44 protein-coding genes (1 of these 44 running past the window's edge) are annotated in these 57,671 nt (G+C 55.4%); 11 read left to right on the top strand and 33 right to left on the bottom strand.

Annotated features, from left to right (window positions below; all coding sequences use genetic code 11):
- The 9 genes from TH25_RS17630 to TH25_RS17585 all read right to left on the bottom strand — a co-directional run.
- Positions 1-4,410, bottom strand: partial view of a non-ribosomal peptide synthetase gene (locus tag TH25_RS17630; protein ID WP_114089624.1) — the beginning only. The gene continues 11,145 nt to the left of window position 1, outside the view; only the first 4,410 of its 15,555 coding nucleotides appear in the window; the start codon lies at positions 4,408-4,410; its stop codon lies beyond the left edge, outside the window.
- A complete protein-coding gene (locus tag TH25_RS17625; RefSeq protein WP_147253041.1) occupies positions 4,410-10,799 on the bottom strand; it encodes a hybrid non-ribosomal peptide synthetase/type I polyketide synthase in 6,390 nt (2,129 codons plus the stop codon). The genes TH25_RS17630 and TH25_RS17625 overlap by 1 nt, the downstream gene beginning before the upstream one ends.
- 544 nt (positions 10,800-11,343) lie before the next feature.
- Positions 11,344-11,922: a UbiX family flavin prenyltransferase gene (locus tag TH25_RS17615; protein WP_114089621.1), complete on the bottom strand. Its 579-nt coding sequence runs from the start codon at positions 11,920-11,922 to the stop codon at positions 11,344-11,346.
- Between the two features lie 113 nt (positions 11,923-12,035).
- On the bottom strand, positions 12,036-13,211 hold the full coding sequence (gene solA, locus TH25_RS17610; RefSeq protein ID WP_114089620.1) for an N-methyl-L-tryptophan oxidase: 1,176 nt from the start codon (positions 13,209-13,211) through the stop codon (positions 12,036-12,038).
- Between the two features lie 30 nt (positions 13,212-13,241).
- Positions 13,242-14,759 (bottom strand): HAL/PAL/TAL family ammonia-lyase, encoded by a 1,518-nt coding sequence (locus TH25_RS17605; RefSeq protein WP_114089619.1) that lies wholly within the window; start codon positions 14,757-14,759, stop codon positions 13,242-13,244.
- A complete protein-coding gene (locus TH25_RS17600) occupies positions 14,746-15,531 on the bottom strand; it encodes an ABC transporter ATP-binding protein (protein WP_114089618.1) in 786 nt (261 codons plus the stop codon). The genes TH25_RS17605 and TH25_RS17600 overlap by 14 nt, the downstream gene beginning before the upstream one ends.
- Before the next feature lie 39 nt (positions 15,532-15,570).
- Positions 15,571-16,305 (bottom strand): ABC transporter permease, encoded by a 735-nt coding sequence (locus TH25_RS17595; RefSeq protein ID WP_114089617.1) that lies wholly within the window; start codon positions 16,303-16,305, stop codon positions 15,571-15,573.
- 10 nt (positions 16,306-16,315) lie between these two features.
- The gene (locus tag TH25_RS17590; RefSeq protein WP_114089616.1) at positions 16,316-17,038 is read right to left on the bottom strand and encodes an ABC transporter permease; all 723 of its coding nucleotides are present in this window, start codon (positions 17,036-17,038) and stop codon (positions 16,316-16,318) included.
- A gap of 158 nt (positions 17,039-17,196) precedes the next feature.
- On the bottom strand, positions 17,197-18,042 hold the full coding sequence (locus TH25_RS17585; protein WP_114089615.1) for a transporter substrate-binding domain-containing protein: 846 nt from the start codon (positions 18,040-18,042) through the stop codon (positions 17,197-17,199).
- Between the two features lie 210 nt (positions 18,043-18,252).
- On the opposite strand from TH25_RS17585, the gene hutC (TH25_RS17580) reads away from it, so the two are divergent.
- Positions 18,253-19,047: a histidine utilization repressor gene (gene hutC, locus TH25_RS17580; protein ID WP_114089614.1), complete on the top strand. Its 795-nt coding sequence runs from the start codon at positions 18,253-18,255 to the stop codon at positions 19,045-19,047.
- A gap of 41 nt (positions 19,048-19,088) precedes the next feature.
- Here hutC (TH25_RS17580) and hutC (TH25_RS17575) read toward each other — a convergent pair whose 3' ends face one another.
- Positions 19,089-19,832 carry a histidine utilization repressor gene (gene hutC, locus TH25_RS17575; protein WP_114089613.1) on the bottom strand — a complete coding sequence of 248 codons (744 nt, stop codon included), beginning with the start codon at positions 19,830-19,832 and terminating at the stop codon, positions 19,089-19,091.
- Between the two features lie 87 nt (positions 19,833-19,919).
- Positions 19,920-21,266 (bottom strand): formimidoylglutamate deiminase, encoded by a 1,347-nt coding sequence (locus TH25_RS17570; RefSeq protein ID WP_114089612.1) that lies wholly within the window; start codon positions 21,264-21,266, stop codon positions 19,920-19,922.
- A gap of 210 nt (positions 21,267-21,476) precedes the next feature.
- Between TH25_RS17570 and hutG the strand changes: the two genes are divergently transcribed.
- The 4 genes from hutG to TH25_RS17550 all read left to right on the top strand — a co-directional run bounded on the left by hutG (position 21,477) and on the right by TH25_RS17550 (position 25,698).
- A complete protein-coding gene (hutG, locus tag TH25_RS17565; protein WP_114089611.1) occupies positions 21,477-22,283 on the top strand; it encodes an N-formylglutamate deformylase in 807 nt (268 codons plus the stop codon).
- 3 nt (positions 22,284-22,286) lie between these two features.
- Positions 22,287-23,960, top strand: coding sequence for a urocanate hydratase (gene hutU / locus TH25_RS17560; protein ID WP_114089610.1), 1,674 nt, complete (start codon positions 22,287-22,289; stop codon positions 23,958-23,960).
- Between the two features lie 2 nt (positions 23,961-23,962).
- Positions 23,963-24,559 carry a HutD/Ves family protein gene (locus TH25_RS17555; protein WP_114089609.1) on the top strand — a complete coding sequence of 199 codons (597 nt, stop codon included), beginning with the start codon at positions 23,963-23,965 and terminating at the stop codon, positions 24,557-24,559.
- A 176-nt stretch (positions 24,560-24,735) separates the two neighbouring features.
- Positions 24,736-25,698, top strand: a complete 963-nt coding sequence (locus TH25_RS17550; protein WP_258549206.1) for a nucleotidyltransferase family protein — start codon at positions 24,736-24,738, stop codon at positions 25,696-25,698.
- A 28-nt stretch (positions 25,699-25,726) separates the two neighbouring features.
- Here the strand turns inward: TH25_RS17550 and TH25_RS17545 are convergent, their stop codons facing one another.
- The 18 genes from TH25_RS17545 to glpD form a co-directional block, all read right to left on the bottom strand.
- A complete protein-coding gene (locus tag TH25_RS17545) occupies positions 25,727-27,733 on the bottom strand; it encodes a sigma-54-dependent Fis family transcriptional regulator (protein ID WP_114089607.1) in 2,007 nt (668 codons plus the stop codon).
- A 98-nt stretch (positions 27,734-27,831) separates the two neighbouring features.
- Positions 27,832-28,905 (bottom strand): 2,3-butanediol dehydrogenase, encoded by a 1,074-nt coding sequence (locus TH25_RS17540; RefSeq protein ID WP_114089606.1) that lies wholly within the window; start codon positions 28,903-28,905, stop codon positions 27,832-27,834.
- Positions 28,902-29,270, bottom strand: coding sequence for a carboxymuconolactone decarboxylase family protein (locus tag TH25_RS17535; protein ID WP_220151449.1), 369 nt, complete (start codon positions 29,268-29,270; stop codon positions 28,902-28,904). Before TH25_RS17535 ends, TH25_RS17540 begins: the two co-directional genes overlap by 4 nt.
- Positions 29,270-30,058 (bottom strand): SDR family NAD(P)-dependent oxidoreductase, encoded by a 789-nt coding sequence (locus TH25_RS17530; RefSeq protein ID WP_114089605.1) that lies wholly within the window; start codon positions 30,056-30,058, stop codon positions 29,270-29,272. Before TH25_RS17530 ends, TH25_RS17535 begins: the two co-directional genes overlap by 1 nt.
- A 92-nt stretch (positions 30,059-30,150) precedes the next feature.
- Positions 30,151-31,263, bottom strand: coding sequence for an acetoin dehydrogenase dihydrolipoyllysine-residue acetyltransferase subunit (locus tag TH25_RS17525; protein ID WP_114089604.1), 1,113 nt, complete (start codon positions 31,261-31,263; stop codon positions 30,151-30,153).
- Positions 31,264-31,265: 2 nt separating this feature from the next.
- Positions 31,266-32,273: an alpha-ketoacid dehydrogenase subunit beta gene (locus TH25_RS17520; protein WP_114089603.1), complete on the bottom strand. Its 1,008-nt coding sequence runs from the start codon at positions 32,271-32,273 to the stop codon at positions 31,266-31,268.
- A gap of 71 nt (positions 32,274-32,344) precedes the next feature.
- Positions 32,345-32,689 (bottom strand): thiamine pyrophosphate-dependent enzyme, encoded by a 345-nt coding sequence (locus TH25_RS25780; protein WP_473243030.1) that lies wholly within the window; start codon positions 32,687-32,689, stop codon positions 32,345-32,347.
- Entirely contained in the window at positions 32,667-33,323 is a 657-nt protein-coding gene (locus TH25_RS17515; protein ID WP_473243029.1) for a thiamine pyrophosphate-dependent dehydrogenase E1 component subunit alpha, read from the bottom strand. Before TH25_RS17515 ends, TH25_RS25780 begins: the two co-directional genes overlap by 23 nt.
- Positions 33,324-33,348: 25 nt before the next feature.
- On the bottom strand, positions 33,349-34,362 hold the full coding sequence (locus TH25_RS17510) for an ATP-NAD kinase family protein (protein WP_114089643.1): 1,014 nt from the start codon (positions 34,360-34,362) through the stop codon (positions 33,349-33,351).
- 300 nt (positions 34,363-34,662) lie between these two features.
- The gene (locus TH25_RS17505) at positions 34,663-35,514 is read right to left on the bottom strand and encodes a tetratricopeptide repeat protein (protein ID WP_258549205.1); all 852 of its coding nucleotides are present in this window, start codon (positions 35,512-35,514) and stop codon (positions 34,663-34,665) included.
- 58 nt (positions 35,515-35,572) lie between these two features.
- Positions 35,573-37,819 (bottom strand): methyl-accepting chemotaxis protein, encoded by a 2,247-nt coding sequence (locus tag TH25_RS17500; RefSeq protein ID WP_114089602.1) that lies wholly within the window; start codon positions 37,817-37,819, stop codon positions 35,573-35,575.
- A 236-nt stretch (positions 37,820-38,055) separates the two neighbouring features.
- Complete coding sequence (locus tag TH25_RS17490) at positions 38,056-39,810, bottom strand: ABC transporter substrate-binding protein (protein ID WP_114089600.1); 1,755 nt, start codon at positions 39,808-39,810, stop codon at positions 38,056-38,058.
- Between the two features lie 141 nt (positions 39,811-39,951).
- Entirely contained in the window at positions 39,952-40,224 is a 273-nt protein-coding gene (locus tag TH25_RS17485; protein ID WP_114089599.1) for a DUF2160 domain-containing protein, read from the bottom strand.
- A gap of 24 nt (positions 40,225-40,248) precedes the next feature.
- Complete coding sequence (locus tag TH25_RS17480) at positions 40,249-41,052, bottom strand: carbohydrate ABC transporter permease (protein WP_073956907.1); 804 nt, start codon at positions 41,050-41,052, stop codon at positions 40,249-40,251.
- 1 nt (position 41,053) lies between these two features.
- Positions 41,054-41,926 carry a carbohydrate ABC transporter permease gene (locus TH25_RS17475; protein ID WP_114089598.1) on the bottom strand — a complete coding sequence of 291 codons (873 nt, stop codon included), beginning with the start codon at positions 41,924-41,926 and terminating at the stop codon, positions 41,054-41,056.
- Positions 41,927-41,940: 14 nt separating this feature from the next.
- The gene (locus TH25_RS17470) at positions 41,941-43,032 is read right to left on the bottom strand and encodes an ABC transporter ATP-binding protein (RefSeq protein ID WP_114089597.1); all 1,092 of its coding nucleotides are present in this window, start codon (positions 43,030-43,032) and stop codon (positions 41,941-41,943) included.
- Positions 43,033-43,047: 15 nt separating this feature from the next.
- Positions 43,048-44,148, bottom strand: a complete 1,101-nt coding sequence (locus TH25_RS17465) for an ABC transporter ATP-binding protein (protein ID WP_114089596.1) — start codon at positions 44,146-44,148, stop codon at positions 43,048-43,050.
- Positions 44,145-45,686, bottom strand: a complete 1,542-nt coding sequence (gene glpD, locus TH25_RS17460) for a glycerol-3-phosphate dehydrogenase (protein WP_114089595.1) — start codon at positions 45,684-45,686, stop codon at positions 44,145-44,147. The genes TH25_RS17465 and glpD overlap by 4 nt, the downstream gene beginning before the upstream one ends.
- 965 nt (positions 45,687-46,651) lie before the next feature.
- Here glpD and TH25_RS17450 point away from each other — a divergent pair.
- Positions 46,652-48,037 (top strand): TPM domain-containing protein, encoded by a 1,386-nt coding sequence (locus TH25_RS17450; RefSeq protein WP_114089593.1) that lies wholly within the window; start codon positions 46,652-46,654, stop codon positions 48,035-48,037.
- Here the strand turns inward: TH25_RS17450 and TH25_RS17445 are convergent.
- From TH25_RS17445 to TH25_RS17430, 4 genes are read right to left on the bottom strand one after another with little or no spacing between them, the layout of a single operon-like run.
- The gene (locus tag TH25_RS17445) at positions 48,034-48,342 is read right to left on the bottom strand and encodes an AtuA-related protein (RefSeq protein ID WP_114089592.1); all 309 of its coding nucleotides are present in this window, start codon (positions 48,340-48,342) and stop codon (positions 48,034-48,036) included. The genes TH25_RS17450 and TH25_RS17445 overlap by 4 nt on opposite strands.
- A 2-nt stretch (positions 48,343-48,344) precedes the next feature.
- The gene (locus TH25_RS17440) at positions 48,345-49,682 is read right to left on the bottom strand and encodes an acyclic terpene utilization AtuA family protein (RefSeq protein ID WP_114089591.1); all 1,338 of its coding nucleotides are present in this window, start codon (positions 49,680-49,682) and stop codon (positions 48,345-48,347) included.
- Positions 49,683-49,685: 3 nt separating this feature from the next.
- The gene (locus TH25_RS17435; protein ID WP_114089590.1) at positions 49,686-51,545 is read right to left on the bottom strand and encodes a TRAP transporter permease; all 1,860 of its coding nucleotides are present in this window, start codon (positions 51,543-51,545) and stop codon (positions 49,686-49,688) included.
- A 58-nt stretch (positions 51,546-51,603) separates the two neighbouring features.
- Positions 51,604-52,572 carry a TAXI family TRAP transporter solute-binding subunit gene (locus TH25_RS17430; protein ID WP_114089589.1) on the bottom strand — a complete coding sequence of 323 codons (969 nt, stop codon included), beginning with the start codon at positions 52,570-52,572 and terminating at the stop codon, positions 51,604-51,606.
- Positions 52,573-52,709: 137 nt separating this feature from the next.
- Here TH25_RS17430 and TH25_RS17425 point away from each other — a divergent pair, with 137 nt between their 5' ends.
- The 5 genes from TH25_RS17425 to TH25_RS17405 form a co-directional block, all read left to right on the top strand.
- Positions 52,710-53,639, top strand: a complete 930-nt coding sequence (locus tag TH25_RS17425) for a LysR family transcriptional regulator (RefSeq protein ID WP_114089588.1) — start codon at positions 52,710-52,712, stop codon at positions 53,637-53,639.
- A gap of 269 nt (positions 53,640-53,908) precedes the next feature.
- Positions 53,909-54,898, top strand: a complete 990-nt coding sequence (locus tag TH25_RS17420; protein WP_114089587.1) for a TRAP transporter substrate-binding protein — start codon at positions 53,909-53,911, stop codon at positions 54,896-54,898.
- A gap of 147 nt (positions 54,899-55,045) precedes the next feature.
- On the top strand, positions 55,046-55,534 hold the full coding sequence (locus TH25_RS17415; RefSeq protein ID WP_114089586.1) for a TRAP transporter small permease: 489 nt from the start codon (positions 55,046-55,048) through the stop codon (positions 55,532-55,534).
- On the top strand, positions 55,531-56,961 hold the full coding sequence (locus tag TH25_RS17410) for a TRAP transporter large permease (RefSeq protein WP_114089585.1): 1,431 nt from the start codon (positions 55,531-55,533) through the stop codon (positions 56,959-56,961). Before TH25_RS17415 ends, TH25_RS17410 begins: the two co-directional genes overlap by 4 nt.
- Positions 56,962-56,966: 5 nt before the next feature.
- On the top strand, positions 56,967-57,671 hold a 705-nt coding region (locus TH25_RS17405), incomplete at its 3' end, for an isocitrate lyase/PEP mutase family protein (protein WP_181847684.1).

Below are 57,671 nucleotides of genomic sequence, written 5' to 3'. Positions count from 1 at the left end.
CGCACCGCCGAGCGTGCCAAGGTCCGGGATGCTGTCCTGCCAGGCGACCAGCACATCAAATAGCGGATTACGTGCCGGGTCACGCGGGGCATTGACGGCGGCAACCACATCCTCGAACGGGGCGGCCTGGTCAGCAAGGGCATCAATGACGGTTTTGGTGGTTTGTGCCAGATGATCGTCAAACCCGGCATCCGGGTCGATAGCCTGACGCAGCACAACGGTATTGACGAAAAACCCGACAACGTCATCAAGGGCCGTCTGTTCGCGCCCCGCCACGAGCATGCCAAGCGGAATATCGGTCTGCCCGCAGTGCCGATACATCAAAACCTGTACCAGTGCGCTCAGAACGGAAAAGGCCGTTGTGCCGTGACGGTTTGCCGCGTCATGGATCCGCCAGGCCGTATCGTTGTCAAAGACCGTTTCGTAAAAATCACCGGCAAACCGGCGGATTTTCGGGCGGCGGCGATCGGTTGGCAGGTTAAGTGGTTCTGGTAGGGGATAGAGCCGGTTTTTCCAGCGATCCAGCAAATTCCGGCCTTCAGCCGAGTTCAAATATCCCCGTTGCCAGTTGGCAAAATCCTCGTAATGCCGGTTCAGGACCGGCAGGGATGGAGGGGCTGCCGCGCCTGTTTGCGCGGCATAGAGTGCCGCAAGGTCACGTAGCAATATCGGCATTGACCACCCATCACAAATCGCATGATGCAGGGAAACCAGCATCCAGTGACGGTTCGGGCCCAGTGTGATCAGATCGGCCCGGGCCAGGGGTTTGTCGTCAAGGTCGAATGGACGCACGGTTTCGCGGGCGATGAAAAGGCGTGCGCGGCCTTCGTCCATTTCGTGGCGGCCCAGCACCCATGACCCGGCCGGTACCAGATACTGGCTGACGCCATCGGGGTGATGGGGATCGAATTTGAACCGCAGGCGCAGCGCATGTTGGCGTTCTTCAAGCTGATGCAAAGCTGCCTGAAGGGCATTGGCGTCAATCGGTCCGGTGATTTCAAACGCGGCAGGGACGGAATAAACCGCCATGTCCGGCTGCATGCGCTGCAAAACCCAAAGACGGGCCTGCCCGCTGGAAAGGGCGAATTTCGGGCCGTTTGCTTTGGGGATCAGGAATTGTGCGCCCTCCTGTCGAGCATTGCCAAGCAGGGCGGCGATTTTGCCAACCGTGCTGGCGATAAAAATATCCTGAAGTTTCGGGCGAATGCCGGTGGATTTTTCCAGCAATCCGGCCAAACGCATGGCAACAAGGCTATGCCCGCCCAGCACAAAGAAATCCGAGGAGGTGGTGATGTCCTTTTTGCCAAACAGGGCCCTGAAATGTCCGGCAACGACCTGTTCCAGATCGCTGCTGATGGTGTTACTGGTTGGGGCATAGGGGTGTGCGCGCTGTACGCTATGTGTCAGCGCGGCAATAAGCTGCTTGCGATCAATCTTGCCATTGACGTTGACGGGCAAGTGATCAAGCACCACAAACCGTTCAGGGATCATATAATCGGGCAGCTTGTCGCCAAGCGCCTGCATCCAGGCAATGCTGTTATCCCGGTCAGACGCAATGGCCGCGCCAAGAAACGCATCCGCGCCGCTGCCAACCGCCATCACATAGGCATTGCGGATGCCTTCAATCTCGCCAAGTTGTTTTTCAATGGCAGAAGTTTCGATCCGGTGTCCGCGAATTTTAACCTGTCCATCGCCGCGTCCGCCAAATTCGATAACGCCATCTGCCCGCCAGCGTGCCCGGTCGCCCGTTTTATAAAGGCGTGTCTCTGGCAGATGATCAAACGTGACAAATGCGCGGGCCGTGCGTTCCGGCGCACCGGAATATCCCAGGGCCAAGCCATCGCCCGCGGCATACAATTCCCCCCACACCCCGGTCGGGACCGGTTGCCCGCGTTCATCAAGAATATAAATGCGTGTATTGCCAACCGGTTTGCCAATCGGGATGCTGGCGGCGCGTGCATCGTCGGGCGTGATTGGATGGGTGCAGGTAAAGGTGGTGTTTTCCGTCGGGCCATAACCATTGATCAGGGCAAGATCCGGGCAGGCCTTCATGACTTTTTGCAGGTGCGTCGGGCTGAGTGCCTCGCCACCACTTAACAGTGTTTTGAGCGACGCAAAGCAATGCGGGGCATCATCGGCAATGCGGTTAAACAGGCTGGCTGTCAGCCACATTGTGGTGACGCCGCCATTTTTCAGGGCCGTGTGCAGGGCGGACGGATCAAACAGGGTTTCGTCATCGATCAGAACCAGCCTGCCACCATTCAAAAGCGGCGCCCAGATTTCAAGCGTCGCCGCATCAAAACCAAGTGACGCGGCCTGTGCCATGACAAGGCTGTTATCAAATGCAAGCGAACGATTGTTCATAACCAGCCGTGCAACCGCCCGATTGGGGATCAGAACACCTTTGGGCGCCCCGGTCGAGCCGGATGTAAACATGACATAGGCCAGATCGTCGCCCGCACGTTTGGTAAATGGCGCGTCTGACGGTGCGGTCATGTCGGGCAGCCCTGCAACATGAACGCGATCGGAAAGATCCGCCAGACGGTCAAACTGTTTCGTGTCACACAGCAAAATACCGGCACCGCATTCCTGCATAAGGGCAGCAACGGCATCGCCGGGCAGCGATTTGTCAATCGGCAGATAGGCCGCGCCATGCCACGCAATTCCAAGGATGGTGATAATTGCATCAAGCGAACGATCTGCCGCCAGTGCGACAATTGACCCCGCAGTGACACCAAGAGCCTCCAGCTGCGCTGAAATCGCGGCAACCTGTTGCCCCAACATCGGATAGGTGATTTTTCGGTTGTGATCCTCCAGGGCAATTTTATCCGTGTTGGACGGGTCTGCGATCTGTCGCGAAAGCAGTTCGCCAACTCCGCAGTCGCGCGGGTAATCCGACGCGGTATCGTTCAGCCCAACGGTCAGGTGATTGCGTTCGTCTTCGGGCACAAGATCAACAAGGCCAAGCGGCATTTCGGGGTTGTCGGCAAGGGCTTTGGCAAAGGTCAGAAAACGCTGTGCGCAACGTTCGATCCACGCATCGCTATAGATGTGGCTTTGATATTCGACCGCCAAAAAGGTCTTCGGGCCGTTTTGCATCATGCCAATCATCAGGGGGAATTTGCCGGCGCCAAAGTCGATATCTTCGAGTTCAAAGGTGCTGCCGCTGATTTCCATCACATTGACGGCATCAAACGGCTGACCGGTCGGCCCCTGTGTAATTTGCATCAGGTCATGTGTGAGGCGCGAAAGCGGATAATCCTGCACATCCAGTATTGAAAGAACCTCGCGGGCCACCTGGTGGGTCAGGGTTTCCAGACTGGCGGTCATATCGGGTTTGATTGCAACCGGCAGGACATTTACAAAACAGCCCATCGCCTGCATCGTTTCCCGGTCCCTGCGCCCGGCAAAGGGCAGCCCGATCACGGCAGTCGCATTTTCCTTATGGCGCGCAATGACCGCGATTGTCAGCGCCATCCAAAGGGCGGTCTGGGTGGTTTTTCGGGTATATTGCGCAAGTTTCGAGAACGCATCTGCGTTTTTTCCCGTCAATTCGATCAAAAGGCGCTTGCCCGCCCCCTTGCGATCTGCATCCGGGTCGTCAGGCAGCCCGACGGACAACAGTTTATCGGTTCGCGCAGACCAGAAACGTCGCGCAACGTCGCCCCGTTCGTGATCCAGCTCGTAATGGGCATTGCGAATAATAGTCCCGGTATCAGGGACATTTCCGGGCTTTTGTCCGGCAAGAACGGCAAGAAGCTCTTTTTTCAATAACATGATCGACTGGCCGTCAAAGCACAGATGATCAATGGCTATTGCCAGTTGTGGTGCCTGGCCGTCCTTGTGGTCGATATAGCCAAACCGCGCCAATGGACCGGTTGCAAGATCAAAAAGCGCGCAGCGTATGTCATGGGGGGTGTCGATTTTGCGCACTTGCACCGGCATGGTGGCGTGAATGCGCTGGATCAGTTGACCGTCATGTTCGACAAAGGTGGATCGCAGGGCATCATGACGTTTGACAATGCCCGCGATTGCGCTCTGAACGGCTTGAAAATCCGTACCTTCGGGCAGCATAAACCCTGTGATGATGTGATAATTCGCATTTGGTTCCTGGTCGCGTCGGGCAATCCATTGCCCTTCTATGGCAGGATGGGCCGGGAAGGACGAAAGGATTGGACCGGCTGTGTCGTTATTTTCGGGCTCAACAGCCGGTGGGCGCAGCAAACCGATAATTTCGGTTTTCAGTTCGCGCGTTCGGCGTTTCAGCGCGTCGTCAAAAGTACCGGCCGGAGCATCAAAACAAAGGTCATTGCCATTGGCGTGGAGGCTTAACACAATGTCGCGCTGACGGAGCTGGTCCAGCAGATTTTGGGCCGCCCAGGTGCGATGAAACAGTTGATCCGTCGTCATTATAGCATTCCTGTTTCGCGTGACGGTTGCGGTTCGGCGGCATTGGGTGTGATGTCGTCTTTCCGGGCGGGTGGGGCATTGACCGTTGTGGTATCCGTTTCAAATGCGGCAAGCAGATCAACAACGCCCCGAACCGTGCGACCTTCAAACATAACGGCGGCGGGAATTTCAGCGTTCAGAACGTCGGCAAGCCGTGTTGCGATCCGAACTGCCAAAAGGGAATCCCCGCCAAGTTCAAAGAAATCGTCGTCGGCCCCAATGGCCGGGTCGCCAAACATATTGCGCCAAACGGCAAGAATGTCGGCTTGCAGGTGTGGTTCGGTTTTGGCGTTTTTAACATCCCGTTCTGTTGGCGAGGTGCCTTTTGGTTCGGCAGACGGGGCGGCAAACGGCGTTATGCCAGATGTCGGGACTGTGTTTTTTTCCGGCCAGAACCGGCGCCGGTCAAACGCATATGTTGGCAATGGAATGCGCCGGGCATCCGTGGTCCGGTTTACCCGGTTCCAATCCGGTGTTGGGCCCCTGATCCAAAGCATGGCAATTGCATTGATCAGCGGATCCGGGGTGTTATTGACCTCAAAGGTATTTTGCGCATCCTTCGCATCGGCGGCTGGCTGTAGGGAAATACAGTTGGCCGCTTGGGTGCCGTTGACCATGGCAAGGCGGCTTGCCGTGTTGCCAAAACCGCATTCGACCATGACCGTGTCGGGCATTTCCGCGAGAATGCCCTTGATATTATCGGCAAAACGCACGGCATTGCGCAGATGTTGAACCCAGTAATCGGGGTTTGTGGCATCTTCTGCCGACAGCCATTTTCCGGTCAGATTGGACTGGATCGGAAGGGTCGGGGCATTGAGCCGGGTTTGGGCAACGATGTTGCGGAAGGCCTTTAGAACCGGTTCCATCATGCGGGAATGAAAGGCGTGCGAGACAACAAGGCGACGCCCGGCATTGCCCTGGGTTTTAATATGGTCTTCAAGCGCCTCGATACATTCGGTGCTGCCCGCCACCACACATTGGCGCGGCCCGTTGATTGCCGCCATCGACAGATCGGGACCAAAAGCCGACAACAGGTCGCCCACCGCAGTTTCGGTCATGGAAAGCGCAAACATTGCCCCTGGTTCGGTCTGGCCCATAAGGCGGCCGCGCATCACCACCAGACGCAGCGCATCATCAAATGACATCACCCCGCCAAGGCAGGCCGCGACATATTCGCCAATGCTGTGACCAACCAGTGCCGCAGGCGAAATACCATTGTCGATCAGCCAGTTTGCCAGTGCAAATTCATAAATAAACAAAGCTGGCTGGGCGATTTCGGTATGCGCCATACGGGCTGATGTTGCCGGGCTTGTATCTGACATGGTCAGCAAATCCAGCAGATCATCCGGTCCGCCGATCCGTGCGACCTGTTGGCACGCCTGCCTGATCCGGTCTGCTGATACGGGGTCGCTGGCATAAAGCCTGGCGGCCATGCCCGGTCGCTGGGATCCCTGCCCGGGGAACAGGAATGTCACGGATGGCGCATTGCGTTTTACCACACCCTGATGATGTGTGGGCAATTTCGGGTTGGACAGGGCGGCACGGGCCGTTTCGATGTCGGTGGCAACAATCGTGGCCCTGCACCGATGGGCGTGGCGTCGCGACAGGCTGTTTGCAACATCGGATATCGCGATTTCGGATCCGTGCCGGTCAAGCCAGGTTGCCGTTGTTTCCAGCAATTTGTGCAGGGCGGCCTCATTTGCTGCTGAAAATGGAAGGATCACGGGACTATCGTTTGGTGTATGTGCCACGGGTGATGTATCGGGGCGGGGCGCTTCTTCGATGATCACATGCACATTGGTGCCGCCTACGCCAAAGCTGCTGATACCTGCACGCAACGGTTCATCGCCGTCATTCGCCAGGGGTTGAACAGTGTTGTTAATCTGAAATGGTCCGTGCTCCAGACCAAGTTTTGCGTTGGGCTCGCTGAAATGACAGGTCGGCGGAAAGGCCCGATGGCGCAGGGCCAATATCGCCTTGATCAAGCCGACAACACCGGCGGCACTGTCAAGATGGCCAAGGTTCCCCTTCACCGAACCAAGCCAGACCGGGCGTGACGATGTTGACCGTGATCGCGCATAGGCCCTGTTGAGTGCGGCGACTTCTATCGGGTCGCCAAGGGCGGTTGCGGTGCCATGTCCCTCGACAAAGCGAATGGTGGCGGGATCGATTTGTGCATCGGCCAGGGCCGCGTGAATGGCCGTCGCCTGGCCATCGATGCTGGGCGCGGTGAAAGCTGCCTTTGCCGCGCCATCATTGCTAAGGCCGATGCCCTTAATGACCGCATGGATGGTGTCCTTGTCGGCAATGGCATCTTCAAGGCGTTTCAAAAGGATAATCGCCGCACCACTGCCCCCGACAACGCCGTCGGCCTTGCTGTCAAACGGGCGACAAACGCCGCTGCGCGATCCGATGCTGCCCTGGGTAAAATAATATCCGCCAGCCGGGCTCATCCCCAGCGCGGCCCCCCCCGCAAGCGCAACACGGCATTGCCCGGACCGCAATGCCTGAACAGCCTGTGCAACATTGAGCAACCCGGTTGAACATGCACTTGCAGAGGCGATGGCAGGCCCGGTCAGGTTGAGTTTATAGGCAAGCCGCGTGGCGGCAAAATCCTTGTCATTGCCAATCGAAATGCCATACCGGATGGCATCGGGCCGCGCATCCAGGCGATCTGCCAGTGCGTCGATCAGATAGGTCGGAAATCCCACCCCGACAAAGGCACCAACCGGTCCATCACGTGCCGGATCGCAGGACCCGTCTTCCAGTGCACCAAGGGCTACTTCAAGCAACAGGCGATGTTGGGGATCGGTTTCAAGGGTCTCGCCCGCCGTCATGGAAAACGGGGCGGGGTCGAACATGTCAATATCATCCAGAATCCCGTGGCGGGGGACAAAGGCCGCATCTTCCAGTATCGAGGGATCAACCCCCATTGCGCGTAGCCGGGAAAGGTCAATATCCCGTATCTGGTCAATACCGTTTTCCAGCAGCGACCAGAATGCCGCGCGGTCATCCGCACCGGGCAGGCGCATTGCCATGCCGATCACCGCGATGTCATTATTGCCCGCCTTATTCTGACGGGACTGTTCGGGTTCCGGATTTGTGGCGTCGACGTCTGCTTGCGCGCCGTTGCAAAGATGACGGGCAAAGGAATTGATGGTCGGATGCTCGAATATTTCGACCGATGCAATGTTCCGTCCGGCAAGTTTTGACAGCGCAAACTGGGCACGTGGCACCAGTAGCGAATGGGCACCGGCGTCAAACAGATTGATGTCAAAATCAATTTCGTCCGTTTCAATCAGATTCTGCCAGATCCTGGCGATTTGTCCGGCAATCTGATGAAACCGCATCTGATCGGGTTTGGTGGGTGCCGGTTGCCGTTCTGCCGGGGGAACAGAGGATTTTTCCCGCGAAAGCGTGGCAAATTCGACAAGCGCCTTGCGGTCGATCTTGCCTGACGGCAGCATTGGCAGCGTGTCCACCCATTCCAGCCGTACAGGCAGGGCTGCATCGGACAGATGTCGTGCCAGTTCGCCGCGTACAGCGCCAACATCCGGGCGCGCGGATGCGGAGCCGTCTGGCAACAGATAACCGATCAGTTCACCGCCATGACCGGTTTTGACATACAATACCGCTGCCTGCGCGACACCGGATACACGCGAAAGATGATATTCAACTTCACCGATCTCGATCCGTTGCCCGCGGATCTTGACTTGCTCATCCATGCGCCCGTGATAATAAAGCATCCCGTCTTCACCCCAGGACACCAGATCGCCCGTGCGATAAAAGATTTCGCCGCTCTCACCGGTCGGGTCTGCGATAAATTTCTCGGCGGTTACTTTGGGCATGTTGATATAACCGCGATTAAGTCCTATGCCACCGATATAAAGCTCTCCGGGGACGCCAAGTGGCATCCGTTTTCCGTCTTCATCAAGGATCCGAACAACCGCACCTTTGTTGATCGGGCCAAGCGGGATGCTTTTGGACTTAATATCTCTGGGAACTGGATACATCGCGACATGGATGGTCGTCTCGGTCGGGCCATAGCAGTTCCAGATATCGCCCCTGTCCATAACGGCATAAAGCCGCTGGACAAAGGTTGGCTGCGCGACTTCACCGCCGGCAATCATCCGGCGCAGGCGGAAATTGCCGTCGGCCGGAATGGCATCGAGCACGCTTTCGTAAAATGACGGCACCGACATCAGATGGGTGACATGATGGCGTGCCACACCGCCCCAGAATTCACGACCGTCACTCAGGATCGCATGTGTCATCAGCCACATGCGATGCCCGCGCGTCAGCCCGACACAGAATTGCAGCATCCACGGATCAAATCCCGGTGACGGGAATAGCCCCACGCTTTCCGGATCGCCATTTTCAAAAGAGCCGATACCGAATTGTTCAATGGCGACGTCGATCTTGTCGGCAAGGGATTGATGATGAACCGGGACCGGTTTTGGCTGCCCGGTTGACCCCGACGTATGGAAGACAAAGGCAATATCGTCACCACAAATGTCGGCGCGGATATTTTCAAATGCGATGGTGCCGTCAATGCCGGAAACGGAATTAATATCGTTTATCGCAAAAGTGCGATCATCGGTCTCGTGCCATTTCCCGGTGCAATTGCTTAGAACCTGACGGCATTTCAGGTGTTTCATCATCGACGCATTGCGTGCCACCGGGTGCAACGGATCCAGTTGTACACAGGCGGCGCCGCATTTCAGGATGCCGATGACGGCGGCAATTTGTTGCGGGCAGGGGGAAATATTCATGCCGACAAAATCGCCCGGCGCAATCCCGCTGTGCTGTAAATGGCGGGCAACGGCGTTTGCCATATTCCCCAGGGTTGCGAATGTTACTTCCCGCCCCTCTGCCGTGATCAGGGCAATGTCTTCCGGGTGCGATGCAATTGCTTGATCAATACGCTGGGGGATCAGGTGTTCCGGAACCGGTCGGATAAAGCGCGGGCCGCTTTCAAATTCCCGGATCGCCGCAAGCTCGTGTTCGGGCGGTGCCGCAATGTCGGCAATATCCTGATCCGGGTTATCTAGTGCACGTAACAGAAAACACCGGAAACGTTCGGCGATGCGGGTGGCGGATTTTACATCGTGGCAACTGGTATCATATTGCCAGATGATTTCGGCCTCGTGCCTGTCCGGGGTTATGGCCTGCTTCATATAGACCAGTCCCAGGTCGCTGATGGGGCCGTTATAAACATTGATCCGGCGTGCCGGCAGCCCGGCAAAGGACAGGGGGTCATCCGCGTCCAGACCGATAAAAAAGGCACCGCCCCCCGACAGGCTTTTCGCACCCAGCCGTGCGGCCCGCATGCGCGGCGCCCCAAGACGCATATGACGAATATCGCGCCGTGTCCGGGCAAAGATATCGCGGGCCAGCCCGGAAAATTGCCTGTGATTATCCAAATCGGTATCGAAGGGGATGGTATAGGAAAAGTTTCCCGGCATATTGCGTTCAGCCCGCCCCATCCGGTTCAGAAGCGGCATGGTGAAAGTCGGGTGCCTGGTGTCGCCAATTTGTCCTAGCACGATGCAATATGTTGCCATCACAATGGCGGTTGGCGATGTGCCACAGGACTTGGCCGTTTGCAGCAGTTTGGCGATTTCCGCGTGATCAAGCGTTTGTTCCAGCCGGGCCTGAACCAGTTTTCCCAATGGTTTGTCGGATGAAAACCGGGTGACGGGATGGTCGTCTTTCAGGCGGTCCTGCCAATAGGCAAGGTCGCGCTGGAAGGCCGGTGTTTCGGGGTAGGTCGCATTGGTTTTGATAAAATCGGCATATGAGCTGAAGAGACTTGCGGGCGGGGTGGTGTTGGCTTTAAGGGCGGTATAAATTTCCGCGGCGCGATGCGCCATCAAATGGCCGGCATATCCGTCACAAACCAGATGATGATATACCCGAACCCACCAGACCCGCCCGTTGCCCAATATCAGCAGGCGGTGGCGACAATGATACCCGTTGTTCGTATCAAGCGGGCGTTGGCGAATTTCCTCCACCTCCTGATTGGCAATCAGAACCGGATCGTCCGAAAAACGCAGATCAATGACGCTGAAATCGGTTTCGCGGCAGGCATCGGCAAAAGTCTGGAAAGGATCGCCGTTTTGCGATCCGAAACGCAAACGAAGCGCGTCATTTTCCCGGTCTGTACGAACAATCGCCTGATGCAGGACAGCAATATCAAGATCACCCTCCAACTGGATGATGTTGCAAATATTGTAATTTGCCCAATCATGACCCTCGGCCCAGTCAAGCCAGATGCTTGATTGTGGCGGTGTGAGTGCTTCTACCTGCCGTTTAGTCCCCGAAGCAAACATGTTTGCTTGTGTATGCAACGTCTGACCTCCCAAACGTTGTTAACGCCAGTTTGCGATCTGGCCGTGTGTTCCGCCCGCAGGCGCGTCACTCGACCGCATCACAACTTGCGTTTCCCCCTGACATATATGAAAGAATATGGCAGGGATCGACTTCCGTTGGCAAGGTGCTGTCTCATAAAACGATTATTAAATCGACAAAAATACAGCTATGGGTTGGTTTTATGGCGTGTTTCAAATGGCAGATGTTTTGACGAAAACGGCTCTGTCCCTTATGTAGCGCAGCCAAACGTATAATATATCTATGGTTGCATCATTGAACGGGGAAAATCGGAAAAATCGCGCAAGGATTGCCGCATCGGCAAATTTTTGCAAAAGACTGAGCAACCGCATCATAAATACGAATCGCAAAACAGGCTTTTGGGCGAAACTGGGCCTGATTTTGCAAAGGGGGCAAGCTGATGAAAGAATTTATGGGAGGGGCATTAATGTCATAATGGCGATGGGCGTTGCCAATTGACGAAAGGTTGCGTTATGGCGCAGCAGACCTGTTGAGCTTATCAGGTCAGGACGTGCTGGTATCGTCTTCCGTCCAGCGTTTGACGACAGGTAAGTGGATACCCAGCAGGTCCAGCGCCCGGCCGGTGGTTTGTGTCACCATTTCGTCAATGCTTTGCGGGCGGCTGTAAAAGGCCGGGACGGGCGGCATGATGATGGCCCCGTTTTGGGTTGCCTGGGCCATCAGGTTGATATGCCCGGCGTGATAGGGCGTTTCGCGCAATAACAGCACCACCCGGCGACGTTCCTTCAGGCAGACATCGGCGGCCCGTACAATCAGCTCGTCATTATAACAATTGGCAATCCCGCTAAGCGTTTTGATCGAACAGGGGGCAACCAGCATGCCTTCGGTTTGAAAAGACCCCGATGAAATCGCCGCGCCAATATCGCGGTAATTATAGACGACATTGGCATAAGACCGGATTTCGTCGGCATCAATATCCAGTTCCGCCTTGGCGGTGCGCAGGGCGGAGGGCGAAATAACAGCATGTGTTTCAATATCGGGCATGTCGCGCAGCAATTGCAGGGCGCGGACACCATAAATCACGCCTGATGCCCCGGTAATGGCGATAATAACCCGTTTCATATGCTGCTCTTTTCACTCGTGCCGGAATTTTGGCCCACAACAGGCAAGCCATCTTTTTACGCATGCAGTTTTGGCATGGATTATGACGGTTTCAACCGTTTTCTCATATTTTATCAAACCGGGTTGGTCATGCCGGGTTTTTCGGCTTTTGCTGCTTTCATCAGGCGGTCAAATGTAAAGGCCTCTATTGGTAGATCGGTTCCGCCCTGTGTTGCCAGGTCAGCAAGAATTTCGCCAATCACACTGGTGAATTTAAACCCGTGTCCCGAACAGGGCGAGGCCACAATCACCCGGTTTTCACCCGGTAAATGGTCGAGCAGGAAATCTTCGCCCGGCAGCATGGTGTAGCGACAGGTCACGGCATTAACCCGCCTGCCCTTCATGCCCGGCAGGTGACGGGCGGCAAAGTCGTCCAGCAAGGCCAAATCGCGGTCATTGACGGGCGGGTTGGGGTGGTCAGGGTCGATATTTTCCATGAAATGGGCGTGGCGGCCGATTTTGACGCCATCCGGGCCAATTTCGGGAAAGCCGAAAAAGGTGCCATTCTTTGTGTCATCGCGCAAAAAGGATGGCATGCGGATCGGATCGGTGACAAAGCCGTTTTCCGGACGATACCACGCCACCACCTGGCGGATCGGGTTTGCCAGCCTGGCAAGGTGCGGAACAAGCTGTGAAATCCAGGAACCGGTGGCAACGATGACCCGGGCCGCGCGGTATTTTTGTCCGCCTGCAGTAATGTTAACGCCATTATCATCGGGGTTGATGGCCTCAACCTTGTCACCGATATGCAGTTTTGCACCGCTGGCGGCTGCCAGGCGCAAATATCCCCAAATCGCGGCTTCGGGTTTTAACCAGCCGCCATTCGGATCTAACACAGCAATTTCATCATCTTGTAGTCCAAAAACCGGAAATCGTTTGCGCGTTTCGGCAGCATTAAATGTTTGATGAGGCAGATTGTGTAATTCACACGATGCCAGGGTGCCGGTGACAATGTCGCTCTCAGGGCGGCCAATTTGCAAAACGCCGGTGATGTTCAGGATTGTTTCGCGCAACTGGTTTTCCAGCGTGCGCCAGTTGTCATAGGCGCGATGTAACAACGGCACATAGCTTGGGTCTTCAAAATATCCCAGCCGGATCAAACGGCTGTCCCCGTGCGAAGAGCCCAGCCCATGCGCCGGGCTTGCGGCTTCAAAACCGATCACCCGGACCCCGCGTGCCGCCAAAAATGAGATGGCGGCACTGCCCATTGCGCCCAGACCGATGACAGCAACATCATAATGGTTTGACATGGGAAAATCCTTTTGGCGGGTGAAAGACAATTACGGGATCGGTGCCGGTTCCGCGCTGGCGATCAGGTTACGCAAGGCCTCCAGATCGCTGGCAAGGGCATGGTCATCCCCATAAGCAGGCAGCAGATGACGGACCTGTTGATAAAGGGCATTGGTGCCCGATGCACGCATTTTTATGCCGTTATCCGGGTTAATCGCAATCAGATCAGCGGCCTGGACTGCGGCCAGAAGCTCGATCGCCAAGACCTGTTCGGTATTGTCAAGCACCTGCAAAAGCTTGTTGGCCGCAGCCGTGGGGTGGGCCAGATAATCCTCCTGCAAGGCGGATGTAATACCGCCATCCAGGCTGGCCGGGGCACCCAGGCGGCGGTTTTCGGCGGCCAGGGCCGCAGCGGTATATTGTGCGATCATCAGGCCGGAACCCACACCGGGGTCATTGGTTAAAAAGGGCGGCAGGCCACTAACCAGTGGGTTGACCAGCCGATCCAGCCGCCGTTCGGACAGCATCGAAAGCTGCGAAATGGCAATCGCCAGCCCATCGAGCGCCAGGGCCAGCGCCGGGGCAACGGCATGGGCCTCGGAGGCGACTTTGGGGTCTTCGGGGGACCCATGCACAATGGGATTATCGGTGACAGATGCGAGTTCCTGATTAACGACAATGGCCGTGTTATCAAAAACATCACGCACGGCACCGTGGGCGTGTGGCGTTGCCCGCAGGCTTAGGGCATCCTGTGTGCGTTTGGCAAAGGATTGGGCAATATGGCGGCTGCCCGCGAGCCGGGCCCGCAGGGTTGCGCCCACCTTTTGAATGCCGGGCGATTTGCGCAGTGCCAGAATATCGGCATCAAAGGCGGCCATTTGCGCGCCCGAAGATTCAAGGGTGATGGCGGCAATGGTATCGGCCCAGTCGGCCAGACGATGGGCCCGCGCCAGCGCAAAGGCTCCCAATCCGGCAGAACATGATGTACCATTGACCAGACTAAGGCCTTCCTTGGCCTGCAATGTCAGCGGTTTTAGGCCGATTTTTGTCAGCGCTTCCGCGCCCGAGAGCATCTGCCCGTTCAGCATGGCGCGCCCCTCGCCAATCAGTACCAGGGCAATATGCGCCATATGTATCAGATACCCGGCCGACCCCTTGGAGGGCACAGCGGGAATGCAGTCATGGTTGAGCAGGGCCTGCAAGGCCGCGACCGTTTCCGGGCAAATGCCGGAATAGCCATGCGCAAAATTGTTGATTTGGGCGGCAATAATGGCGCGCACGGCCGGGGCAGAGAGCAACGGCCCGGTGCCGCAGGCATGGCTGAGGATGATGTTGCGCGAAAGCTGTGCCTGTGCACTGCGATCCACCACGGTATCGGCAAGGGCACCAACACCCGTTGTGATGCCATAGGCGCGAATGCCGCGATCCACCAGGGCGTTGACAATTTTCCGGCCCTTCTCGATACGCCCGTTTGGGGCATCGGCGAGCGTCAGGGGGGCGCCATTGGCAATGGCGGCAATTTCGCGCCAGGTCAGGCCGACATCAAGAATAACATCAGGCAGCGTCATTTTCGGTTTCCATATGACGGATGAATTGCTGGAAATAGGGGGAACCCTGGCCGCCAAACATGTCATCTGGCGTGCCTTGACAATCAATCAGGCCGTCGCGCATGAAAATCACCCGGTTCGACACATTGCGGGCAAAGCCCATTTCATGGGTGACGACCAGCATGGTCATTTTTTCCGCCGCCAGATCGCGCATCACGCGCAGCACTTCGCCCACCAGTTCGGGGTCCAGGGCCGATGTCGGTTCGTCAAATAAAATGACCTTTGGTTTCATGGCAAGCGAGCGGGCAATGGCCGCACGCTGCTTTTGCCCGCCGGAAAGATGGGCCGGGTAATAATCCTTGCGATCCGCAATGCCGACCTTTTCCAAAAGGGCTTCGGCCTCGGCAATGCACTCGGCACGCGGGCGTTTTTGTACATGCACCGGGCCTTCGATGATGTTTTCGAGAATGGTCATGTGTGACCACAGATTAAAGGATTGAAACACCATGCCCAATTCGGTGCGGATGCGGTCAAGCTGCTTGCGGTTGGCGGCACCCCGGCCCTGGCTGGTGGTTTTCATGGTGATTTTTTCACCACTGACAATCACATCCCCGTCATCGGCGCTTTCCAGCATGTTGATGCAGCGTAGAAAGGTGGATTTGCCCGATCCACTGGCGCCCAGCACGCTAATAACATCGCCATCATGGGCATCAAGGGAAATGCCGCGCAGGACTTCGTGGGCACCAAAACTTTTGCGGATATTGCGAACGGAAAGCCGTGGTGTGGCTGACATGGGTCGATCCTTTAATGAAGGGGCGCAATCACGGCCCGCTTAGGGGCGGGCACCAAACAGGGCATTCATCACCGACGGCTTGCGTTCCGTCGGGCGGCGATGATGGCGGTTTAACCGGTTTTCCAGAAGGGACAGGGCCTGCAGGATGATGAAGTTTAGCAGCAGATAAAGGGCGGCGGCACACAGGAAAATTTCCATTGTGCGATAGGTTTGCGAAATCAGCCGCTGGGCCACGCCGGTAATTTCCCAAACCGTGACCAGGCTTGCCAGTGCGGTTGATTTGACCATCAGGACAATTTCGGTCGAATAGGCAGGCAGGGCATGACGAAGGGCGATGGGCGCAATGATGCGCCGCAACAGCAAAAAGCCGGACATGCCAGCGGCGCGGGCGGCCTCCACCTCGCCGGGGGGGACGGCGCGCAGGCCACTGCGGAAAATTTCAGCCGAATAACCCGCCGTACACAGGGCCAGCGACAGAACGGCACAAATAAAGGGTTCGCGCAAAGCAGGCCAGACAAAGCTGTGGCGGATGACCCCGAATTGCCCCAACCCGTAAAAGACCAGAAACATCTGGATCAAAAGCGGGGAGCCACGAAAAACGAAGATATAGCCCTTGGCAAAATTGCGGGCGATGATGTTGTTGCTGACCCGCATGGTGACAATGACCAGCGCGAGCAGACCACCAAAGAACACCGAGAGCGAAAACAGGCCAATGGTTGTGGGTGTTGCGGCCAAAAGGGCCTTCATGGTCGAATACAGAAAAGCAAAATCCATGATCAGCCCTTCAAACCTGGCCCATGCCGCGTGGCATGGATTTGTTGCTGCGCCGTTCGGCGCTGTTAAAAAGCCGTTCGGAGAAACTTGTGAGAACCAGATAAAGCAGGCCGCCCACGATATAGAACATGAAATACTGGCGGGTCGAACCGGCCGCGACCTGGGTGGTGCGCATCAGTTCGGCAAGGCCGGTAACTGAAATCAGTGCGGAATCCTTAAGCGACAATTGCCAGACATTATTCAGCCCGGGAATGGCAAACCGCAGAATTTGCGGCAGAATAATCCGCCGGACACAGCGCAGGGGCGGCATGCCGATTGAGGCGGCGGCCTCGATCTCGCCACGCGGAATGGCGCGATAGGCCCCGCGATAGACCTCTGCCTGATAGGCCGCGGAAATCAGCCCGACGGCGAGTGCCCCTGCCAGAAAGGAGGGCATGCCCAAAAAGCCCTCGATCCCCATGGCATGACCAATGGCGGTAACGGCATTCGAGCCGCCAAAATAGATCAGGTAAATGATCAGCAGTTCGGGCACGCCGCGAAAAATGGTGGTGTAGGTGGTGCCGAGCACGCGCAGCCACCAGAAATTCGATAATTTGGCGGTCGCAATCAGGCCGCCGACAAGGGCGCCAATGGCGAGGGAAGCCAGCGTGACACATAATGTCAGCAACATGCCGGTCAGGATAAGCGCGCCCCAGCCCTTGGCACCAAAGCCGAGAAGTTCGATAATTTCCATTTGCCAGGCCTTCGTGGTTCGGACGGGCTTGGGAATGTTGCTGCCTTTGGGGTTCAGACCCCGAACAGTAACAGTGAAGGAACAGCGGCGGGAAGCTGCATCAGGATATGCGCCGTCAGGCAACAAATCAGCCTGCTTCCCGCCGGTCGGGATGGCCGTTATTCAGGGGTGACGTCGGTGCCAAACCACTTCATCGACAGCTTTTTGATCGTGCCGTCGGCAAGGGCGGCCTTGATGGCATCGTCAAACATGGCTTTCAGCTCGGTATCTTCCTGGCGCAGGCCAACACCTTCGCCAATGCCAAAGACGGTTCCGGCAATTTCCGGACCGGTGATCGCCATGGCTTCGTCGGATGTTTTGAAAGATGCCAACAGGTTGGTGGTATCGTCAAAGCCAACGTCGATACGGCCGGTTTGCAGGTCCAGGTCGCGTTCGGCACCGGTTTTATATTCGCGGATGGTGGCGACATCCTTGAAATTGTCATAGATGAATTTGGCATAAACCGTAGCCGCCTGGATGCCGATGGTTGCACCGTCAAATGTTTTGCGCAGCGCCTCGATCTGTTCTTTACCGCCGGAATAATCCGGGGCCATTTTTACAATTTCGCCAGTGCCGGGGGCCTGGGCATAGTCACTTTCGGTGGGTGCGGCAAAGGCGGCGTGGGTATTGGCATAGGGGACCGAAAAGGCAATGACCTTCTGGCGTTCCGGCGTAATCGACAGCGCATCCATGATTGCGTCAAATTTGCCGGCATTGAGGCTGGTGATCATGCTGTCCCAGTCCGATGCGACCAGATTGCATTTAACCTTCATGTGGTTGCACAGATATTCGGCCAGTTCGGGTTCAAACCCGCCCAGCGACCCGTCCGGGTTGGTCATGTTCCAGGGCGCATAGGCCCCTTCGAGGGTAATGGTGACTTCTTTCCACTCTTTGGCCTGCGACGGCGTTGTGCTGGCAACAGCAAACAATGCGGCAGCAGCCACAAGAATTGACTTGAACTTCATAGATGAGGTCTCCTTGCAACGAATGAAGCGATTAGGCCCTGATAAACGCGGCCACAACCTGCCTGTTTTTATATTGCGTAATGTTGGTGCGGCGTGGCAAAAATTGTTACGTTTTTGGTTGTATAGGTAACATATGACACTTTTTTACGCGCTTCAAATAAAAAGTGTATTATATGTGCAATGCGAAAAAGATGCGGAAACGGGTTAATAATGACAAAAAACAACGGATTACGGGCAGCCCGGCACAAACAGGACGGGGCAATATTTTCGGGCCAGACATTGCGAAAGGACCGGGATGGCAGCGGGCCTTTGTATCTGGAGGTCAAACAATTGATCCTGGACCGCATTTATCGCGGGGAATGGCAGCCCAATCACCGGATTCCATCGGAAAACGAGCTGGTTTCGGAGCTGGGCATCAGCAAAATGACGGCCAACCGGGCCCTGCGCGAGCTGGCGCACGAGGGAGAACTGGTGCGCGTGCAGGGAGTCGGTTCGTTTGTGGCCCAGAAAAAGGGCTATTCCGCGCTGTTTGAGGTGCGCAACATTGCCGAGGAAATTGCCGAACGCGGCCATGTCCATGCCGCTTCCGTAATTGTTCTGGCCGACCAGGCGGCATCGCCCGATGTGGCAGATGCGCTGGATTTGCCAATCGGGGCACCGGTTTTTCATTCGCTGATTGTGCATCATGAAAATGATGTCCCGGTGCAGATCGAGGACCGCTTTGTCAATCCGGCGCTGGTGCCGGACTATTTATCACAGGATTTTTCGGTCATTACGCCAAATGTTTATCTGTCACAAAAGGCACCGCTGACCGGCTCCGAACATGTTGTCGAGTCGATTTTGGCGCAGCCGTGGGAGGCCAAGTTGCTGGTAATCCTGCATCATGAGCCCTGCTTGATGATCCGCCGCCGCACCTGGTCAAGCGGCGGCGTGGTTTCTCTGGCCCGTCTGATTTATCCCGGGACGCGCTATCGGCTGGAAAGCAGGCACGGTAAAACCACCTGAATGCCCGATGAAATGCTCATGTTGCCTGGTTGCATATACAACTAAAAGGCGGTTGCTTTGCCGGTTGGGTCGGTGGGGGTAAATCGCGCCACCAGGGCGTGGCGGTCGCCGGGATAGGTCAGGCGGACATGGGTGACGGGGCCGTTATGGCTCCAGGTGCGGCGCTCGATGACAAGGCAGGCCGTTCCCTTTGCAATATCAAGGGCCTGGGCGTAATGCTCGTTTGCGCCGACGGATTTGATCATATGTTCCGCCGTGGTCCAGGGCACCCGGCTGGTCAGCCACGGGCCGGGGGCGGTGTCGATGAAATTCTCCTCGCGGGCCTCGGGAACCACAGCCAAATTGATCAGGCGTTCTTCCAGGCAAAAAACACCCGGACCGGCAAGATGCCTGCCCGTCACAGCAAGGATGTCCGCGTTTTCTGAAAGTTCCAGGCTTTTCCTGTCGCTTGACGTTGCCGTGCGGGTGGACCGGGCCAGGCGCTGATACTCATAAGGCAACCCCAGAGACTGTACTTCCAGCTTGATATCGTGAATTTCCAGGATCGCCGATTGCGCCTGGGGCTGGGTGACAAAACTGCCGGACTTTTTGCGCCGTTCAATCAAATTGGCGCTGGCAAGCTGGCTGAGGGCCTTGTTCACCGTCATGCGCGAACAATTATACTGTTCCGCCAGGTCCAGTTCATTGGCAATGCGATGGCCCGGCGGCCACGCGCCCGACAGGATATTGCCTTCAATATCGTTGATAATCTGCTGGTGCAGGGTAGGTGCCTTTTTTGCCCGCATGGATAACGCTTGTTCCTGATTTGCCAATGACGCCCCTTTTAGCCGATCCGGCAGGGGAAAGGGAACCAAACTCGTTATGGCGGGGGACTATTTCGCTAGCAGGTTTTTCATGGTTTGCTGAAATTTCGGCGCGATCTGGTCCCGCGCAATGTGGCGGCCCTGTCGCACAACCTTGCGCCCGCGCACCCACACATCCTCAACCTTGATTGTTTCGGCAAAAATCCAGGCATCCAGGATGTGATCGCCCGAAAGATACGATGCCTCGCTTGTATCAAGCGATACGAAATTGGCGGTTTTGCCAGCGGCAATGCCATAATCGGTGGCAAGGGCGCGCGCACCGCCTTTAAGCGCATGGTCAAAAGTCGTCCGCCCGGTCGAGGAGGAGATATTGGCAATGGCATTGCGCGAATTGTGCTGCAGGCGCTGGGAATATTCCAACTGGCGCAGTTCGGATGGAATGCTGATTTGCACGTTGGAATCCGACCCGATGCCAAACTGGCCGCCCTGTGCCAAAAAGGTTTCTGCCGGGAAGGTACCATCGCCCAGATTACCCTCGGTAATCGGGCACAACCCGGCAATGGCACCGCTTTGGGCCATGCGGGTGGTTTCATCGTCGGTCATGTGGGTGGCGTGCACCAGGCACCATTGATCGCTGACCTCGGCATGATTCAGCAGCCATTCAACCGGGCGCTGGCCGGACCATTTGATGCAGTCATTGACCTCCAGCAATTGCTCCGCAATGTGGATGTGAATGGGGTTGGAACCTGCTATTTTGCTCACATGTGTCAGCTCCTCGGGGGTGACCGCCCGCAGGCTGTGCGGGGCGACACCGACAACCATGCCATCGCGTGTTTTGGCCGTTTCATTACAGGCGGCAATCAGTTTTTCAAACTGCTCAATCGAATTGATAAACCGGCGCTGGCCCTCCGTCGGGGCGGTACCGCCAAACCCGGCATGGGCATAAAAAACCGGCAGCAGGGTTAAATCAATGCCGGTATTGGCGCTGGCACTGGTGATACGATCCGCCATTTCGCCGATATGGGCGTAAGGGCTGCCGTCATGGTCATGATGCAGGTAATGAAATTCACCGACACGGGAAAAACCGGCTTCGAGCATTTCCATATAAAGCTGGCTGGCAACCGCCTCCACATCATCGGGCTTCATGGACAGGGCGAAATGATACATGTTGGTGCGCCAGCTCCAGAAGCTGTCGCTGCCCGTACCGCGCATTTCGGCCAGGCCCGCCATTGCGCGCTGAAAGGCGTGGCTGTGCAGGTTGGGCATCGCAGGCACAATTACGGCGTGGCATTCATCGTCCGGGGCAGGGGAGACACCGGTTTCCAGGCTGGCAATTTTGCCATCTTCAACCGATAGCCGCACATTTTCCTGCCAGCCATGTTCCCCCAGAAGCGATTTTGCATGCAGCATTGCCATGTCCTGAAATCTCCCATTCGCGTCCTGTTTGTCAGGACGGCAAGAAATATGTTGTGTTGCCTGTTATTATGTATATACATAAAGGCAACAAAGGAAAAGATACAATTCCAGTCAGGTGATCGCAATTTTTCAATCTGCGCCAGCGACGATTAAAAATCGTTTTTAAAACAGCAGGTTGAAAACATTCAAACGAGGCGGGAGATATTCAATATGCGTGTTTTTGATGTTGAACAGGGGTCATCGCCGGTGATTCTGGCCTTCCCGCATACGGGAACGGATGTGCCGGACGATATTTGCGAGAAGCTGAATGACAATGGCAAAATCCTGGCCGATACCGACTGGCACATTCACAGGCTTTATGATGGCCTGCTGCCCGGTGTCACCACGGTGCGCGCCCTGTTTCACCGTTATGTGATTGATGCCAACCGCGACCCGTCGGGGCAAAGCCTCTATCCGGGGCAAAATACCACCGGCCTTGTGCCAGTTACCGATTTTGATGGCAACCCGATCTGGCAGGACGGGCAGGAACCCGATGCAAACGAGGTGTCGCGCCGCCAGCAACAGTTTCATACGCCCTATCATGCGGCCTTGAAGGCGGAGATTGCGCGGGTAAAGGCGATCCACGGGGTGGCCGTGCTTTATGATTGCCATTCGATCCGCTCACATATTCCGTTTTTATTCGACGGTAAACTGCCGGATTTTAACATTGGCACCGACAATGGCACCACCTGTGAACCGCGTATCGAGCAGGCCGTGGTAGGGGTGTGCGGAAATGCCGCCGGATTTACATCGGTTTTGAATGGCCGTTTTCGCGGCGGCTGGACCACCCGACATTATGCCAACCCGGCACAAAATATACACACTGTGCAGATGGAGCTGGCGCAATCCACCCATCTTGCCCGCGAAGAACCGCCTTTTGACTATGACGAGACTGTCGCAGCGCCATTGCGCGCGCATCTGAAAACCATTTTGCAGAACATCGAAAAGATCGCCTTTGATCTAGCCAAGGGAAACTGAACCATGAGCAATCCGCGCCATAATATTCGTGACATCATCGCACCGACCGGTACCGAAATTTCGGCCAAATCCTGGCTGACGGAAGCGCCACTGCGCATGTTGATGAACAATTTGCACCCGGATGTTGCCGAAAACCCGCATGAACTGGTGGTGTATGGCGGCATTGGCCGTGCAGCACGCACCTGGCAGGATTTTGACCGCATTGTCGCGTCGTTAAAATCGCTGGAAGAAGACGAAACGCTGCTGGTGCAGTCGGGCAAGCCGGTGGGGATTTTCCGCACCCACAAGGATGCGCCGCGTGTTCTGATTGCGAATTCCAACCTGGTGCCGCATTGGGCGAACTGGGATCATTTTAACGAACTCGATAAAAAGGGTTTGATGATGTATGGCCAGATGACGGCCGGTTCCTGGATTTACATTGGCAGCCAGGGCATCGTGCAGGGCACTTACGAAACCTTTGTCGAGGTGGGCCGCCAGCATTATAACGGCGATCTGAAAGGCAAATGGGTTTTGACTGCGGGTCTTGGTGGCATGGGCGGGGCCCAGCCGCTGGCCGCCGTGATGGCCGGGGCCTGCTGCCTGGCGGTTGAATGCAATCCGGACAGCATCGATTTCCGCCTGCGCACCGGCTATGTCGATGCCAAAACCGACAGCCTGGACGAAGCCCTGGACATGATTGACCGCTGGACCAAGGCAGGCGAAGCAAAATCGGTCGGCCTTTTGGGCAATGCCGCCGAAATTGTGCCGGAACTGGTCCGCCGTGGCGTGAAGCCGGATCTTGTCACCGACCAGACATCGGCCCACGACCCGGTAAATGGCTACCTTCCCAAGGGCTGGAGCATGGGCGAATGGAAGGCCAAACGCGAAAGCGACCCCAAAGCGGTTGAAAAGGCCGCCCGTGCCTCGATGCGTGAACATGTCGAGGCGATGCTGGCCTTCCACGAACAGGGCATTCCGACCATCGATTATGGCAATAATATCCGTCAGATGGCCAAGGAAGAAGGGCTTGAAAACGCCTTTGATTTCCCCGGTTTTGTCCCGGCCTGCATTCGCCCGCTGTTTTGCCGGGGCGTTGGCCCGTTCCGCTGGGCGGCCCTGTCGGGCGACCCGGAAGACATTTACAAAACCGATGCCAAGGTAAAGGAAATCCTGCCCGATAACCATCATTTGCATAACTGGCTGGATATGGCGCGCGAACGCATTTCCTTCCAGGGGCTGCCCGCCCGTATTTGCTGGGTTGGTTTGGGCGACCGTCACCGCCTGGCCCTTGCCTTTAACGAAATGGTCGCCTCGGGCGAACTCAAGGCGCCGATTGTGATTGGCCGTGACCATCTTGACAGTGGCTCGGTCGCATCGCCCAACCGCGAAACCGAAGCGATGCAGGATGGCTCCGATGCGGTTTCCGACTGGCCGCTTTTGAATGCCCTTCTCAACACCGCATCGGGTGCGACCTGGGTCAGCTTGCATCACGGTGGCGGTGTTGGCATGGGCTTCTCGCAACATGCGGGTATGGTGATTTGTGCCGATGGCAGCGACGATGCCGCCCGTCGCCTGGAACGTGTTTTGTGGAACGACCCGGCGACGGGGGTGATGCGCCATGCCGATGCGGGCTATGACATTGCCATTGATTGCGCCCGCGAACATGGCCTGCGTTTGCCCGGTATTCTGGGTAACTGACCATGAATGCGCCTTCGGCCGTCCGCATTTTGCGGGCAAGTGACTATCGCCGAATGCCGTGGAAAAACGGTGGCGGGGAAACAGTGGAAATCGCCGTTTTCCCTGCCAATGCCGGGCTGGATGATTTTGCCTGGCGCATCAGCATGGCAACAGTTGCCAGCGATGGCCCGTTTTCCAGCTTCCCCGGGATTGATCGCACCCTTTCCATTCTGCACGGGGCGGGGATGACGCTTGTGATTGGTGATAAGGTCCCTGTCACACTAACCCGCGATACGGAACCTTATCCGTTTGCCGCCGATGTTGCGACATCGGCACTGCTGGTGGATGGTCCCATTACGGATTTGAATGTGATGACCCGGCGAGGTCACAACACACATCGCGTTACCCGGCATGTCGTTAATGGTACTCAAACCCTCACGACATCGGAAAAAGCGGTTACGGTCATACTGGTTCAGGATGCGGTTGAAATTGTTGAAGACAGCGGCGAAAGCCATGAATTGCAACCCCTTGACGCCATGATGTGTGATCCTTCAGTCGCCAATCTCACCCTGAAAACAGGCAAACCCGCAACGGTTTACGAAATTGTGTTAACATCGTAAACATTTTGGCGGGTTGATAGTCCTTGAAATACTGCACATAAAATAATTTGTGCAGTATTTTCAGTTTCTGTTACCATACTGCACATGAAATAATTTGTGCAGTATGGCGGGTTATGGCCGGAAATTACCGAAATCTCAGTGCAACAGCGGTTGCGACATATACGGATTTGCTTCGTTTGCTAAAGGACGAGCAGGTGTTGGATGTGCGCGGCACGCCCGAACTGCGCGTTTTGAACGGGCGCGAATACTGGTATGACCGTTACCGCTTGGGGACAGATACCATCGTGCGCTTCATTGGCCCCAATAACGATGACATGCGCCAACGCATCGAACGGATCAATGCCATCCGGGCGGAACAAAAAGAACGGCAAAAACAGTGTGGCCGCCTGATGCGTATTTTACGGGCCGAAGGCCTGTTGCCGGTGGATCGGGGCACGGGCAGTTTGCTTGCCGCAATGGCGCGGGTGGGGGTGTTTCGTCTGGGTGGGGTGCTGGTCGGCACCAATGCCTTTCGCCTGTATGAGGGCGAATTGGGCATTCGCCTGACGACGGATGACCTAGCCCAGACAATGGATGTCGATATCGCCAGTTTCGAGCGGTTGTCTGTCGCAATTGATGATCAGGTTGATGAAAATCTGGGTGATGTTTTTGCCGATCTGAAATTTGAAGCCGTTCCCTCGCAGGAAGGGCGGACATTCTGGCGCTGGAAACAAAAACAGGATGGCTCCCTGGTGGAATTTTTAAGCCCGTCCTTTGATGAACAGGAAAGGGTTAAAAACCTGCCCGCCCTTGGTGTCAGTGCGCTGTCCCTACATCACCTCAATTACCTGATCGCCGATCCCATCAAATCGGCAGTATTGTATCGCAATGGCCTGTTGGTGAATGTGCCGCGCCCGGAACGCTTTGCCATTCACAAACTGATCGTGGCGGACCGCCGTCATGGCAGCGATGTCGCCCTTAAACAGCGCAAAGACCAGCAACAGGCCGCCCTGTTGATCGAGGTTTTGGCACAGGATCGTCCCTATGACCTCAAGGAAGCGTTAGAGGACGCGCGGGACCGTGGCCCCAAATGGCGCAACCGGATTAAGAACACCCTTGGCAAAATGCCGCAAACAGCAGAGATTTTGGCCGGGCTTTAAACCGTCATTTTGCCTGTCCATACATGTTCTAAATCCGGTTCACATCAGAAAACCTGTTTTGTTTGATCAGATGACCCAGGCCGAACCGCTGCAAACGGCGATATATGGTGCTGCGATTGACATTGGCCTGCCGGGCCACCGCCGAAATATTGCCATCACAGGCCATGATCAGGGTACGCAGCCTTGCGGCCTCGTTATGATCATTGGTCGGCGGGACGACATGACGGGCCGGATGGTTGCCATTTGCCGCAAGCAGCGGTCGTGGTTTTGCCGGTTGGCCTTGCCCTTTATCGACGATTTCGGGGGGCAAATCATCCGGGGTGATAACCGCGCCGTCACACAGGGCAGCGCACAGGGCGCACAGATTGACAATTTCCCGCACATTTCCCGGCCAGTCATGGGCCAGCAATATATTCATGGCCTCGACTGAGAAAGTAGGGCTACCGTCGGTCTTGCGGGCAATATGTTCGATCAGCCACTGCATATCGGCCCGGTTGCGAACGGCGGGAATATCCAGCGTCAGCCCGTTTAGGCGGTAATAAAGGTCCTGGCGGAATTCACCCCTGGCAACAAGCTGGGGCAAGTCGCGGTGAGAGGCGGAAATAACGCGAATATCCACCGGTTCCGCCCGGCTGCCACCCACCGGCATCACTTCGCGTTCCGATAAAACACGCAACAGCCGGGCCTGCATGGCAAGCGGCATATCGCCAATTTCATCCAAAAACAGGGTGCCGCCGTGTGCTTCGCGGATCAGGCCTTTTTTGCCTTTGCCATTGGCCCCGGTAAAGGCATTCGCGGTATAGCCGAACAATTCGCTTTCAATCAGGCTTTCGGGCAGGGCCGCGCAATTAATCGCAATAAACGGCCCCCGGCGCTGGCTGGCCTTGTGCATGGCGTGCGCAATAAATTCCTTACCCGTGCCGGTTTCACCGCGCAAAATGATGCTGATTTGCCGGTCAACCAGTTTGGCGGCCTGTTCGGCCAGTTTTTGCAGGGCCGGGTCGCCGCCATGAATGTTTTGCAACGGCGCTGGCAGGGCGTTGATAACCCGTCTTTTGATCGCGGCCACCGGCGGTACAGCGCGGGCAAAGGTAAATTCGCCACTTTGCAGTTCGATCATGCCATCGCCATTGCCACGTGAACGCGACAGTTTCGGCAGGTCTTCCGGGTCATAGGCAAACAGGTCGGAAAAAGTCCGGCCAATCAATTGTCCGGTGATAGTCGCGCCATTTTGCGTGTTATGAAATTGATCGGGCAGGGAGCGGGCCAGAAGTTTATGCGCATTATGGGTCATGCCACGAATGCGCCCGTCGGTGCCAATGGCAATGGCGGCCATCGGGTCCACATCAAGAAATTCTGCCGTGGGATGAAGCCGCAAAATCCAGTCCTGCCGGTGGGTTTGCACCAGATTTGCCATTTCAATGCGCCGCACACAGGATTTCATGACTTCCAGGGTCAGGGCCTGGCTCATTTTGTCTTGTGGGGCTTGCAGGTGTGACAGGTCCAAAACCCCGATCAGGGTGCCTTTTGTGTCGTGAATGGGCACTGCCGTGCAGGAAAGCGGGGTTAATGCCATATCAAAATGATCGGTGCGGTGAACAATAATTTCGCGCCCCGTCATCAGGCAGGCCCCAACCCCATTGGTGCCCACATGGCTTTCATGCCATTCGGACCCGGCAATCAGCCCGGCATGGCGTAATTCCCGATCCAGGTCTTGATCACCGATGGTGTCGATGGCAACACCCTGTGCATTGGTCAAAAGCAGGATATAGCCCATCGCATTGACCCGGCGATAGAGATCTTCCATGCCGTAGCGGGCCATGCACAGCAATTCTTCCGATGCCTGGCGATGATGGCGCAATTCCTGCTGTGTTAGTATCCGCGCACCTTCATATCGCGTCGGGTCCAACTGGTGGTCGTATAAACAGCGTCGCCAGGAAGCCTGCACATCCTCGTCGCGTTGGGGGCTTTTTTGCCCTTCTGCCACGCGCATGATTTCGAGGGTATGGGGCTGATTGTTATTTAGCCTTCCCATTGTTTCCTCCCATAATATGGGGCGGTCAAAATACCATCTTTGACCACCCCATAGCAAAGGTCTTATCTGTGTTGACTTTATGGCGCTGACAAAAACTGTCAGGCTTTAAGATCAATCAGAATTTTAAGCTCCGACCCGGCCGGGTCGAGCAGGGCGTCAAACCCGTCTTTGACAGCCTGGTCCAGCGTGATTTTTTTGGTTACAACGCGGGATGCCGGCACGGCACCTGATGAAATAAGGTCAATCGTGCGCGGCCAGCTATGGGTCGGGTAGCACCATGACCCGCGAATTTCGGCATCCTTGAAAGTCAGCTGGAAGAAATCAAGGCTGCCTTTGCCCGGATGCAGGCCGGTCTGAACAATCACGCCCTGTTTGCGAACGGCATCCAGGCAGGATTGTAGGGCATGTTCATTGCCAACACATTCGAGTGCGATGTCACAGCCCACACCGTCCTGGCTGTGGGCGCGCACCACATCGCCAACATTATCCTGTTTGGGGTTGATGGTGATCACACCGGGTACAATCTTGCGGGCAAGCTCCAGGCGGGTTTCGTTCAGGTCTGAAACAAACAGTTTGGTCGCCCCAAAGGCACGGGCGCAAAGCAATGCCAGCATGCCAATCGGGCCAGCGCCCGTAACCAGCACACTGTCACCGGCCGTGATACCCGCGCGGTCGCAGGCATAAACACATACCGCTGTCGGTTCGACAAGGGCGGCTTCCTCGTCACTCATGCTATCGGGGATTTTTTCAACATTATAATCATTAAGCAGCGCCATTTCCGACATACCGCCGGAAATCCAGCTTAACCCGACCAGCGCCAGGCTGCCCGAAAGGTTAAACAGGCCCCGGTCGGCAAAATGTTCGTCATTGCGCGGCATGATCAGCGGTTGCACCGACACACGATCGCCGATGGCAACTTTGCTTACACCTTCGCCAATGGCAATAACTTCGCCGCCAAATTCGTGGCCCAGTACTTGTGGGGATGTTGCGCCGGTAAAGGGATGTGCATCTGTGGGCACAAAAATGGGGCCACTCACATATTCATGCAGGTCGGTACCGCAGATCCCCACATAACGGTTGCGAATGACAACCTGGCCGGGGCCGGGTGCGGGCGGCTGGTCGATATTTTCAATCCGCAGGTCTTTTGCAGCGTGAAATCTCAGGGCTTTCATGCAGGTTCTCCGTTTTGCAGGGCATCAAAAATGGTCAGGGCCTTGGCGGCATAAACCGTGCCCGGTCCACCGGCCATTTCAATGCTGATCGCCAGACTTTCAACAAGCTGTTGGCGGCTGGCACCATGTTTAAGGGCTTCGTTAATGTGAAACAGGATGCAATCCTCGCATCCTTTCGCGACAGCAATGGCAACTGCCATCAACTCCTTGATCGCGGGTGACATTTCGCCTGTGCGATTGGCCGCCTGCATCACACCGCGAAACGCGGTCATGGTGGTTTTATCGGCGGCATACAGGTTCATCGCGCGGCTGTTAATGGCGTTCAGTTTGTCCTGCACGCTGGTATTGTCCGGGTTCTTGCTCATCAAACCAGTACCATCCCGCCATCAACCATCAGGCTTTGACCGGTCATATAGTCCGACCCGCTGGAGGCAAGGAAAATACTGACCCCCACCATGTCGTCGGGGCGCGAGGGCCGACCCATCAAAATATCGGCTGAAAAACCGTCAAAGGCTTCGTTGTCGCGTTCGGTCAGCCCTTCATCGACAAAGCCCTTGTCGATCAGTTTCCACATATCGGTGGCAACCACACCGGGGCAGATGGCATTGACATTGATTTTATGTTTGCCAAAGGCGCGGGCCGCCGCCTGGGTTAAGGCCACCACGGCAAATTTGCTGGCGGAATAATGGGCCAGCGGTTCATAACCCTGTTTCCCGGCGATCGAGGCGGTATTGATGATTTTGCCTCCCTTGCCCTGGGCGATAAAATGTTTGGCCGCTTCCTGGGTGCCAATCAAAACACCCATCGCATTCACATCCATCACCCGGTGCCAGTCATCTTCGGTGATGTCGTTGAATTTTTTCACATGCGCTATACCGGCATTGTTAAACATCGCATCGAGTTTGCCGTTCTTTTCGACCGTTTTAGCAATCAGCTCGGTCACACTCTGGCGGTTGGTGACATCCACCGTCATGCCAATGGCCTTTCCGCCCGCTGCCGAAATATCTTCGGCGGTTTTGGAGGCGGTATCGGCATTGATGTCGGCGACAATCACATGGGCACCGGCCCTGGCAAGGCCCGCGGCAATCGATTGGCCGATGCCCTGTCCCGCACCGGTGATGATGATGGAACGGTCTTTTACGGAATTATTCATTTCGTTTCCTCCCGCAGGATGGGGTGAACCAGGCCGCCACAAGGGCAGGGCGACCTGATCTGTTTTTGTTTTAGGATGTTTTTTGTGCCGGGCTAATCCAGCGAGGCGGCGATTATTTTATTGACCTCGCCCGCATGTTCCATTTGCACCATATGCCCGGCACTGCCCAGTACATGGGGTTTGACATCCGGCAGGTTTTGGGCATGGCTGGCGGGGATGATGGCATCATTCTCGCCCCAGATCACCGTGATGGGAATGTCAAGGGTGGCAAGCTTATCGGCAATGATCCGGGCCTGTTTGCCATCCCTGAACGCCGTGGTCGAAAGTTGCGTCAGGAAGTCCTGTACACCGTCCAGGCGTTTATATTTCAAAAGGTCCTGCACCATCGCACGCGACACCAAGCTTTGATTATAAAACAGGTGGGTCAGTACCGGTTTCAACTCCTTGCGCCCGGCCGCATTGACAAAGCCATCAATGTAATCCTTGTTGATGTCTTCGCCCAAACCGGCGCTGCATATCAGTGTTAGCGATGCCACCCGGTCGGGGTGATCAAGGGCGGTTGACCCGGCCACCAGACCACCCATCGAATGGCCGACCAGATGGGCACGCTTGATGTCGCAATGATCCATAAAATCCAGCAGCGTTTGGGTAAAGATGCCTGGATCACCCGGATCAACCGATTTGACCGATTGGCCGTGACCGGGCAAATCCAAAGCGTAAACTGGCGCATGTTCGGCCAGGGCATCAATGTTAAACAGCCAGTTATCCAGATCCCCGCCAAAGCCATGAATCAAAACAATCGGTGTTTGATCGGCATTGGCGCCGGTTTGTTCGGCATAACGGATTTTGCCAATCGGCAGTTCTATAACGTGGTAGGCTGGTCCGGTATCTTCGTCCTCTTCGTCACTCACCGGTGTTTCATAGGCACTGACATAGGCGTCGATTTCTTCTTCCGGCACGGATGCCGGTGCCATTACCGCCAATAAGGCCCGGACCGGATAAACCTCGCCTGCCGTGCCGACAATCCGGCGCACGGTGCCGCCATCGGCGGCTTCGACGACATTGGTGATTTTGTCGGTTTCCACATCCATGATTTCATCACCGACCTTCACCTCGTCACCTTCCTTGATGTGCCAGTCGGTCAGTTTGCCTTCCTGCATGGAAAGGCCCCATTTGGGCATCAGGATCGGGGTAATTTCGGTCATGCTTAACCCTCCATCGTTTTTCTGGCGGCGTCAGCAATGCTTTGCGCTGACGGGATATAGATGTCTTCTAACGAAGGGGAGAACGGCACGGGTGAATGCGGGGCCGTCACCATCTGGATCGGGGCTTTCAGGTCATCAAACCCGTCCTGTGCGACATTGGCCGCAATATCCGCCGCAATCGAACAGCGCGGGTTGGCTTCATCCACACACACCAGCCGCCCGGTCATTTCGACACTTTCCAGCACGCTATCCATATCGATGGGCGAGAGGGTTCTAAGATCGATGATTTCGGCCTCGATCCCGTCCTTTTTCAGCATGTCGGCGGCCTGTTCGGCCCGCTGCACCATTTGCCCATAGGTCACAATGGTGACATCGCCGCCTTCACGCACGATATTGGCCTCGCCAAAGGGGATGGTATAGGGTTCCTCGGGCACGTCCGCCGTGCTGGCATACAGGTTTTTATGTTCGAGGAAAATTACCGGGTCATTGTCGCGAATGGCCTGGATCAGAAGCCCTTTGGTGTCATAGGCGTTGGACGGGCAAACAACCTTTAACCCCGGAATATGGGTGAAAAGCGGGGTCAGCATTTGACTGTGCTGGGCGGCAGCCCGAAAACCCGCCCCGCACATGGCACGAATAACCACCGGCGTTTGCGCCTTGCCACCAAACATGTAACGGAATTTGGCCGCCTGGTTAAAAACCTGGTCCAGACACACACCGATAAAATCGACAAACATCAGTTCCGCCACCGGTCGCAGGCCCGCCGTCGCTGCCCCAATGGCCGCCCCGACATAGGCACTTTCCGAAAGCGGGGTATCAAGCATTTGTTTGGGGTGTTTGTGATACAGCCCCTTTGAAACGCCGAGCACACCGCCCCATGCGTCATCTTCGCCAGGTGCGCCTGATCCGCCCACAATATCTTCGCCCATCATGATCACGGTGGGATCGCGGCTCATTTCCTGATCCAGGGCTTCGTTAACCGCATCTTTCATGCTGATGATCCGTGCCATTTTGCACTCCTGTTTTTTCTGTTTTCGCTGGCCGTGAAGGGCCGTTTCCTCGGGAGGGTTTAAGCCCCGGTTCAGTTCACATAGACGTCGGTTGTTAAATGCGTGGCCCCCGGTTCCGGGGCGGCAATGGCAAGTTCGACGGCTTCGTCAATCAACTGGCCAACTTCATCATCAATGGCATCCAGCTCGGCTGCGGTGATGACACCGGCATCAATGACCTTGGTGCGAAACAGTTTCAGGCAGTCATTATGTTCACGGTTATGGTCGTTTTCCCCCGGTGCCTTGTAGGTTTGGGCGTCCCCCTCGAAATGGCCGAAAAACCGTATGGTTTTGCATTCCATCAGGGTTGGTCCGGCACCTTCGCGCGCACGTTTGATGATTTCGCCCGCCGCTTCAAAAACGGCAAAAAAAATCAACGCCGTCCACCGTAACGCCGGGCATGCCAAACCCGGCAGCGCGGTCCACATAGCTGTCAGATGCGGTTGCGTAATCGACCGATGTGGCCTCGGCATAGCCATTGTTTTCGACAACAAAAATGGCCGGAAGGTTCCAGATGGCGGCCAAATTCATGCTTTCCAAAACCGTTCCCTGGTTGGCGGCACCATCACCAAAAAAGGTGATGCCAATGCCGTCATGGCCCAGTTTTTGCGCGGCAAGCGCGGCCCCGCAGGCCAGCGGCGCACCGGCCCCCAAAATGCCATTGGCCCCCATCATGCCCAGGCTAAGGTCGGCGATGTGCATGGAGCCGCCTTTACCACCGCAACAGCCGGTGGCTTTGCCATAAATTTCGGCCATCATCGCCTTGACATCAACGCCCTTGGCAATGCAATGACCATGCCCGCGATGGGTGGAGGCAATGCGGTCCCGGTCATGCAGGTGCATCATGATGCCAACGGCCGTGGCTTCTTCACCGGCATAAAGGTGGACAAAACCGGGAATTTCGCCACGGGCAAAATCCACGTGCAAACGTTCCTCGAAATCGCGGATCGTTTTCATTTTGCGATAGGCATCCAACAGCCGTTCTTTGGGTAACGGGAATGGGCTGGACATGAGGAAAACCTCCCTGTGTTTGTTGTCAGTTTCTGGTTTGGATAAACAGCCCGGCCTGGGCGGCGAACCGCATGCAGGCCGGGACATTGATGGTGCGAAAGGCATTGGCAACCAGCCGCACCGAAATCTCGTCATTTTGATCAAAGGTAACTTCGCGTTCCCCGTCAAAGGCCAGCGTTCCCGCCGGGATGGAGGGGGTATGGACACTTTCGGCTGTCATGGGCGTGATGGACTGAATGCCGACTTTGTCCATCAGTCCAGGCGCAATCGGGGCGTTTAAAACCCGGTTTGCATCCGGTGACAGGACGATATGGCGCCCCTCCGGGGTGCCACGATCCACCGGATCGGTCAGCCCGACGATCGAGGACATGCCAATGGCACCAGGCAGACCAAATGTAACGAAAAGATCGCGAAAACTTTGCGTTTTCCAAATGGCGCGGGCACCAACAAAGCGATCATCGACAACCGCCATGTCCACAAGCGCAATGTGCCGGTCGCCATTCACCAAAATTTCCAGCCATTTGTTGTGCATATAGGCCTGATCGGCAGGCACCTGCCCGGTTGCGGCAAGGCCAACGGCAAGCCCGGTAATGGTGGGTTCGCGCAAATCGGGGAAGGCATTGTTGGTGCCGGTTGAAACCCCGGCAATGGGAATATCGGCACAGGCCTGCAACACAACGCGATGGGTACCATCCCCACCCAGAACGATAATGGCCGCCACATCCTGCTCGGCCATGATTGTGGCGGCAAGGGCACTGTCACTTGCGGTCATGGTGACGGGCATGTCGATATAGGAAACACGCGGGAAGCCGTGATGGCCCATTTTGCGTTCGCGTTCGATGCTGCGCATCAGATGAAAGCGGATGCCGCTGTTTTCCGGCATCATCACGACATCTTCAACCCCGGTTGCACCAAGGGCGGCCAACATGCGCAACACAATATTGGCACGGTCATTAATCGGCAGGTTGCCTGCATGTGATATGACCCGTCGAATATCCCGGGCCGAGATTGGATTGGCAATTATGCCTATTTTTTTCATGGTTTCCTCAATCTTCCTCCCTGAGGTGAAACCATGATTTGCAAGCGTTATGCCAAACGGTAAGTGTTTATTTTCAATAACTTGAATTTGCACCTGTTGCAGCAAATGCAACAGGTGTTGCGCGATGACTGCTGCAACATTCCATCATCTGCAACAGGTTTTCTGTTGCGCGAAAAAAACAAAAATGCCATCGCTCCGTCAGAAACGATGGCATTGTGACTATAGTGGAAATCATATTTCAGATACTGAAATATCAAATTTCCCGTAATCAGGATTGCACAGCCACGGGAATGGCTATTGTCAAGGTTGAATGACGCAAGGCCGCCACGGATGCCACGGCTGGTATTCTGCGAAAAACGATTTCAGGAACTGATCAACTTTGTCACGATTATCGGCCCGGGCGTCGGGGGTCATATCGGCATCAAGACGGGCGCAATTTTTGGCAATCGCATTGCCAATTTCCTTCCAATCCACATTTGCCTCATGGCCGGGCAGGCCGGATGCAATCGCGCACCAGCCCATTGCCTGAGCCTTATCATCGGATTTTTCGTAATCCTTGGCCAAATACGCCGCTGCGTGGGTTTCGCCATGTTGTGCGGCTTTGCGCAACCAGTCTTCCCGTTCCTGCCGGTTTTTGGCAAAACGTGTCGCGATCATGGTGCCTGCTCTGGGATCACCGGCAGCCCAGGCATTTTCAAACTGTTCGCGGGCGTCATCCATACGGTCATTTTGCAAATGATCAAGACCCAGCCACATCAGGGCCTGGGCATTGCCCTGCCGGGCGGCATCTTCATACAGAACCTTTATGTCGTGCATCGATCCCTGTGTGGCTTCCAGCCGCCTGGCCTGCAAAATCTCGGCATCGGGATGGCCGCCCTGTGCTGCCTGATCAAGCATTTCCCACCCGGCCTGTTGATTGGCAGCAAGCCCGGCCCCGTTGATCATTTGACAGGATAAAAGATATTGCGCCGTTGCATCGCCGTTTTGCGCCAAAGGCTGAAAAATGCTGGCCGATTGTTCAAACTTTCCCTGCTGATAAGCGGCAATACCATCCTCAAGGGCCGGGCCGGCAAAGGCCATACCTGACGAAACAGCAAGTACGCCAAGCGATGTGGCAAGGTGACGAAACGATAAGGGCAATGACCGGGGCATGAAATTTCCTGTGCGGTTTTGGGCAAGGCACGATGATGTTGAAAGGCGATAATGAATGTCAGGGTGTCGGGGCAGGGGATGAAGATGTGCCCCCGTCAGAACGAATGGATCCGAGAAATTCCCGCACCCGGCCCGAAAGATCATCGGAATGATGGCGCAGCCGGGTGGTGGCCTGCTGCAGGCCGTCCATTGCCGCCAGATTATCGGTTGCGGAGCTGCTGACCTGGTTGATGGTGTGGTTCATTTCGCGGGCTGCCAGCGCGGACTGCTCCACATTCGAAGCAATTTCGGCAACGAATTCCTGCTGTTCTTCCACCGCGCGCGACATTTCCTCGACGGTCTCATGAATGGCGGAAATGCTGTTGCCAATTTTGGCAATCGCCTCAACCGCAATACCAGTGGTGGACTGAATATCGTTAATCCGCCGGGCGATGCGGTCGGTTGCCGTGCCGGTTTGATTGGCAAGGTTTTTCACCTCGCTGGCGACAACGGCAAAGCCCTTGCCGGCATCGCCTGCACGGGCGGCCTCGATGGTGGCATTCAGCGCCAACAGGTTGGTTTGCGCCGCCACATCCTGGATCAGGCTCAGGATTTCGCCAATTTCGCTGGCACCGGTTTCAAGCTCGCGCATGGTAGTGTTGGTTTCCGTTGCAATATCCACCGCGTTTTCTGCCGCCACCAGCGATTTTTGTGCCCGTTCTCCGGTTTCGCGCACACGCTCCGAAAGCGACTGTGCTGCTTGGGAAACCGACGCCATATTGATTGAAATTTCTTCGGAGGCACTGGCCACATCGGTGGCACTGCCTGATGCAATCTCGGCCTGATCACGTACATTGTTTGATGTTTGGGCGATGTCTTCGGCCTCGCTGGAAACCTGGCCTGCCACAGTTGAAATCGATGCCTCGAACGCATCGGCAAGGGACAGCATGGCGGCACGTTTTTCTTCTTCGCCAGCGGCCCGTTCGCGTGCCACCTGCTGTTCGGCCTCGCGGGCGGACAGGGCCGTTGCGCGAAACTGGCGCAAAATACCCGCCATCACGCCAATTTCATCGCGGCCATTGTCGCGCACTTCGGTGTCCAGGTTGCCATTTGCCACTTCGCGCAACCCGGCAATCACGCGCAGCAACCGTTTGATCAGGTTGCCACGTACGTAAAACACCAAAATCAGCAGGGAAATAACCAGCACGCTGGTGCCAATAATCGCAATAAGCTGCTGGTCGCGGGCAACTTTTGCCAGGGTGGATTCCGCCTTGTTATCGACTTCAAGGCGTTTTTCCGAAACCAGTTGGGCAATGGCCGCGCCAAGCTGTTGGGCACTGGCAAGGGTGTCGTTCAGGGTTTTTTGTGTTTTGGCCTGGTTATCCCATTCCGTTTCGCGCAGGGTGAAAACACCATCATCCCCCTTGCCAAAAGCAAGAAGGGCCTTGGCAAAATCACGGATTTTGCTGCCATCATCATTGTCGGGCAGTTTTGCCAGGGCATCGGTAATGCGCAATTCCGCCCAGTTCCATTTATTTCGCACTTCATCCATCGCATCGCCTTCTGGCACGGCAATGGCGGCGGTCAACATGCCAAAGGCCAGGTTGATATTGGCGCGAATTTCCGCGAGCAATTGCGAAAAGGCAATAACGTCCTTCAAGCTGGCGGCGGCATCGCTATTGCCATTGGCAACCCGGCTGATGCCGCGCGATACATCAATGTCGGTGACTTCAATCAGCGGGCTTAGATAATCCGACAGGTCGGCATAGGCATAAACCATGTCCAGTGTCATGTCACCGCGCCGCTTTTGCAGGGCAAGGCGGGCCTCGGTAAGCTGTTGCAGGGTCTGGCGGCGGGCAACAATTTCGTTGAGCCGGTCGGAAAGGGTGGTGAGCGAGGCTTCGTTATTGCCATTGGCAATAATATCATCCAGGCGGCTGCGCGCACTGGCAATCAGGGCATCAAGCCGTTCTTCGGTGGCTTGCAATTCCTTGCTGTTGCGCGATGCCGCCAGAACAGGTGCCTGGGCGGCAAGCCCGGTGCCATCCATTGCCAGTTCCATCTGACCAATGATGGAGGGCAGGCTTTTGCTGGCAATTTCGTCCACCAGCAGGCGGGTATTGCCAAAGGAAATCCAGGAGACGACAGAGGAAATGCCCGCAAGGACAAGAATGACGGCAAAAGATGCCATCAAGCGCCCCTGAATGCCAATTGTAAAACGCGCCGATGATGCGCGGCCTGGCTGCCCTGCTTTGCGCGATTTTCGGGGTGCGGGTGCACTGGCGGTTGCGCCCTGCGAACCGCGTGCGGATTTTAGGAATTTCATTGGTTTCCTCCCTGCCGGGGGCCTTTGGTGAAAGGCGGTTTGGTCGGCAGTCCCTGATATTTCAGGGGCATGGATGAATCCGGTTTGCCGGATTTCAGATATTTGATGAACCGGTCAAAGACATCAAAATCGTCTTTGCAGACAATAAAGACCGTAAAAAAGCAGAATTTGCTGAAATGGCGGAAGATGACGGCAAACCCGCCATCTTCCGCATCCAATATCAGTTGGGCTGCGCCTTATTTCACGCGGCCTTCACGCCATGCCTGGATCAGATCGTCATATTTGACGGTCTCGCCCTGCGGCTTTTCATTGGCGAGTTTCGGTTTCGGTGCACCGGGCTGGTCAAACCAGTATTGTGCGTCGCGTTCCTCGTTCAGTTTCGGGGCGCAATCACCACCGATACCGGCACGACCCAGACGTTCCATCACCCGGTCCATCGAATTGGCAAGGTTGTCCATCGCTTCCTGCGGGGTCCGTTCACCGGTGACGGCTTCGGCCACGTTCTGCCACCAAAGCTGGGCCAGTTTCGGATAATCCGGCACGTTGGTCCCGGTCGGCGACCAGGCAACACGGGCCGGGCTGCGATAGAATTCAACCAGGCCACCCCATTTCGGGGCAATGTCGGTCATCGCCTGGGTATCCAGGTCAGACTGACGGATCGGGGTCAGACCGGTCAGGGTCTTTTTCAGTGACACGGTTTTCGAGGTCACGAACTGGGCATACAGCCAGGCAGCCTTGCGGCGTTCCAGCGGGGTGGACTTCATCAGCGTCCAGGACCCCACATCCTGATAGCCCAGTTTCATGCCTTCTTCCCAATACGGGCCATGCGGCGACGGGGCCATACGCCATTTCGGCATACCGTCCTTGTCAACAACAGGAATGCCGTCCTTGACCATATCGGCGGTAAAGGTCGTATACCAGAAAATCTGCTGGGCGATATTGCCTTGTGCCGGAACCGGGCCAGCCTCGCTAAAGGTCATGCCGGCGGCCTCTGGCGGGGCATAGGCCTTCAGCCAGTCGATATATTTGGTCAGGGCATAAACCGATGCCGGGCTGTTGGTGGCACCCCCGCGGGTCACATTGGCACCAACGGGTGCACAACCTTCAACGCGGATCCCCCATTCATCCACCGGCAGGCCGTTTGGCAGGCCCTTGTCGCCTTCGCCAGCCATCGACAGCCATGCGTCGGTGAAACGCCAGCCAAGGGACGGGTCTTTTTTGCCATAATCCATATGGCCATAGACCTTTTTGCCGTCGATTTCCTTGACGTCATTGGTAAAGAATTCGGCGATGTCCTGATAGGCAGACCAGTTAACCGGCACACCCAGATCGTAGCCGTATTTGTCCTTGAACTGCTTTTGCAGGTCGGCACGCTGGAACCAGTCATACCGGAACCAGTAAAGGTTGGCGAACTGCTGGTCAGGAAGTTGGTAAAGTTTGCCATCCGGGCCGGTGGTAAAGGAAAGACCGATAAAGTCCTTCAGATCCAGGGTCGGGGATGTCACATCCTTGCCTTCGCCATCCATGAAATCGCTTAACGGCACGACGGCATTATAACGGAAGTGAGTCCCGATCAGGTCGGAGTCATTGACATAGGCGTCATAGATATTGCGGCCAGATTGCATCTGGGTCTGCAATTTTTCGATAACGTCGCCTTCGCCGATCAGATCGTGGTTGATTTTGATCCCGGTGATTTCGGAGAAGGCCTTGGCCAGCGTTTTGGATTCATATTCATGTGTGGTCAGGGTTTCTGACACCACATTGATTTCCATGCCGCGAAACGGTTCGGCTGCCTTGATCAGCCATTCCATTTCTTTCATCTGGTCTTCTTTGCTCAGGCTCGATGGCTGAAATTCGCTATCGACCCATTTCTGTGCCGCGTCAGTATACTGGTCGGCCATCGCCGGATTGGCAAGAACTGCCAGCCCGAGTGCAACCGCAACAGCACTGCCCCTGATAACGGCAGAGGAGCCTTTGGCTTTAACGATCATATCGTTCCTCCCTGTTGGTCTTCCGTTAAATTGCCAGTTCATGAAATCCGGCACACCATAACGGGGGAAGACCGGTGCCCGTTATGGCGAAACTCAAAAGCGGTCGGGACGCGGTAGGACGCCTTCCCGGTCGCAACATTCTTAACCCCAGCGCATCACAACAAGCAGCCACACGACCGCAATGCCTGATGCGTAATAAATGCTGGCATCGGTAAAGGCCAACCAGCCAAGGTGAATATAGGCAGCCCCCAGCAGGCTGATGAACAGGCGATCCCCCCGGGTTGTCACCAGCGGCAGGAAACCCCGCCGGGGAATGGTGGGTGATGCCGCCTGCCACAGCCCCATAATGAGGAGCATCAGCGCGACACAACCAAAAAAGATTGCCGTAACCGGTGTCCAGGCCATCCATGACATTGTTCGTAATCCTTTCTCTTCCGGTTAAACCCGGCCCATCGCAAAGCCTTTGGCGATGTAATTGCGGACAAACCAGATAACAAGCGCACCCGGTACGATGGTCAAAACCCCGGCGGCCGCCAAAACACCCCAATCCAGGCCCGATGCCGAAACCGTGCGGGTCATGGTTGCCACAATCGGTTTGGCATCAACCGAGGTCAGGGTGCGGGCCAGCAGCAGTTCCACCCAGCTGAACATAAAGCAGAAGAACGCCGTCACCCCGATGCCCGAACGGATCAGTGGAATGAAGATGGTGGCAAAGAAACGCGGGAAGGAATAACCGTCGATATAGGCGGTTTCGTCGATTTCCTTGGGAATACCCGACATGAACCCTTCCAAAATCCACACCGCCAGCGGCACGTTAAACAGGCAGTGCGCCAGGGCGACCGCGATATGCGTATCAAACAGCCCGACCGACGAATAAAGCTGGAAAAAGGGCAGCAGGAACACGGCCGGCGGGGCCATGCGGTTGGTCAGAAGCCAGAAAAACAGGTGCTTGTCGCCGGTAAAGTTGAACCGCGAAAAGGCATAAGCCGCGGGCAGGGCCACTGTAAGCGAAATCACCACATTGATCGATACATAGATCATCGAGTTGATATAACCCGAATACCAGGCCGGATCGGTCAGGATCGTGGCATAGTTCGCCAGGGTCGGATTATCCGGGAACAGCGTCATGGATCCCAGAATTTCGGTATTGGTTTTGATCGACATGTTGAACAGCCAGTAAATCGGCAGCAACAGAAACAGGATATAGACCAAAAGGGCGATGTGACGTTTCTGGAACTTCATTTTATTGTTCTCCCCGCTGTCCGGCGTTCATCACGACGGTATAGAAAACCCAGCACACCAGCAGAATGATCAGGAAATAGATCAGCGAGAATGCCGCTGCCGGTCCAATGTCAAACTGGCCAACCGCCATGCGTGTCAGATACTGGCTGAGGAATGTGGTGGCGTTACCCGGCCCGCCGCCTGTTAAAACAAAGGGTTCGGTGTAAATCATAAAGCTGTCCATGAAGCGCAGCAGAACGCCAATCACCAGAACCGACTGCATTTTGGGCAATTGAATGAAGCGGAAAACCGCCCAGCGCGACGCGCCGTCAATTTTTGCCGCCTGATAATAGGCATCGGGAATGGAGCGCAAACCGGCATAGCACAGCAGCACAATCAGGCTGGTCCAGTGCCACACATCCATCACCAGAACCGTCAGCCAGGCCGCAACCGAGCTTTGGGTATAGTTATAGTCAATGCCGATCTTGTTGAGAAAATAGCCGCCAAGGCCAATATCGGCACGGCCGAAAATCTGCCAGATGGTGCCCACCACATTCCAGGGAATAAGCAGGGGCAGGGCCAGCAGCACCATGCAGGCCGAAACACCCCAGCCCTTGCGCGGCAAAGTCAGGGCAATACCAATGCCAAGCGGAATTTCAATTAACAGCACACTTAACGAATAGCCAATCTGGCGCAGCAGGGCTTCGTGCAGGCGATAATCGGTCAAAATCCGTTTGAACCATTCGGTGCCGACAAAATAGCGTGTTTGCGGGTCCAAAATGTCCTGCACGGAATAGTTCACCACCGTCATCAGCGGAATGATGGCACTGATCGCGACGATAAAGAAAACCGGCAGTACCAGGAACCAGGCCTTGTTATTGGTAATCTTGTTCATTTTCCTGCCTCCCCTTATGCAACCAACTGGCTGTCGGCGTAAATTTTGGTCCATTCCTGCGGGAATTGCAGGAAACCACTTTGCCCGACAATCTGCTGGTCCTCGCCGACTTTGACTTTCAGTTCGGTAGTGCCAAAGCGGGTGGTGGCGATTTTGAACTGCCCCAAATCCTCGACCTTGACGATATTGACTTCAATGCTGCCTTCGGGCGCTTGGCCTTCGGTATGCAGGCGGACAAATTCGGGGCGAATGCCCAGTTCGGTTTTGCCCGATGCTTTGCCAAGTGCGGTTAATTGCTGATCGCTTAGCGCAATGCGCTGCCCGTCAATCCAGGCGGCACCGTCGTCGATATTGCAGGGCATGATATTCATGCCGGGACTGCCGATGAAATAACCGACAAAGGTATGGGCCGGGTTTTCAAACAGTTCCTGTGGGGTGCCAAGCTGGACCACCTTGCCGCCATACATGACGACAACCTTGTCGGCAAAGGTCAGGGCCTCGATCTGGTCATGGGTGACATACACCATTGTCGGGCGCAGCTTGTTGTGAATTTCCTTGAGCTTGCGGCGCAAAACCCATTTCAGATGCGGGTCAATCACGGTCAGCGGTTCGTCAAACAAAATGGCCGAAACATCATCACGCACCAGGCCACGGCCCAGCGAAATGGTCTGTTTCTCGTCCGCTCCCAGGCCGCGCGCCTTTTGTTTCAGCTTTCCGCTTAAATCCAGCATCTCGGCAATTTCATGCACCCGGGCGTGAACGCGTTTTTCATCCACCCCGCGATTGCGCAACGGAAAGGCCAGGTTTTCATACACCGTCATGGTGTCGTAAATCACCGGAAACTGGAAAACCTGCGCAATATTGCGCTGTTCCGGGGCCAGGTTGGTCACATCCTTGCCATCAAACAGGACCTTGCCATGCGACGGGGTCAACAGTCCCGAAATGATGTTCAAAAGGGTGGTTTTGCCGCAGCCCGACGGCCCCAGCAGGGCATAGGCCCCGCCATCTTCCCAGACATGCTCCATCCGGCGCAGGGCATAATCCTCGTCGCCTTTCGGGTCCGGAAAATAGGAATGGGCAAGGTTATCAAGATCAATACGTGCCATTTTAACTCTCCGGGCTCAGGCGGCCTTGCCGTTTGCAATTTCAACAGGGGGCGCTGCCACAAGCCGGTTACGGGCATCAAACACAAACAGGCGCGAGGGATCGAGATAGAAGGTCGATGTTTCCCCCAATGTCGGGTTGTGAACACCTTCTTCCTGAATAACCCAGGAAACATCGCTGAAATGCACATGGACAAAGGTTTCCGACCCGGTAATTTCGGCCAGTTCGACATGCCCCTGCATGGCAATGGCACCCGGGCCGGGATTTACCACGGACAGATGATTGGCCCGAACGCCAATGGTGTAATTCCCCTCTTGCAGGTCTGCAAAATGGCCCGAAAGGGCAACCTTGTGGTCGCTGGCAAGTTCCAGCGCGCCATTGCTGACCCGTGCGCCAATAAGGTTAATCGGCGGGTCGGAGAAAATAAGACCGGTTTCAACCGTGGCCGGATTATGGAAAACACGTGTCGTCGGGCCGAACTGGGTGACGCGTCCTTCGTGCATCACCGCGCATTTGCCGCCCAGCAACAGGGCTTCCATCGGTTCGGTCGTGGCGTAAACCACGATGGTGTCACGCTCTGCCAGCAGGTTGGGGATTTCCTCGCGCAGTTCTTCGCGCAATTTGTAATCCAGGTTTACCAGAGGTTCATCCAGCAGCAGCAATGTACAATCCTTGACCATCGCGCGGGCCATTGCGGTACGCTGTTGCTGCCCGCCCGAAAGTTCCTGGGGCAAACGGTCCAGCAAATGTTCGATATGCATCAATTCGGCGGTCGAGCGCACACGCTTGTCAATTTCGGCCTTCGCGGTGCCCTGCAATTTCAGCGGGGATGCGATATTGTCATAAACAGTCATCGACGGATAATTGATGAACTGTTGATAGACCATCGCGACTTTGCGTTGTTGCACCCTTTGTCCGGTGACATTCGATCCATTGACCAGAATATGGCCACTGCTCGGCGGTTCCAGCCCGGCCATAATGCGCATCAGGGTGGTTTTACCGGCAAGCGTTCTGCCCAGCAGAACATTGAACGAACCCGGCTCCAGCGTCATCGACACATCGTCGATATGGGTGACACCTCCCACGGTTTTGGTAATATTTTCAAGTGTCAGGGTCATTTGTCGTCGTTTCCTTCGCCCGACGGGGCGGTTCGGATGGAAGGGGCGGTTTTGGCAAACCAGTCGGCAATGGCAGTTGCCGTGTCCTTTGATACATGCAGGCCAAGCTTTGAACGACGCCACAGCACATCGTCCGCACAGCGGGCCCATTCCTGCTCCATCAGGTAGCGCAATTCGTTTTCATAAACATCGTCTCCCAGATGATCTCCCAGACCGGACATATCCGTTGCCCCGGCGATGATTTGGTTGATCAGTGTGCCGTAATTTCGCACGTAACGGTAGAGCTGGGCTTCCGGAAGCCAGGAAAATCGTTGCTGCATTGCAGCGAAATAGCTCTCAAAATCGGCATCAGGCATATCTCCGCCGGGCAGGGGAGAACCACTTGTCCAAGCGGTTTCGTGATTGCCCAGAAACGGCGAAAGTTTGGCAAGGGCGGCTTCGGCCAGTTTGCGATAGGTGGTTATTTTGCCGCCATAAATATTAAGCAGCGGGGCTTCGTCATTCTGCTGGTCAATTTCCAGAACATAATCGCGGGTCACGGCAGAGGCATTTTCCTCGCCATTGCCATAAAGCGGACGCACCCCCGAATAGGACCAGACAACATCTTTGGGCGCAATCTTACGGGCGAAATAGGTGTTGGCGAGATCGCACATATAGGAAATTTCATCGTCACTGATCGCGACCCTGGCGGGATCGCCTTTGTAATCGCGATCCGTGGTGCCGATCAGGGTGAAATCCTGTTCATAGGGGATGGCAAAAACAATACGGCCATCGGGGTTCTGGAAAATATAGCAATAATCATGGTCAAACAGCTTGGGCACAACAATGTGACTGCCCTGTACCAGGCGAATGCCCTGTTTTTTATGTGCGCTAACCCGTTTTTCCAGCAATTCTGCGCACCACGGCCCGGCGGCATTGACCAGCGATTTGGCCCGGATCTCGTGTTCTGCGCCATTCTGGCGAACGGTAACGATCCATTCCCCGCCGTCACGCCGGGCAGACAGGCATTCGGTGCCGACATTAATCTCCGCCCCGCGGTCGCGGGCATCCATTGCATTCAAAACAACCAGGCGGGCATCCTGTACCCAGCAATCGGAATAGACAAAGGCCTTGTCCATGCCCGGTACCAGCGGTGCCCCCGCCTTGTGATGGGACAGATGAATACCCTCGGAACCGGGAAGTTTTTTGCGCCCGCCCAAATGATCATAAAGAAACAGACCAAGCCGGATCATCCAGGCCGGGCGCAGACCCTTGACATGGGGCAGCACAAACCGCAGCGGCCAGATGATATGCGGGGCTGCATTCAGCAGCACTTCGCGTTCAATCAGGGCTTCGCGCACCAGGCGGAATTCGTAATATTCAAGATAACGCAGACCACCATGAATAAGTTTGGTGCTGGCCGAAGACGTGGCAGAGGCAAGGTCGTTTTTTTCGCACAAAAAGACCTTTAAGCCGCGTCCGGCAGCATCACGGGCAATACCTGCACCATTGATGCCGCCGCCAATGATGGCAACGTCATATGTATCTGAAGTGAGCAACCGCTTCCTCCCTGATTGCCCGATTATTGACAGCTGGTGATAGCTGTCGTTCCTTATTTTCAAAAACGTTACAAACTCGCGAAATCAAACGCAAGCGAAAATGTTTCATTCGCGAAATTTCTGCGTTCCTTCAGGAATTCTATGCTTTCAAATTATTGTTTTTACTATGTTTTTTGATTTTGAAAAATGTGAAATTTTTGATCATTCCCAACCGTAAATGGGGGCGTTCCGGCACAAAAACTGGCAAAACCGTTGGAAAATGAAAATATCGGGAGGCAGCAACTCCCCTGTTTTACAGGTGATGGATGTGCCGGGGTGTAAACTTGCAGGCTGGATTATCCAGCGTTCTTGAGGTCGCATGGATATTTGCGACCAACCTTAATATTATTATTTATCAATTTGTTATGCTGGTCGTGCCGGTGCTGTGCGGCGATTGTACCCCCAGTTCGCGCTATTTTGACAGAATATATCGGAACAAACCGGAGGACCGGACTTTGCCTTAGCCCGATTCCCGCAACCGTAAATATCAGAAGGACTGGGTAATTGAGGTTTGGAAACCTGTATCAATACTAACGCATGGATGGCAGGTTGGGCTTGTTTAGGGTGTGATCGCAACGTTTTTTCAGGAAATTTTGCAGGAATTTTCAAAAACGAATTTTTGAAGGCGCAGGGATGGACAGGGAAATTCGTGTCTTGTCCTTAACATCGCGCTGTGGCGTTGCTGAATGGATTACTTATAGCTGCAAGTTCTTTCGATTTTTTATCGACGAGTGTACTTTAGGTTGATTAGACAATTACAGCGCAGAGGCGCGGGCTATCGGCATGTGTGAGTTGCTAGACTGCCTCTGCTACACCTGGTTACGTAGGGGAGAAGGCGTTTGTTGATAAATTCTGTTCCTCATTTTTTAGGAACCGAAAGAATCTCTAAACTGGAATTGCGTTTTTTCTGGTCCGGGAACTTAGTCTTGAAATCCGTTTTTATGCTTCTTCTTCTGTCGCTGATGTTAACGGCGGCGGGAGCATCCCAGGCAGCACCCTATGAGCGTAAAACACGATATGTGAACGATTATGCGTCTTTGTTCACGCCTGAAAAGCGCGCGTCATTGAACGAGACTCTCGCTGAAGTTGAGCAAAATGAGGCCGTCGAGATTTCCATTCTGACGGTGGACAAGCTTCCGGCCACTGAACAGGAGATTGACGACCTTGCAGATCGCACCCTGAGTGACTGGCACATGGGCGATCCACGATATTATGAAGATCCCCGTCGGAAAAAGGTTCTGGACTCAATTTTTAAAAAACTGAGGGACGGGAAGTTTGATGCCGATAACCCGGCAGCCATTATTCAGGAATATATGCAAAAGGCACCACCATACAGGCTGCCCGGTCGGGCAATTCTGATGATATTTTCTAAAGAAGACAACGCCGTTCGATTGAAAAGCCCCAAAAATTTCGGCGTATCAGCCACAGATTGGAAGAATTTAAATACATATCACTTTGAGCCAATATTTGCCCACAATGATATTCACAGTGCGATTGATGCTGTCATCAATATGGTTTTGCAAACTGTGGTTCATTTGAATGAGTACGAGAGACGCGATTATATTTCCGTATTTTCTGCCTCACATTATTTTCCGCTAAAACGTTATGACCGTTATGTTAACGACTATGCGCATCTGTTATCCCCCGGCGTTAAGGCAGAGATTGCCAAAAAGCTGAAAGATTACGATGAAAAAACGGGTACCGACGTTTCCGTTCTTACTGTTAAGTCGACCTGGTCTGTTTCATCGCATCGAAGCTGGGAAAGTTTTTCGACAGCGCAATTTAACGTACTCAATATAGGCGGTATGAAATCAACGGACCCCGACAATATGGGTGTCCTGCTCATTGTGTCACAGGAGGATCGCAAAGTCCGAATTGAACTGGGGGCGGGTTATGGCGGCATTTATGACACTGTCATGCAGGACGTGATTGATAATATTGTTCCTGCCCTCCATGATGAAAATTATGATGCCGGCATTGCCGAGGGTGTCAGGCAAATCATATCCACCACCCAGGCCAATATCACATTCTGGGAATGGTATAAGTGGCATCTGTTGGCGGCAGGCGTGGTACTTCTTTCACTGGCTGTCGCGATACGAAATCGTTTTCAGAATTACGTTGAAGTTCACTGGCTGATTGCGGGTGCGATTGGGGCTGTGATTATTTTTGTTTGTTTAAAACTGGTGGCGATTTTAAGTGCAATTCCAGCGGGTAACGGGATTCATTATCCCGGCGGTTTCGGAGGCGGCGGAGGTGGTGGTTTTGGCGGAGGTGGTGGAGGCGGCGGGGGAGGTGCTTCCGGCAGCTTCTAACGCTCCGGAATTTCAATTTCCAGCATCGCAGAAGCCAGGCATTTGCCATGTGCATCAAGGGCGAGGGACCGGGTGACGCCGCCGCCAAGGGCATTGTGCAGGACGAAGTTCAAAGCACCCAATTGCGGCAATTCGTAGCGTTCAACTGCGCCATTGGCAATACCCGCCAGGCAGCGTTTTACATGCGCTGGTGTCAAAAGATCGGCCAGCAGAGCAAAATCGCGCCGATCATAGGCGATAACCGAAATATTGGAAATGTTGCCCTTGTCGCCCGTGCGACAATGCGCAATCTGATGAAGCCGCATGTTCACACCTTTAACATTGTGATTGTGGGGGAAGGGACTGTTTCGTTGATCAGGCCGGAAACAATCGCAATAATCTGGCGTGCCGATTGTGTCACACCGCCCCCTGCTGCCGGTCCGTTTAAATACAGGCTTTCAACCTCCTCGCCGATGCGTTTGGCATCTGCCAGGCTTGCCGTGCGTGCGATGAAGCGGGCGCGAACCTCGGGAATATGTGACGTATCACCGTCATATTGGCCCAAAATGGCATCCAGGCCAATCAGATCGCGGCGGGTTTCCAGGCAGTTGACCCCGGTCATTTTCAGGCGCTGATCGACAATATCCAGCGCCAGGCGGCCCCGGGCCACACAGCTGGAACCGGCATAGGAAATTTGCCCTTCGCCAACAAATGAGTCCACATATCCGACCGACACCTTGAGCTTCCCGGTCCGGGCATGGCCATCCCCGCCCGAAACAAAAACCCTGTCCGGGCCGTCCTGCGTCATGGTAACACGGGAAAAATCGGCAATCACATCGGGTTGCAAATAGGCCGCCGGGTCATGAACCTCATAGAGCAATTGTTCGCTGCAGGTGGCAACCGAAACAAGGCCGCCCGTGCCCGGTATTTTGGTAATAATGGCATTACCATCCTCGGAGACCTCGGCCAGCGGAAAGCCAAGATTGGCAATATCGGGCACATCCTTAGGGCCGGGATCTGCGTAATAGCCGCCCGTGATTTGCCCGCCGCATTCCAGCAAATGGCCGACCAGTGTGCCCCGGCCCAGTTTTTGCCAGTCATCCATCGCCCAGCCAAATTCATGAATAAGCGGTGCTAAAAACATGGCCGGATCAGCCACCCGCCCGGTCAGGATAATATCGGCACCATCGGCCAATGCCTGCGCAATTGGCCCTGCACCCAAATAAGCATTGGCGGAAATAACCGGCTTGGCAAGGTCGGCAAGGCTTTGTCCGGTTTCCATCAGCTCAAACTGGTCCGGGCTGATGCGATCATGTACGTCATCACCGCACACTATGGCAATGCGCAGGCCTTTGAGGCCCAGTTCCCGGGCGATTTCCAGGGTCCGTTTCCCGGCCATTTGCGGGTTGGCTGCGCCCATATTGGAAATGATGCGGGTTTTATTTTCATAACAAACCGGCAAGACTGCCCGCATGCGCCGTTCCAGCAGGGGGTCAAAGCCGGTTTCGGGATTTTGCATTTTGGCCTGCTGGGCCAGGGCAATGGTGCGTTCGGCCAGGCATTCAAACACCAGATAGTCAAGGTTGCCATACCGGGCGAGGTCAGTGGCGGGTTCAATGCGGTCCCCGGCAAAACCGGCACCGGTGCCGATACGAAGGGTTTTCATGGATCAGACCTCCGTTACCGGTTTGGCATTGCGTGACCAGTAATAACACCCGGCCAGCAGGGCAACGGCAATAATCGGCGCCAGCATGAATGACCAGATCGCAAGTGCGATACAGCCCATCAATATCGCCCGGTCCAGCCAGATGGCACCCAAAAGCCGCTGCCCGTCCAAAAGGGCCGGAATGGCAAAAACCAGCACCAGCCCGGACAGGCAGGCATTGATGATTTCAATGACACCACCGCGCCCGGTCATGCCCGGATAAAGCAGCAGCATAAACGGCACGATATAGGTGACAGCCCCCAAACGCACGGCCTCGCCCGCGGCGGGCAGCCAGTTGGTTTTGGCAATGCCGGCACCGACAAAAACAGCCACACATACCGGCGGTGTAATGACGGAAATGGTGGCAAAATAGAAAACAAATAAATGCGCGGTTAACGGATCAACCCCCACATTGGTCATGGCCGGGGCCAGCACAGCCGCCACCAGCACATAGGCCGCCGTGGTTGGCAGGCCCATGCCCATAATCAAACACACACCGGCCACAATCAGCGCGACAAGTATGATCGAGTTCCCCGCAAGGGCAACAATCAGCGAACTTAATGTGACACCAATGCCGGTCATATTGATCATGGAAACCAGAATTTGCGCCCCGGCCAGCAACACGCCAATAATCACCATGCCTTTGCCCGCATCGGCGATGCCTTCAATTACGCGCTTTGCCATTTCGGCCGGGGTCAGCTTGCCAAGGGACGTGAAAACAAATGCAAACAATAAGCCGACAATGCCGTAAAAGGCGGATGTCGCAACCGAACGGCCCATGAAAATGCCAATCCCCAAGCCGCCCAGCGCGGCAAGAATGGGCAGAACACGGCGCCATTGCAAAATGCGCGACCAGGCTGGCAATTCGTCATCGGGCACCAGGCGTAGCCCGCGCCGCACCGAAATAATGTGGACCGTGACAAAAACCGACAGATAAAACAGCAGGGCCGGAATGATGGCCGCCACCATCACATCGACATAGGATACGCCGAGAATTTCAGCCATGACAAAGGCCGCCGCCCCCATGATGGGCGGGGCAATTTGCCCGCCAGTGGAGGCTACGGCCTCGACTGCGGCGGCAAAGGGGGCCGGGTAGCCCAGGCGTTTCATCATCGGGATGGTGAAATTGCCCGTGGTGGCAACATTGGCAACGGCAGAACCGGAAATCATGCCAAACAGGCCACTGGCAATGGTGGCAATTTTGGCAGCCCCACCGGGCTGGCGGCCACCAATGCGCATGGCAAGGTCCATAAAACTTTGCCCGCCCCCAGTATGAAGCAATAATGCACCAAACAGCACGAAGGCGGCAATCACCGTGGCGGCAACCCCGGTTAACATGCCCCAAATGCCAAGATCGCCCAAAAACAGGGTTTCGGTGACAAAGGCACTGTCAAAGCCGCGATGGCCCAAAATACCGGGCAAATTTTGGCCCAACAGGGCATAGGCCAGGCCAACCAAGACCAGCATCGGAAAGATGATGCCCACGGCGCGGCGGCCAACCTCCAGAATGGCAATAACCAGGCAGGTGGTCAGCACCATATCCTGCGGGGTCGCCCAGGGCAGGGTGGTCATGATGGTATCGTAATTTATAACAATATAGGTGCAGGCGGTGATCGTTACGGCAGCCAGTGCCAGGTCCAAGATAATCCCGGCAATCCGCCATTTTGTATCCTTGCCCAGCGGATAAATCGCCAGACCAAGGCAGACAACCAGGGCAAGGAAAATCGCACGCTGAATAAGGCTTTCAAACGGGCCGGATGCCGCCGTATAGAAGACGAATGCCCCGACAAGAATGGCAAGCCCGTTTTGCACACGCATCAGCATGACGAATTTCCTCCCGGTGAATGACGTTTTTTATTGTTGTGCCGGATATGCCGGTTAATCAGCTTTTGGCCGGATCAAGACGTGCCGGAATGTCATATCCATGCTCGCGGAACCATTTTGCCGCACCGGGATGCAGCGGAATGGTGCCGTATTGCAAGGTCAGCCTTGCCAGATCCGCCCCCTTCACACTTGCCATTGCTTCGCCCTGAACGGTTTTGTCGCTCATGATGGCATCGACAATTTTATAGGCAATGTCTTCCGAAAGTTTCATGCCAGCGGCAACACCCACGCCAAAGCTCCAGGTGGAATAGGCCGGGATGCCATCCGCCGCACCGGCGGGAATATCCACCAGCGAAATATCGGGCATTTTTTCGCCCAGCGTTTTTTTCTGATCATCGGTCAGGCTAAGAACGCGGATCGGCGTGAAGGTGGCAATATCCAGTGTCGAGCTGTCCAGCCGTTCGCCCGCACCCGATTTCACATAACCGGCCAGGCGGTTATCCTTGATCATGTCAACAACATCGGTGGTGGAACCGCGCACATAATCAGCCGAAAGGCCAAGGGTTTTAAAAACGGCCTCGGTCGTGCTTTCCGTGGCTGATCCCTTGATACCCGGATTAAAGCGCACACCGGCCAGATCGGAAAGCGATTTGACGCCGGAATCTTCGCGTACAATCACATTTTGCGGTGCGCCGGTATAAACCCACAGAAGCCCGATATCGAGCGGATGCCCCTTGAACTTGTTCGTACCTGCTTTCGCGTGTTGGGCAACATTGGTGGTGACAAGGCCAAGATCGATCTGGTTGCGTTCAATCCGGCGCAGGTTATCCATCGTCGCACCGGTTTCCACAACCGATGATTCCAGGCCGTCGGCCTTTTCATTGATCAGTTTGGAAACAGCGACAAAATAACCATAGTGACTGGAAGAGGCCGAGGTCGAACCGATCAGCAGTTTTTGCTGTGCCATTGCTGGCAGGGACAGGCCGATCGCAAGTGCGCCCGCAAGCGCGAGTGTTTTGAGTTTCATTTGTTTTTCCTCCCGAATGCCCGCAGGCGGGCTTGTATGGATGTTACGACAGATTATTGGTTTTCTTTTTCGCAACGTTCAAAAGTGTGCCCGATAAGTTTTGTTGCCTGAAGTGAAAAAAATGCGATAATTCGTGCATGAAACGCATTAATGTCGATATGGATGAAATGCGGGCCTTCCGCGCTGTGGTCGATCATGGCAGCTTTCGCAACGCCGCCGATACTGTTGGCCTGTCGCCCTCCGCACTTAGCCGCCAGATCACGCGCCTGGAAGGGCGGGTGGGGTCCCGCCTGTTTGACCGTGATACGCGCAACGTGACACTTACCCCCCAGGGGCAGACATTTTTGCGGCTGGCCGAACGGATATTAAACACCACCGAACATGCAATGGCCGAATTTGCCGCCTATCAGGCCGCCCGGCGTGGTCGTTTGACCATTGCCGGCTTGCCTTCTGTCACGGCGGGGTTATTGCCCCGCTTGGTGCAAACTTTTCTTGATGCGCATCCGGACGTTGATGTTCAAATTAATGATGTTCTGTCAAACGGCATTATGCGCGAGGTGGAACTGGGCGAGGCCGATTTGGGCTTTACCGCCGGTGCGGTTGAGGTTTCGGACCGTTTGTCGTTTCAAAAATTGCTAACAGACCGTTTTGTGGCGGTTGGTGCACCCGGCGGGCCACTTGATGAAAAACGGGCCTATTCCTGGCGGGAGCTGGTCAGCCAGCCTTTTGTCGCAATGGCAAGCGGGACCAGTGTGCGCACCCTGACCGATGCCGCCTGTGCCCAGCAGGGATTGCTGTTTCGCCCCCGTTTCGAGGTTTCCCACCTGGCAACGGCCGGAGCCTTTGTATCGCAAGGGTTGGGCGTTACCGCGCTGCCAGCCCTGACTTTGCCGGTTTTGGGCCGCGAACCGCTTGTGTTTCGGCCTTTGGGCACGCCGGAACTACTGCGCGATATTGGCTTGATCTGGCGTTCCGGCCGCACATTGTCGCCTGCCGCAATGGCCTTTCTGGAACTGGTGCGACGAAGCGATCTGAAAACACAAATCCCTGATCCTTTTCGCGATTGAGGGAATTTCCCGTCCCGTAAAACCGGGAATCTGTATATGCGCGAATGTCGTTCCGGGTAAATAACCTGCAAGATGGCACGATATGCAGACAGTGCGTGTACATAAGATTAACTTACACGCAAAGGTGTTTAAACCACGTTGGTCGAACCAAAGCAAAAGGCCAAAATCACACATTATGACGAAAAAATGTTGAACCCTTGGGGCAAAGTAGATCATCTTCGCGCATGATTTGCGTTGATTGTAATTAAAAAACCCAGGGGACGTTCAACATGAAAAAAATTGCCATGATCGCGGCCTTGATGGCCACCTTAGGCGTTGGCAGCACGGCACAGGCGGCAGATGTTACATTGCGTATCGCATCCCAGCTTCCGCCCAAAAGCCATATTGTTCAGAATCTGGATCTGTTTAAAAAAGAAGTCGAAGAAAAATCAAACGGCAGCATCGCTGTTGAGATTTATGATTCGGCAACCCTATACAAAGACAAGGAAATCCCCAGCGCGGTTGGTTCCGGTTCCATTGAAATGGGCTCGGCTTCCTTAACGCGTTATGCCGGTGACGTACCGGCTGTTGATGTGTTTTATCAGCCGTTCCTGATCGATTCAGAAGAAAAAGTGCGTGCCGCTGTCGCCCCGGGGTCGCCGGTACGCGGACCACTGGACAAGGCAATCGCCGATACGGGATCCACCGTTTTGTGGTGGCAGGCTTATGGCGGGACCATCATGCTCTCCAAGGGCGCACCGATCCATACGCCGAAAGATCTTGAAGGCAAAAAAGTCCGTGTCTTTGGCAAGTCGCTGGGCCAGTTTGTTGAAGCCGCCGGTGGCGCGCCGACATTGATTTCCGGTTCCGAGCAGTATCTGGCCTATCAGCGCGGCACGGTTGACGTGGGCATGACCGGTATTTCCGGTGTGAAATCGCGTAAATTGTGGGAAGTGATGGATACTGTTACCGTCACCAATCTGGCCGATGTTGAATTCATCGTCATGATCAATACCGATTTCTGGAACAGCCTGACCGATGATCAGCGTGCCATCATTACCGCCGCGTCGCGCGATGCGGAAAAAGATGTGCGTGACCGCATGAGCGCCATTGAAGCCGAAGCCTTCAAGGAAGCCGAAGAAAACGGGATGACCATTTACACCCCGACCGAAGAGGAACTGAAACAGTGGCGCGCGGTTTCCCAGCCGGTTTATGATTCCTTCCTCAAAGAGTCGGGCGATCTTGGCAAGCAGGTATTTGACGCGGCCAAAAAGCTCTGATCTGATAACCTTACAAGCCTTTGGATGGAACACCGCCGCCCGTTATTTGCTGGCGGTGTTCCTGTTTTGAACACCCGATTTGTTTTGAATTTCCATCAAAGGAAAGGCGAGGGCACGGATCAACCCACCTTCGCGTAATGTCCCACAATGTATGACCGATTTATTGTTGCACTGGCCTGGATAGGGGCGCTGCTGTTTGTTGCGGCAGGGTTGATGTTAAGTTGGGAAGTTGTCGCCCGGTATTTTTTCGTGCGCCCCACCATCTGGGCGTCGGAGCTTTCGCAGCTATGCCTGATTTGGGGATCATTGATCGGGATGCCGTGGGCATTAACCGCACGTCGCCATATTGCGGTCGATGCTGTGACCCGTCTTTGCAGCCCGAACATGCAGCGTGGGCTCGAAATTCTGGCAATGGCCGTTGTCGGGGCTTTTTCGGTTGTGGTGGCCTGGAAGGGCTATGGCATTTTCTTTGAAAGTCTGGAGCGCGGGCGCACCACCGGCTCGATGCTGGATCTGCCAACCTGGATTTCCGAATTGCCGGTCTTTATCGGTTTTGCCTTGCTGGCGATCCAGTCTGTTATTGAAATTGTCCGGGTTGCGATGGGCCGGGAAATTCCGCAAGGGGTGCATGAATGACCATTATCCTCACCCTGGTGGCCCTGTTTGCGGTTTTGCTTATTCGGGTGCCGGTGGCCTTTGCCCTGGGGGGCCTGGGCCTTGCCATGCTGTTGCTGGGCGGGTTTTCGCCGCTTATGGCACCGCAGGCGATTTTATCGACGCTGGATGGCTTTATCCTGCTGGCCGTACCGCTGTTTTTGCTGATGTCGAATGTGCTGTTGCAGGCCGGGGTTGGCAAGGACCTGTTTGCCGCGGTCAGTGCCTGGGTCGGACATTGGCCGGGCGGGCTTGCGGTTGCAACGATTTTGTCCTGTGGGGTTTTTGCCGCCATTTCGGGGTCATCCGTTGCCACGGCGGCAACGATTGGCACCGTCGCCATCCCGGAAATGATCAATCGGGGTTATAATAAACGCTTTGTTTATGGCCTTCTGGCGGCAGGCGGGACGCTGGGTATTCTCATTCCGCCCTCCATTCCGCTGATCATTTATGGTTTTGTCACCGAAGAATCGGTTATTTCGCTGTTTTTGGCCGGTATTGGCCCGGGCATTGCCCTGCTGGTACTGTTTATCCTGTTTTCAATGGTTTATGCCCGTTTGGGCGGCCAGGTGCCGGAAGAAAAAAAGTCCTGGAATGAACGCTGGAGCGCAACCTTCAAGGCCTTCCCGGCAATCCTGCTGGCCGTGCTGATCATTGCCGGCATTTATGGTGGTGCCTTCACCCCGACCGAGGCCGCAGCGATTGGTTTTGCCGCGTCCCTTGCCATTACCATTCCGGTTTTGCGCCTGCCTGCAACCATGATTTTGGCCGATGCGGTTTATTACATGGTCTTTAAGGGGCAGGGGCCGATCATTGGTTACTTCCTGTTGCCGGTCCTGGTTTTTGGCCTGTTTTACGGGTTTGATCGCCTTGTGACCCGAATGAATATCCGGGTGACAATGCCGGCCCTTGGTTGGGACGGCATCAAAAAGGCCGTTTTTGAAAGCATGGCCACCACGGTTGCGGTTATTCTGATCATTGCCGGGGCTAAGGTTTTTGGCAAGGCGATTACCCTGTATCGCATTCCGCAGGATATTTCGGTCCTGATCAGTCACAATGTGGATACCCAGCTTGGTTTCGTACTGGTGGTTTCGGTTGTGCTGTTGCTGATGGGGCTGGTGTTTGAGGCCCTGTCAATGGTGCTGATCATGACGCCGGTTCTGTTGCCTGCCGCGATGGCACTGGGCATTGATCCGATCTGGTTTGGGGTTTACATGGTGATCATGGTTGAATGTGCCCTGATTACACCGCCGGTCGGCATGAACCTGTATGTTATTCAGTCGGTCGCACGAACACCGCTTGGCGAAGTGTCAAAGGGGGTTTTCCCCTTCATCCTGCTGATGTTCCTGACCGCCGCCATCCTGTATGTGTGGCCGGACCTGGCCCTTTATATTCCGTTTAAATTGTGAGAATCATGACACCTGCCAACACCCTTCGCGCCATGCTTGCGCGCGACGAATTGATCACCATGCCCTGCTGTTTTGATGCGCTGTCGGCAAAACTGATCCAGCAGCAGGGATTTGGCCTGACCTTCATGTCGGGTTTCTCGACCGCCGCCGCCCGTATTGGTGCGCCGGATCTGGGACTTATGTCCTATGGCGAAGTTCTGGACCAGGCCCGCAACATCACCGATGCGATTTCCATCCCCGTGATCGCCGATGGCGATACCGGCTATGGCAATGCCATGAATGTGAAGCGCACCGTAAAGGGCTTTGCCAAGGCCGGATGTGCCGCCATCATGATCGAGGATCAGGTCGCCCCCAAACGCTGCGGCCATACCAAAGGCAAGGAAGTTGTTGGTCGTGACGAGGCCTTTGACCGGATCCGTGCCGCTGTTGATGCGCGCGAAGAAGGGGCGGATATTCTTATTCTCGCCCGCACAGATGCGCGGCATGAACATGGCCTGGGCGAGGCGATTGACCGGGCAGCAAAATTTGCGGAACTGGGGGCCGATATCCTGTTTGTCGAAGCGCCCAGGTCAGTTGAAGAAATGCGCACAATTTGCCGGGACCTTCCCGGGCCCAAAATGGCAAATATTCTTGAAGGCGGCGAAACCCCGGACCTTTCGCCCGACGACCTTCGCGAAATCGGCTTTCAGATTGCCGCTTATCCCCTGTCG

The organism is Thalassospira profundimaris (assembly GCF_003326755.1).
GTDB lineage: Bacteria > Pseudomonadota > Alphaproteobacteria > Rhodospirillales > Thalassospiraceae > Thalassospira > Thalassospira profundimaris_B.
The sequence above is the reverse complement of the archived record's forward strand: the minus strand, read 5'-3'. Positions and strand labels throughout refer to the sequence as shown.

What these genes read in the sequence shown, in the direction of transcription:
- TH25_RS17525 (WP_114089604.1), bottom strand. Translation starts at nt 31,263, where the DNA reads ATGACCGAAATTACCCCGATCCTGATGCCCAAATGGGGCCTTTCCATG.
- TH25_RS17485 (WP_114089599.1), bottom strand. Translation starts at nt 40,224, where the DNA reads ATGTCATGGATGGCCTGGACACCGGTTACGGCAATCTTTTTTGGTTGT.
- TH25_RS17475 (WP_114089598.1), bottom strand. Translation starts at nt 41,926, where the DNA reads ATGAACAAGATTACCAATAACAAGGCCTGGTTCCTGGTACTGCCGGTT.
- TH25_RS17590 (WP_114089616.1), bottom strand. Translation starts at nt 17,038, where the DNA reads ATGGAAATTATCGAACTTCTCGGCTTTGGTGCCAAGGGCTGGGGCGCG.
- TH25_RS17530 (WP_114089605.1), bottom strand. Translation starts at nt 30,058, where the DNA reads ATGAATAATTCCGTAAAAGACCGTTCCATCATCATCACCGGTGCGGGA.
- TH25_RS17555 (WP_114089609.1), top strand. Translation starts at nt 23,963, where the DNA reads ATGAATGCGCCTTCGGCCGTCCGCATTTTGCGGGCAAGTGACTATCGC.
- hutG (WP_114089611.1), top strand. Translation starts at nt 21,477, where the DNA reads ATGCGTGTTTTTGATGTTGAACAGGGGTCATCGCCGGTGATTCTGGCC.
- TH25_RS17465 (WP_114089596.1), bottom strand. Translation starts at nt 44,148, where the DNA reads ATGACCCTGACACTTGAAAATATTACCAAAACCGTGGGAGGTGTCACC.
- hutU (WP_114089610.1), top strand. Translation starts at nt 22,287, where the DNA reads ATGAGCAATCCGCGCCATAATATTCGTGACATCATCGCACCGACCGGT.
- TH25_RS17440 (WP_114089591.1), bottom strand. Translation starts at nt 49,682, where the DNA reads ATGAAAACCCTTCGTATCGGCACCGGTGCCGGTTTTGCCGGGGACCGC.
- TH25_RS17600 (WP_114089618.1), bottom strand. Translation starts at nt 15,531, where the DNA reads ATGTCAGCCACACCACGGCTTTCCGTTCGCAATATCCGCAAAAGTTTT.
- TH25_RS17535 (WP_220151449.1), bottom strand. Translation starts at nt 29,270, where the DNA reads ATGAGCAAGAACCCGGACAATACCAGCGTGCAGGACAAACTGAACGCC.
- TH25_RS17420 (WP_114089587.1), top strand. Translation starts at nt 53,909, where the DNA reads ATGAAAAAAATTGCCATGATCGCGGCCTTGATGGCCACCTTAGGCGTT.
- TH25_RS17490 (WP_114089600.1), bottom strand. Translation starts at nt 39,810, where the DNA reads ATGATCGTTAAAGCCAAAGGCTCCTCTGCCGTTATCAGGGGCAGTGCT.
- TH25_RS17510 (WP_114089643.1), bottom strand. Translation starts at nt 34,362, where the DNA reads ATGAAAAAAATAGGCATAATTGCCAATCCAATCTCGGCCCGGGATATT.
- hutC (WP_114089613.1), bottom strand. Translation starts at nt 19,832, where the DNA reads ATGCGGGCAAAAAAGGCACCTACCCTGCACCAGCAGATTATCAACGAT.
- TH25_RS17445 (WP_114089592.1), bottom strand. Translation starts at nt 48,342, where the DNA reads ATGCGGCTTCATCAGATTGCGCATTGTCGCACGGGCGACAAGGGCAAC.
- TH25_RS17545 (WP_114089607.1), bottom strand. Translation starts at nt 27,733, where the DNA reads ATGGGAAGGCTAAATAACAATCAGCCCCATACCCTCGAAATCATGCGC.
- TH25_RS17410 (WP_114089585.1), top strand. Translation starts at nt 55,531, where the DNA reads ATGACCATTATCCTCACCCTGGTGGCCCTGTTTGCGGTTTTGCTTATT.
- TH25_RS17570 (WP_114089612.1), bottom strand. Translation starts at nt 21,266, where the DNA reads ATGGCAATGCTGCATGCAAAATCGCTTCTGGGGGAACATGGCTGGCAG.
- TH25_RS17615 (WP_114089621.1), bottom strand. Translation starts at nt 11,922, where the DNA reads ATGAAACGGGTTATTATCGCCATTACCGGGGCATCAGGCGTGATTTAT.
- TH25_RS17415 (WP_114089586.1), top strand. Translation starts at nt 55,046, where the DNA reads ATGTATGACCGATTTATTGTTGCACTGGCCTGGATAGGGGCGCTGCTG.
- TH25_RS17605 (WP_114089619.1), bottom strand. Translation starts at nt 14,759, where the DNA reads ATGACGCTGCCTGATGTTATTCTTGATGTCGGCCTGACCTGGCGCGAA.
- TH25_RS17435 (WP_114089590.1), bottom strand. Translation starts at nt 51,545, where the DNA reads ATGCTGATGCGTGTGCAAAACGGGCTTGCCATTCTTGTCGGGGCATTC.
- TH25_RS17515 (WP_473243029.1), bottom strand. Translation starts at nt 33,323, where the DNA reads ATGTCCAGCCCATTCCCGTTACCCAAAGAACGGCTGTTGGATGCCTAT.
- TH25_RS17595 (WP_114089617.1), bottom strand. Translation starts at nt 16,305, where the DNA reads ATGGATTTTGCTTTTCTGTATTCGACCATGAAGGCCCTTTTGGCCGCA.
- TH25_RS17585 (WP_114089615.1), bottom strand. Translation starts at nt 18,042, where the DNA reads ATGAAGTTCAAGTCAATTCTTGTGGCTGCTGCCGCATTGTTTGCTGTT.
- TH25_RS17430 (WP_114089589.1), bottom strand. Translation starts at nt 52,572, where the DNA reads ATGAAACTCAAAACACTCGCGCTTGCGGGCGCACTTGCGATCGGCCTG.
- TH25_RS17470 (WP_114089597.1), bottom strand. Translation starts at nt 43,032, where the DNA reads ATGGCACGTATTGATCTTGATAACCTTGCCCATTCCTATTTTCCGGAC.
- TH25_RS17425 (WP_114089588.1), top strand. Translation starts at nt 52,710, where the DNA reads ATGAAACGCATTAATGTCGATATGGATGAAATGCGGGCCTTCCGCGCT.
- solA (WP_114089620.1), bottom strand. Translation starts at nt 13,211, where the DNA reads ATGTCAAACCATTATGATGTTGCTGTCATCGGTCTGGGCGCAATGGGC.
- TH25_RS17505 (WP_258549205.1), bottom strand. Translation starts at nt 35,514, where the DNA reads ATGCCCCGGTCATTGCCCTTATCGTTTCGTCACCTTGCCACATCGCTT.
- TH25_RS17540 (WP_114089606.1), bottom strand. Translation starts at nt 28,905, where the DNA reads ATGAAAGCCCTGAGATTTCACGCTGCAAAAGACCTGCGGATTGAAAAT.
- TH25_RS17480 (WP_073956907.1), bottom strand. Translation starts at nt 41,052, where the DNA reads ATGAAGTTCCAGAAACGTCACATCGCCCTTTTGGTCTATATCCTGTTT.
- TH25_RS17500 (WP_114089602.1), bottom strand. Translation starts at nt 37,819, where the DNA reads ATGAAATTCCTAAAATCCGCACGCGGTTCGCAGGGCGCAACCGCCAGT.
- hutC (WP_114089614.1), top strand. Translation starts at nt 18,253, where the DNA reads ATGACAAAAAACAACGGATTACGGGCAGCCCGGCACAAACAGGACGGG.
- TH25_RS17520 (WP_114089603.1), bottom strand. Translation starts at nt 32,273, where the DNA reads ATGGCACGGATCATCAGCATGAAAGATGCGGTTAACGAAGCCCTGGAT.